Annotated in this window: 47 protein-coding genes, 1 pseudogene and 1 riboswitch (2 of these 49 running past the window's edge); of the genes and pseudogenes, 27 read left to right on the plus strand and 21 right to left on the minus strand. The window is 70.3% G+C overall.

The features are described from left to right. Positions 1-169 carry the 5' end (the start) of an acyl-CoA dehydrogenase family protein gene (locus tag OH768_RS02325; protein ID WP_406449462.1) on the minus strand. Its footprint begins 977 nt before the window's first position, so only the first 169 of its 1,146 coding nucleotides appear in the window; the start codon lies at positions 167-169; its stop codon lies off the left edge, out of view. 180 nt (positions 170-349) lie between these two features. Between OH768_RS02325 and OH768_RS02330 the strand changes: the two genes are divergently transcribed. The 7 genes from OH768_RS02330 (at position 350) to OH768_RS02360 (ending at position 13,919) form a co-directional block, all read left to right on the plus strand. After that, entirely contained in the window at positions 350-799 is a 450-nt protein-coding gene (locus tag OH768_RS02330) for an Lrp/AsnC family transcriptional regulator (protein ID WP_019070147.1), read from the plus strand. 118 nt (positions 800-917) lie between these two features. Next, a complete protein-coding gene (locus OH768_RS02335) occupies positions 918-1,724 on the plus strand; it encodes a class II aldolase/adducin family protein (protein WP_406449465.1) in 807 nt (268 codons plus the stop codon). A 210-nt stretch (positions 1,725-1,934) separates the two neighbouring features. Beyond that, the gene (locus tag OH768_RS02340; RefSeq protein WP_406449467.1) at positions 1,935-9,743 is read left to right on the plus strand and encodes an SDR family NAD(P)-dependent oxidoreductase; all 7,809 of its coding nucleotides are present in this window, start codon (positions 1,935-1,937) and stop codon (positions 9,741-9,743) included. Between the two features lie 253 nt (positions 9,744-9,996). Then, a complete protein-coding gene (locus OH768_RS02345) occupies positions 9,997-10,200 on the plus strand; it encodes a cold-shock protein (RefSeq protein WP_019056860.1) in 204 nt (67 codons plus the stop codon). 177 nt (positions 10,201-10,377) lie between these two features. Next, positions 10,378-11,949, plus strand: a complete 1,572-nt coding sequence (locus OH768_RS02350; protein ID WP_406449469.1) for a DEAD/DEAH box helicase — start codon at positions 10,378-10,380, stop codon at positions 11,947-11,949. A 62-nt stretch (positions 11,950-12,011) separates the two neighbouring features. Further along, on the plus strand, positions 12,012-12,326 hold the full coding sequence (locus OH768_RS02355; protein WP_406449471.1) for an SCO5918 family protein: 315 nt from the start codon (positions 12,012-12,014) through the stop codon (positions 12,324-12,326). Between the two features lie 147 nt (positions 12,327-12,473). After that, positions 12,474-13,919, plus strand: a complete 1,446-nt coding sequence (locus OH768_RS02360) for a glyceraldehyde-3-phosphate dehydrogenase (RefSeq protein WP_406449473.1) — start codon at positions 12,474-12,476, stop codon at positions 13,917-13,919. Positions 13,920-14,000: 81 nt separating this feature from the next. Here OH768_RS02360 and OH768_RS02365 read toward each other — a convergent pair whose 3' ends face one another. Continuing rightward, the gene (locus OH768_RS02365) at positions 14,001-16,052 is read right to left on the minus strand and encodes a DUF1996 domain-containing protein (RefSeq protein WP_406449475.1); all 2,052 of its coding nucleotides are present in this window, start codon (positions 16,050-16,052) and stop codon (positions 14,001-14,003) included. 334 nt (positions 16,053-16,386) lie between these two features. Beyond that, a riboswitch (cyclic di-AMP (ydaO/yuaA leader) is annotated at positions 16,387-16,560 on the plus strand. An 8-nt stretch (positions 16,561-16,568) separates the two neighbouring features. On the opposite strand from OH768_RS02365, the gene OH768_RS02370 reads away from it, so the two are divergent. Both OH768_RS02370 and OH768_RS02375 read left to right on the plus strand, forming a co-directional pair. After that, positions 16,569-18,236, plus strand: a complete 1,668-nt coding sequence (locus OH768_RS02370; protein WP_406449477.1) for an NlpC/P60 family protein — start codon at positions 16,569-16,571, stop codon at positions 18,234-18,236. A 207-nt stretch (positions 18,237-18,443) separates the two neighbouring features. Further along, positions 18,444-18,908 (plus strand): hypothetical protein, encoded by a 465-nt coding sequence (locus tag OH768_RS02375; protein ID WP_406449479.1) that lies wholly within the window; start codon positions 18,444-18,446, stop codon positions 18,906-18,908. Positions 18,909-18,914: 6 nt separating this feature from the next. Here OH768_RS02375 and OH768_RS02380 read toward each other — a convergent pair whose 3' ends face one another. Beyond that, a complete protein-coding gene (locus OH768_RS02380) occupies positions 18,915-19,775 on the minus strand; it encodes an endonuclease/exonuclease/phosphatase family protein (protein WP_406449481.1) in 861 nt (286 codons plus the stop codon). Positions 19,776-19,962: 187 nt separating this feature from the next. On the opposite strand from OH768_RS02380, the gene gndA reads away from it, so the two are divergent. Beyond that, entirely contained in the window at positions 19,963-21,432 is a 1,470-nt protein-coding gene (gene gndA / locus OH768_RS02385; protein WP_406449483.1) for an NADP-dependent phosphogluconate dehydrogenase, read from the plus strand. Positions 21,433-21,487: 55 nt separating this feature from the next. Here gndA and OH768_RS02390 read toward each other — a convergent pair whose 3' ends face one another. Next, positions 21,488-22,486, minus strand: a complete 999-nt coding sequence (locus OH768_RS02390; protein WP_406465116.1) for a LacI family DNA-binding transcriptional regulator — start codon at positions 22,484-22,486, stop codon at positions 21,488-21,490. Between the two features lie 294 nt (positions 22,487-22,780). Between OH768_RS02390 and OH768_RS02395 the strand changes: the two genes are divergently transcribed. From OH768_RS02395 to OH768_RS02410, 4 genes are all read left to right on the plus strand, one after another. Then, entirely contained in the window at positions 22,781-23,707 is a 927-nt protein-coding gene (locus OH768_RS02395; protein WP_406449485.1) for a carbohydrate ABC transporter permease, read from the plus strand. A gap of 2 nt (positions 23,708-23,709) precedes the next feature. Next, positions 23,710-24,660, plus strand: coding sequence for a carbohydrate ABC transporter permease (locus OH768_RS02400; protein ID WP_359604097.1), 951 nt, complete (start codon positions 23,710-23,712; stop codon positions 24,658-24,660). Between the two features lie 46 nt (positions 24,661-24,706). Beyond that, entirely contained in the window at positions 24,707-26,047 is a 1,341-nt protein-coding gene (locus OH768_RS02405) for an ABC transporter substrate-binding protein (protein WP_406449488.1), read from the plus strand. A gap of 135 nt (positions 26,048-26,182) precedes the next feature. Further along, positions 26,183-28,234 carry a beta-galactosidase gene (locus OH768_RS02410; protein ID WP_406449490.1) on the plus strand — a complete coding sequence of 684 codons (2,052 nt, stop codon included), beginning with the start codon at positions 26,183-26,185 and terminating at the stop codon, positions 28,232-28,234. Here OH768_RS02410 and OH768_RS02415 read toward each other — a convergent pair. From OH768_RS02415 to OH768_RS02435, 5 genes are all read right to left on the minus strand, one after another. After that, on the minus strand, positions 28,227-28,874 hold the full coding sequence (locus tag OH768_RS02415; RefSeq protein ID WP_406449492.1) for a response regulator: 648 nt from the start codon (positions 28,872-28,874) through the stop codon (positions 28,227-28,229). The genes OH768_RS02410 and OH768_RS02415 overlap by 8 nt on opposite strands. Further along, on the minus strand, positions 28,871-30,118 hold the full coding sequence (locus OH768_RS02420) for a sensor histidine kinase (RefSeq protein WP_406449494.1): 1,248 nt from the start codon (positions 30,116-30,118) through the stop codon (positions 28,871-28,873). The genes OH768_RS02415 and OH768_RS02420 overlap by 4 nt, the downstream gene beginning before the upstream one ends. 85 nt (positions 30,119-30,203) lie before the next feature. Further along, entirely contained in the window at positions 30,204-31,334 is a 1,131-nt protein-coding gene (locus OH768_RS02425) for an ABC transporter substrate-binding protein (protein ID WP_406449496.1), read from the minus strand. Positions 31,335-31,513: 179 nt separating this feature from the next. After that, complete coding sequence (locus OH768_RS02430; RefSeq protein WP_406449498.1) at positions 31,514-32,260, minus strand: hypothetical protein; 747 nt, start codon at positions 32,258-32,260, stop codon at positions 31,514-31,516. Then, a complete protein-coding gene (locus OH768_RS02435; protein ID WP_406449500.1) occupies positions 32,257-32,838 on the minus strand; it encodes a TetR/AcrR family transcriptional regulator in 582 nt (193 codons plus the stop codon). Before OH768_RS02435 ends, OH768_RS02430 begins: the two co-directional genes overlap by 4 nt. A gap of 118 nt (positions 32,839-32,956) precedes the next feature. On the opposite strand from OH768_RS02435, the gene OH768_RS02440 reads away from it, so the two are divergent. From OH768_RS02440 to OH768_RS02450, 3 genes are all read left to right on the plus strand, one after another. Then, positions 32,957-33,184 (plus strand): DUF2218 domain-containing protein, encoded by a 228-nt coding sequence (locus OH768_RS02440; protein ID WP_406449502.1) that lies wholly within the window; start codon positions 32,957-32,959, stop codon positions 33,182-33,184. Positions 33,185-33,258: 74 nt separating this feature from the next. Continuing rightward, on the plus strand, positions 33,259-34,434 hold the full coding sequence (locus tag OH768_RS02445; RefSeq protein WP_406449504.1) for a permease: 1,176 nt from the start codon (positions 33,259-33,261) through the stop codon (positions 34,432-34,434). A gap of 262 nt (positions 34,435-34,696) precedes the next feature. Further along, a complete protein-coding gene (locus tag OH768_RS02450; protein ID WP_406449506.1) occupies positions 34,697-35,629 on the plus strand; it encodes a chitinase in 933 nt (310 codons plus the stop codon). Here OH768_RS02450 and OH768_RS02455 read toward each other — a convergent pair. The 4 genes from OH768_RS02455 to OH768_RS02470 all read right to left on the minus strand — a co-directional run bounded on the left by OH768_RS02455 (position 35,616) and on the right by OH768_RS02470 (position 39,343). Continuing rightward, on the minus strand, positions 35,616-36,578 hold the full coding sequence (locus OH768_RS02455; RefSeq protein WP_406449508.1) for a GNAT family N-acetyltransferase: 963 nt from the start codon (positions 36,576-36,578) through the stop codon (positions 35,616-35,618). The genes OH768_RS02450 and OH768_RS02455 overlap by 14 nt on opposite strands. 59 nt (positions 36,579-36,637) lie before the next feature. Next, positions 36,638-37,690 carry an LLM class flavin-dependent oxidoreductase gene (locus tag OH768_RS02460; RefSeq protein ID WP_406449510.1) on the minus strand — a complete coding sequence of 351 codons (1,053 nt, stop codon included), beginning with the start codon at positions 37,688-37,690 and terminating at the stop codon, positions 36,638-36,640. A gap of 28 nt (positions 37,691-37,718) precedes the next feature. Then, positions 37,719-38,174, minus strand: coding sequence for a MarR family winged helix-turn-helix transcriptional regulator (locus tag OH768_RS02465; protein ID WP_406449512.1), 456 nt, complete (start codon positions 38,172-38,174; stop codon positions 37,719-37,721). 71 nt (positions 38,175-38,245) lie between these two features. Next, positions 38,246-39,343 (minus strand): PP2C family protein-serine/threonine phosphatase, encoded by a 1,098-nt coding sequence (locus tag OH768_RS02470; RefSeq protein WP_406449514.1) that lies wholly within the window; start codon positions 39,341-39,343, stop codon positions 38,246-38,248. A 301-nt stretch (positions 39,344-39,644) separates the two neighbouring features. Here OH768_RS02470 and OH768_RS02475 point away from each other — a divergent pair, with 301 nt between their 5' ends. From OH768_RS02475 to OH768_RS02495, 5 genes are all read left to right on the plus strand, one after another. After that, positions 39,645-40,064, plus strand: coding sequence for an ATP-binding protein (locus tag OH768_RS02475; RefSeq protein WP_406449516.1), 420 nt, complete (start codon positions 39,645-39,647; stop codon positions 40,062-40,064). Between the two features lie 125 nt (positions 40,065-40,189). Further along, on the plus strand, positions 40,190-42,109 hold the full coding sequence (locus tag OH768_RS02480) for a primary-amine oxidase (protein ID WP_406449518.1): 1,920 nt from the start codon (positions 40,190-40,192) through the stop codon (positions 42,107-42,109). After that, entirely contained in the window at positions 42,102-43,517 is a 1,416-nt protein-coding gene (locus tag OH768_RS02485) for an APC family permease (RefSeq protein ID WP_406449520.1), read from the plus strand. The genes OH768_RS02480 and OH768_RS02485 overlap by 8 nt, the downstream gene beginning before the upstream one ends. Continuing rightward, on the plus strand, positions 43,510-43,959 hold the full coding sequence (locus tag OH768_RS02490) for a hypothetical protein (RefSeq protein ID WP_406449522.1): 450 nt from the start codon (positions 43,510-43,512) through the stop codon (positions 43,957-43,959). The genes OH768_RS02485 and OH768_RS02490 overlap by 8 nt, the downstream gene beginning before the upstream one ends. Before the next feature lie 129 nt (positions 43,960-44,088). Beyond that, positions 44,089-44,679, plus strand: a complete 591-nt coding sequence (locus OH768_RS02495) for a TetR/AcrR family transcriptional regulator (RefSeq protein WP_406449524.1) — start codon at positions 44,089-44,091, stop codon at positions 44,677-44,679. Here the strand turns inward: OH768_RS02495 and OH768_RS02500 are convergent. Then, positions 44,665-44,910, minus strand: a complete 246-nt coding sequence (locus OH768_RS02500; RefSeq protein ID WP_406449526.1) for a non-oxidative hydroxyarylic acid decarboxylases subunit D — start codon at positions 44,908-44,910, stop codon at positions 44,665-44,667. The two genes, OH768_RS02495 and OH768_RS02500, sit on opposite strands and share 15 nt — an antisense overlap. A gap of 34 nt (positions 44,911-44,944) precedes the next feature. Further along, positions 44,945-45,505, minus strand: a pseudogene (locus OH768_RS02505) (phenolic acid decarboxylase); the annotation flags it as partial. A gap of 90 nt (positions 45,506-45,595) precedes the next feature. On the opposite strand from OH768_RS02505, the gene OH768_RS02510 reads away from it, so the two are divergent. Together OH768_RS02510 and OH768_RS02515 are read left to right on the plus strand one after the other, a co-directional pair. Further along, positions 45,596-46,033, plus strand: a complete 438-nt coding sequence (locus tag OH768_RS02510; protein ID WP_406449528.1) for a helix-turn-helix domain-containing protein — start codon at positions 45,596-45,598, stop codon at positions 46,031-46,033. Positions 46,034-46,036: 3 nt separating this feature from the next. After that, positions 46,037-46,696, plus strand: a complete 660-nt coding sequence (locus tag OH768_RS02515) for a DUF402 domain-containing protein (protein WP_406449530.1) — start codon at positions 46,037-46,039, stop codon at positions 46,694-46,696. Here OH768_RS02515 and OH768_RS02520 read toward each other — a convergent pair. Together OH768_RS02520 and OH768_RS02525 are read right to left on the minus strand one after the other, a co-directional pair. Next, on the minus strand, positions 46,693-47,172 hold the full coding sequence (locus OH768_RS02520; protein ID WP_406449532.1) for a hypothetical protein: 480 nt from the start codon (positions 47,170-47,172) through the stop codon (positions 46,693-46,695). The two genes, OH768_RS02515 and OH768_RS02520, sit on opposite strands and share 4 nt — an antisense overlap. Positions 47,173-47,432: 260 nt before the next feature. Next, positions 47,433-48,893, minus strand: coding sequence for an MFS transporter (locus OH768_RS02525; protein ID WP_406449534.1), 1,461 nt, complete (start codon positions 48,891-48,893; stop codon positions 47,433-47,435). Between the two features lie 177 nt (positions 48,894-49,070). On the opposite strand from OH768_RS02525, the gene OH768_RS02530 reads away from it, so the two are divergent. After that, positions 49,071-49,526: a MarR family winged helix-turn-helix transcriptional regulator gene (locus tag OH768_RS02530; protein ID WP_406449536.1), complete on the plus strand. Its 456-nt coding sequence runs from the start codon at positions 49,071-49,073 to the stop codon at positions 49,524-49,526. 72 nt (positions 49,527-49,598) lie between these two features. Here OH768_RS02530 and OH768_RS02535 read toward each other — a convergent pair whose 3' ends face one another. The 4 genes from OH768_RS02535 to OH768_RS02550 all read right to left on the minus strand — a co-directional run bounded on the left by OH768_RS02535 (position 49,599) and on the right by OH768_RS02550 (position 56,217). Then, on the minus strand, positions 49,599-50,528 hold the full coding sequence (locus tag OH768_RS02535; RefSeq protein ID WP_406449538.1) for a hypothetical protein: 930 nt from the start codon (positions 50,526-50,528) through the stop codon (positions 49,599-49,601). Between the two features lie 190 nt (positions 50,529-50,718). After that, a complete protein-coding gene (locus OH768_RS02540) occupies positions 50,719-52,203 on the minus strand; it encodes an alpha-amylase family glycosyl hydrolase (protein ID WP_406449540.1) in 1,485 nt (494 codons plus the stop codon). Continuing rightward, on the minus strand, positions 52,200-54,920 hold the full coding sequence (locus OH768_RS02545) for an MGH1-like glycoside hydrolase domain-containing protein (protein WP_406449542.1): 2,721 nt from the start codon (positions 54,918-54,920) through the stop codon (positions 52,200-52,202). Before OH768_RS02545 ends, OH768_RS02540 begins: the two co-directional genes overlap by 4 nt. Beyond that, complete coding sequence (locus OH768_RS02550; protein ID WP_406449544.1) at positions 54,904-56,217, minus strand: MFS transporter; 1,314 nt, start codon at positions 56,215-56,217, stop codon at positions 54,904-54,906. The genes OH768_RS02545 and OH768_RS02550 overlap by 17 nt, the downstream gene beginning before the upstream one ends. A 225-nt stretch (positions 56,218-56,442) precedes the next feature. Between OH768_RS02550 and OH768_RS02555 the strand changes: the two genes are divergently transcribed. Then, positions 56,443-57,201 carry an SDR family oxidoreductase gene (locus OH768_RS02555; protein ID WP_406449546.1) on the plus strand — a complete coding sequence of 253 codons (759 nt, stop codon included), beginning with the start codon at positions 56,443-56,445 and terminating at the stop codon, positions 57,199-57,201. 147 nt (positions 57,202-57,348) lie between these two features. Further along, a protein-coding gene (locus tag OH768_RS02560; RefSeq protein WP_406449548.1) for an FAD-dependent oxidoreductase crosses the window boundary here: on the plus strand, positions 57,349-57,671 show its 5' portion. The gene runs 1,042 nt beyond the window's last position; only the first 323 of its 1,365 coding nucleotides appear in the window; it begins with the start codon at positions 57,349-57,351; its stop codon lies off the right edge, out of view.

The following is a 57,671-nucleotide window of genomic DNA, read 5'->3' on the forward strand; positions in this document are numbered from 1 at the left end:
GAAGGGTCAGCAGTCCCGTCTCGCCCAGGAGGTGGAACACCTCGCGGGGGAAGCGGCCCTCCTCCTCGAACTCCGCGGCACGCGGGGCGAGTTCCTTGTCCGCGATGTCGACGGTCAGCTCCAGCAGCTCCTGGGCTTCGCTGGAGGGTAGTTCGCGCTCAACTTTCACCGCTGAGTCCCTTTCTCACGCCCTCGAACGGCGGTCGCCGACCGGTTGGCAGGTGTGGACAGTGGAGCGGCGGGACCTAGCGGCAGGCAATTAAGTTGCAGCTATCTTGCACACGATGCAAGAAACTGGACTCGCATCAGGATTTCCCGCAAAGAACAGGCGTCAGCAGGAGGACGGCACATGACCGACACGGGACTCATCGACAGCGTCGACCGCGCGATTCTGGATCTGCTGGTGGAGGACGGCCGCCGGACGATGACGGAGATCGCGGAGCGGGTCAGCCTCTCCCCGTCGGCGGTCAAACGCCGGGTCGACCGGCTGGAGCGGGTCGGTGTCATCGCGGGCTACACGGTCACCCTCGACCACGGAAAGCTCGGCGCCGGCTTCGAGGCCTTCGTCGAGCTGCGGTTCGCCGGCGACGTCAAGGTCGAGGCGATCACGATGGCCGCCACCAGCGTCCCGGAGGCCCAGGAGGTCTTCACCGTCGCCGGCGACCCCGACGCCCTGGTCCGCGTCCGGGTGACCGACGTGCAGCACCTGAGAGATGTCATCGACCGGCTCCGGCGCACGGGTGCGGTGATCGGCACCAAGACGCTCATGGTGCTGGGCGCCTGGCGAAGGGGCGACTGAAAGGGCAGGAATCCTGCCAGTGAGGCAACATTAATTACCTCTGAGGTTGACATCGGGCGGAGGATGGTTGCAGCCTGAAAGAAATTCCTCGTGACCTCGCACCGGAAAGGACGTGCTGATGTCCGTCACCACCGGCAGCAACGACATCGACTTCGACAACACCGAGGAACTCGACATTCCTCGCCTCGCGGAGAGCCGCGACACCATTGAGGCCGAACGTACGCACCGCAAGCGGCAGTTGGCCGCCGCGTTCCGGATCTTCGCCCGCTACGGCTTCGACGAGGGCATCGCCGGACACATCACCGCACGGGACCCCGAGTTCCCCGACCGGTTCTGGGTCAACCCGTACGCGGTGCACTTCTCCAGGATCCGTGTCGGCGACCTGCTGCTCATCGACGACGAAGGCCGGGTGATCGAGGGCGACCGCAGGACCAACAAGGCGGCCTTCTGGATCCATTCCTCCATCCACCACGCCCGCCCGGACGTCGTGGCGGTGGCACACGCCCACACCATCCACGGCAGGGCCTTCGCCTCACTGGACAAGCCGCTGGACCCGATCGTGCAGGAGTCCTGCGCCTTCTACGACGACCATGTCCTGTTCGACGAGTACAAGGGTCTGGTCCTTGAGAGGTCCGAGGGAGAGCGGATCGCCGTCCGGCTCGGCGACCGGAGGGCGGCCATTCTCCGCCACCACGGCCTGCTGACCGTCGGGCGGTCGGTCGAGGAGGCCGCGTGGTGGTTCATCACCATGGAACGAGCCTGCCAGATGCAACTGCTCGCCGACTCCGCCGGAAAGCCCCGGATCATGACCGAGGAGGAAGTGACCCTGGCGCACCGGCAGTTCAGCAACGCCAACATGGCACGGCACAACTTCAATCTCCTGGCCGATCTCGTCGTGGCGGAGGAGCCCGACGTACTGGAGTGATGCGAACCGTCGCGGCACGCGGCCGGCCTCCTCGGATGGTCAAGGGCCGCTCCTGAACGCCGAGTTGAGCCGCGGGGCCCGACGGCGACCTAGTCGCTTGTGGCGGAGCAGTGGTCGCCCCTCGCCACGCCGTGGATCTTGCCCGACGCCGTCCGCGAAGGGCCGCTGTCGTACGGTTGCCACTCGGGGTTGGTGAACACAGGGGTGGAAATGGCCGTTTCCGACGACGAGTTGACGCGCACGCTGCCCGGCATTCTGCGGGAGCACTCGGATCGGATCGGCGACAAGACCGCCTACCTGGACGACCGACGCGCTGTCACCTACCGGGAGTTGGAGCGGCGCACCGCCCGGCTGGCGGGCCATCTGGTACGGCTCGGGGTGGGGCGTGGGGACCGGGTGGCGATCCATCTGGGCAACCGGGTGGAGCTGGTCGAGGCCTGGCTCGGCGTGTTGCGTGCCGGGGCGATCGGTGTGCTCCTCAACTCCGCCGCGTCGGAAGAGGAGTTGGCGTACTTCCTCGACGACAGCGGAGCCGTCGCGATCGTGACGGAGGCGCCGGTGGCCCAACTGGCCGCCGCACGAAGGGTGATCGTCGTCGGACGGGAGGAACCGGCTGACGGAACCCTCGGCTTCGAGGATCTGGCCGGGTCGGATTCGGGTACGGCCGCCCGTGACGACCTCGGGCTCGACGAGCCGGCCTGGATCCACTACACGTCGGGCACCACCGGGCAGAGCAAGGGCGTGGTCTCCACGCAGCGTTCCGCGCTGTGGTCGGTGGCGAAGGCCTACGTACCGGCGTACGGGCTGGAGCAACAGGACCTACTGCTGTGGCCGTTGCCGATGTTCCACGCCCTCGGCCACTCCGTGTGCCTGCTGGGTGTCGTCTCGGTCGGTGCGACGGCGCGTGTCCTCAGACCGGGCGCGAACCTCGCCGAGACGCTGAGCACCGAGCCGTTCACCGTCCTGGGCGGGGTGCCCGCCACCTACCGTCTGCTGCTGGAGTCACTGCGCGAGACGGCGCGTCCGGTGCCCGCGTCGCTGCGGGTGTGTGTCAGTGGAGGGGCGCCCTGTTCCCCCGAGTTGCGGGCCGAGGCCGAACGGATCCTGGACGCTCCCCTGCTCGACGGGTACGGCTCCACGGAGACCTGCGGGAAGATCGCGATCGAGCGGCTGGACAGCCCCCGCGACGACCCCGCGCGCGGTTTCCCGCTGCTGGTGCTGGACGTCCGGATCACCGATCCGTCCACCGGTGCCGAGGCCGGCGACGGGGACGAGGGCGAGATCTGGGTGCGCGGTCCCGGGCTGATGACCGGCTATCACAACCGTCCGGACGCGACCGCGGAGGCGTTCACCGACGGCTGGTACCGCACCGGGGACCTCGGCCGGCGCGACGCGAACGGGCATCTCCATGTCACCGGCAGGGTCAAGGAACTCATCATCCGGGGCGGTGTGAACATCAACCCGTCCGAGGTGGAACGGGTGTTGCTGGCCCGCCCCGACATCGTCGACGCCGCGGTCGTCGGCCGGCGCCACGATGTGCTGGGCGAGGTGCCGGTGGCCTTCGTCGTGCCCGGCCCGGACGGGGTCGACACGGAGCGGGCGCTCGCCGCCTGCCGGGAGCGGCTGTCCGGGTTCAAGGTGCCGGACGAGATCTATCCGACCGCCTCCCTTCCCCGTACCGCGTCCGGGAAGATCGCCCGCGCCGTGCTCGTCCAGGAGTTGCCTCAACGCCTCGCCGCGGAACGTACGGCCGCCTCGGCCGCTCTGCGCGAGCGGCTCGGCGCCGCGTCCGACGCCGTGCTCGGCCTGGTCCTCGACGTGACGGCACGGACCCTCGACGTCCCCGTACCGGAGCTGGACCCCGAAGTACCGTTCAGCGCCCAGGGTTTGACCTCGCTCGGCGCCGTCCTGCTGCGCGACCGGCTGGGCACGGCGACCGGCCTCTCGCTGCCCGTGACGCTGGTCTTCGACCACCCCACGCCCACCGCCGTGGCGGACCTGGTGCGCGCCGCGTTGCACGGCGAGAGCCACCCGGGGCCCGCACGCACCTCCGCGGGCGATCCCCGGACCGACCCCGGCGAGCCCATCGCGGTCGTCGCCATGGCCTGCCGCTATCCGGGCGGGGTGGAATCCCCGGAGGACCTGTGGCGGCTGGTCGCCGACGGCACCGATGCGACCTCCGACTTCCCCGCCGACCGCGGCTGGAACGTGGCCGACCTGTACGACCCGGACCCCGACCGCCTCGGCAGGTCGGTCACCCGACGAGGAGGTTTCCTGCACGACGCGGCCGACTTCGACGCGGCCTTCTTCGCCATGTCACCCCGCGAGGCCCTGGCCACCGACCCCCAGCAACGGCTGCTCCTGGAGACGAGTTGGGAGCTGCTGGAGCGGGCGGGGCTTGACCCGGCCGGTCTGCGCGACAGCGACACCGGCGTCTTCGTGGGCGTCATGCACGCCACCTACGCGAGCCGACTGCACCACGGCGGGCACGAGTTGGAGGCGCATCTCGCCCTCGGCTCGGCCGGCAGCGTGGCCTCCGGCCGTATCGCCTACACGCTGGGGCTGCGCGGCCCCGCCGTGACCGTGGACACCGCGTGCTCGTCGTCACTGGTCGCGATGCATTCGGCGGTACGGTCCCTGCGCGACGGGGAGTGCTCTCTCGCGCTGGCCGGCGGGGTCACGGTCATGTCGTCGCCCGGACCGTTCATCGCGTTCAGCAGACTGCGCGGGCTGGCTCCGGACGGCCGCTGCAAACCCTTCTCGGCGGCGGCCGACGGTACCGCGTGGGGTGAGGGTGTCGGCCTGGTCCTGCTGGAACGACTCTCGGACGCGCGCCGCAACGGCCACCCTGTACTGGCCGTACTGCGCGGCTCGGCCGTCAACTCCGACGGCGCGTCCAACGGTCTCACCGCCCCCAACGGCCCCGCGCAGCAACGGGTGATCCACGCGGCACTGGCCGACGCGGGGCTGTCCCCGGCCGACATCGACACCGTGGAGGCACACGGCACGGGCACCGCGCTCGGCGACCCGATCGAGGCACACGCGCTCCTCGCCACCTACGGCCAGGACCGCCCCGCCCAACGCCCGCTGTGGCTGGGCTCGTTGAAGTCCAACCTCGGACACACCCAGGCGGCGGCCGGTGTCGGCGGTGTCATCAAGACGGTGCTGGCGATGCGCCACGACCGGCTCCCCCGCACCCTGCACGCCGACGAGCCGTCCCCGCACGTGGACTGGTCATCGGGCACGGTAAGACTGCTGACCCAGGACGAGGAGTGGCGGCCCGAGCCCGGACGGCCGAGGCGGGCGGCGGTCTCCGCGTTCGGCATCGGCGGGACCAACGCGCATGTGGTCCTGGAGGAGGCGGAGACAGACGCCGCACCATCCCGGCGCGACACAGCGACACCCCCATTGCTGCTTTCGGCCGCCACCCCGTCCGCCCTCCGAGCACAGGCCGCACGCACCGCGGCCTTCCTCCGCGAGCACCCCGAACTCCCCCTGCTGGACGTGGCGTTCACCCACGCCACCAGCCGTTCCGGCCTCCCACACCGAGCGGCCCTCACCGCCGGCGACCGGTCGACGACCCTGACCGCCCTCGACGCCCTGGCGGAGTCCGCTCCCCCGCACACCGCCGTCTCCGCCGCCCGCCTGGCCCTGCTGTTCACCGGCCAGGGCGCCCAACGCACCGGCATGGGAAGGGAGTTGTACGACACCTTCCCCGTGTTCGCGTCCGTTTTCGACGCCCTGTGCGCACGCTTCGACGCACACCTGGAGTGTCCACTGCGCTCAGTGCTCTGGGACTCGGACAAAGCCGCCCTGCTGGAGCGCACGGACTTCGCCCAGGCCGCCCTGTTCACCTACGAGGTCTCCGTCTTCCGACTGCTCACTTCCTGGGGTGTACGGCCGGACTTCCTGGCCGGACACTCGGTCGGCGAGCTGGCGGCGGCGCACTGCGCGGGCGTGCTGTCCGAGACGGACGCCGTCGAACTGGTCGCGGCCCGTGGGAGGTTGATGCGGAACCTGCCGGAGGGCGGCGCAATGGTGGCGCTCGACGCCACCGAGGCGGAGGTGACGGCCGAGTTGACCGAGGGGGTCGCGATCGCGGCCGTGAACGGCCCACGCGCGGTCGTTGTTTCCGGCACGGAGGAGCCGGTCCTCGCGCTGGCGGAACGCTTCGCCGTACGGGGCCGCCGTACCGTCCGACTACGGGTCAGCCACGCCTTCCACTCCCCACTGATGGAGCCGATGCTCGCCGAATTCGGCCGTACCGCGGCCGAGTTGACATACAGCGCGCCCAAGATCCCGGTGCTCTCGGGCCTGACCGGGCTTCCGGCCACCGGGGAGGAGCTGCGGTCGGCCGCCTACTGGGTGCGGCACGCCCGTGAGGCCGTGCGGTTCGGGGACGCCGTCCACTGGCTGGCGCACCACGGGCGGATGACCGCGTTCGCCGAGCTCGGCCCGGACGCCCACCTCACCACCCAGGCCGCCGGGGCCGGCAAGGATCTCCTCTTCGCCGTGACGGCCCGACGGGACAGCGCCGAGCCGCTGACCATGTTCAACGCGCTCGGCCAACTCCACGTACACGGCGTGCGGTTGGACTGGCATGGGGTCTTTGCGGGCAGTGGCGCCCGCAGGGCCGACGGCATGCCGACCTATCCCTTCCAGCGCCAGCGCTACTGGCTGCCCGACACCGGGAGCGAGGTGTCCGCCGGCTCCGGGCACCCGCTGGTGACGCAGACGATCACCGTGCCGGGTACGGAACGGCTGCTGTGCGGCGGCCGGTTGTCCGGTGCGGCCCAGCCGTGGTTGCGGGACCACGTCGTGGGCGGACACACCCTCGTACCGGGCTCGGCCTTCGCCGACCTCGTGCTGCACGCGGGCGACCTGTGCGGGTTGGCCGTACTGGAGGAACTCGCCCTGCTGAACCCGCTGTTCCTGCCCGACGACGACGAAGAGGGCATCCAGGTCCAGGTGGTGCTGGGTGAGCCGGACGGCTCCGGGCGCCGCGCGGCGGACGTGTACGCGCGGTCCGAGGAGTCCGGGGCGCTCGGCACCTGGACACAGCACGCGACTGGCCGGCTCGGGCCGGCCGTGCCGGGTGTCCTGGACGACGCGACCCCGCTCACCGTGTGGCCGCCGACCGGTGCCACGCGGGTGGACCTGTCCGAGGCCTACGACCGGGTGGCCGCGGCGGGGTTGGCGTACGGTCCGGCGTTTCGGGGAGTGACCGCGCTGTGGCGGCGGGACGAGGAACTGTTCGCCGAGGTAGGCCCGTTGCCCGTCGCGGACGCCCGGCGCCATGTCCTCCACCCGGCTCTGCTGGACGCTGCCCTGCACCCGGGTCTGCTCGCCGAACCGCCCACCGGTCCGGCCCGGCTGCCCTTCGCCTGGCGGGGCCTGACCGTGCACGCCACGGGCGCGACCGCACTGCGCGTCCGGATGACGAGGCCCGGCCCGGACGCGATCACCCTCGATCTCGCGACCCCGACCGGCGCGCCCGTGGCCCGCCTGGAGTCGATGACGACCCGCCCGGCACCGGAGACCGGCCCCGCCCCGGCCACGGAGCTGTACCGGCTGCGTTGGACAAGCGTGCCGACTGCCGGTGAGGTGCCCGCCGTGGCGGTGTCGCAGACGGACGACCTGGGCCTGGCCGCGTTCCTCGCATCCGCTGACGCACCGGAGACGACCGTCGTCTCCTTGACCTCTCCCGACGGCGAGGACCCGGTTACCGAGTCGCACCAACTCACCGTACGAGCAATGCAGTTGCTGCAAACGCACCTCGCCGGTTCCGGACGCCTGGCCGTGGTCACGCGCGGCGCCGCCGAACCGTCGCCCGACCTGGCCGCCGCCACGGTCTGGGGCCTGCTGCGGTCCGCACAGGCCGAGTACCCCGGGCGCCTCACCCTCGTGGACGTGGACGACCACCCCGAGTCGCTACGGCAGCTGCCCGCCGCGCTCGCCACGGGCGAACCCCAAATCGCCGTATGCGACGGCGTGTTGAGGCTGCCCCGGCTGGCAGCCGCGCCCCCTTCCGAGGATGCGGGCTCGCTCGCCGGGGGCACCGTCCTGATCGCCGGCGGCACCGGGTCCCTGGGGGCGATGCTGGCCCGGCACCTGGTCGACCGGCACGGGGTACGGCGGCTCGTCCTCCTCAGTCGGCGCGGTGAACAGACTCCCGGCGCACGGGAGTTGCGTGAGAATCTGCAACAGGCGGGCGCGCAGGTGGATCTGGTGGCCTGCGACATCACCGAGCGGGACCAACTCGCCGCCGTACTCAAGGCGTTCGGGCCCGACCTGACCGCCGTGGTGCACGCGGCCGGGGTGCTGGACGACGGCGTGCTGGCGTCGATGACACCGGAGCGGCTGGCGGCGGTGCTGCGGCCGAAGGTCGACGCTGCCTGGCAGTTGCACGAGTCGACGAAGGACCTGCCGCTGGCCCGGTTCGTACTGTTCTCGTCGGCGGCGGGGCTGCTGGGCAACCCGGGGCAGGCCAATTACGCGGCGGCGAACTCCTTCCTGGACGCGCTCGCGCGCCATCGCTCCGAACTGGGCCTCCCCGCGCTGTCGTTGGTCTGGGGCGCGTGGGCGGACGAGGAGGGCATGGCGGCGCGCAGCGGCCGGGTGCACGGCGGGCCGGTGCGCGCGGTCTCTCCGGAGCAGGCGCTCGCGCTCTTCGACGCCGCGCTGGGCAGCGCCGAACCGGTCCTGGCGCCACTGCCGTTGGACCGTTCACCCAAGACGCTCCCGGCCGGTGCAGCCGTCCCGCCACCGCTGCGCGGGCTGCTGCGCACGGGCCGGCCCTCGGCCGCCGCCGCGGGCACGGGCGGCGTCGGGGTGCAGGACGACAGCGCCGGATCCTGGCGGGACCGACTCGCGGCCCTGACCCCGCCCGAGCGGTTGCCCGCTCTGCGGTCACTCGTCCGCACCGAGGTCGCCGCAGTGCTCGGACACACGGAAGTCGACGCCGTGGACCGGGACTTCGCGGAACTGGGCCTCGACTCCCTGATGCGGGTCATGCTCTGCAACCGGCTGAGCCTGCTGACCGGGACACCGCTGACGGTCACCGTGGCCTACGACTGGCCGGACACCGCGCAGCTCGCCGAGCACCTGTACGGCGAGCTGCGCGGCACACTGCCCGACGGGCCCGCCGCCGCGAGCGTCCCGGCACCGGCGCGGTCCGGTGGGCGCGGGCGCGGAGCCGGGCAGTCGTTGCCGGCCCTGTACCGGCAGGTGTGCGAGACGGGTGACGTCGTATCGGCCATGCACCTGCTGGTGACCGCGTCCATCGGCGCGACCGCCTTCGGGCTTGAGGAGGCCGCCCGGCACGCGCTGCCGCCGCTGCGGCTGGCGGCCGGCACTCGGGGGCCGGCCCTGGTCTGTGTTCCCGGCTTCGCCTCCAACCTGGGTCGCCCCTGGTACGCCGGGCTCGCCGCCTGCTTCGAGGGCGAGCGGGACGTGTTCGAGGTGCGGCACTCCGGGGTCGATCACGGGGACGCGGTGCCACGGGACCTGGAGACGCTGACGGCGTCGCACGCCACGACCGTGCGGCACCAGCTCGGGGATCGCCCCTATGTAGTGGTCGGCCATTCCATGGGCGGTTCGGCCGCCCACGCGCTCACTACGCACCTGGCGGGCCTCGGCGCTCCCCCGGCCGGACTCGTGCTGATCGACTCGTACCACATCACCCCGGACCGGGAGGCCGAGCCGTGGCTGCTGTCCCTGCCCGCCCGGATTCCGCTGGCGGCCGGCGAGAGATTCGACACCCTCGTCGACGATCTGACGCTGCTGTCGCTGGGCGCGTACACGCGGATGTTCCGTGGCTGGCAACCCGAACTCACGCAGGTGCCAAGTCTGTTGATCCGGGCCTCCGCACCACTGGCGGACATGCCGCAGGAGTGGCGGTCGTCCTGGCCCGGCGTGCAGGACACGGCGGACGCCCCCGGCACTCATCTCAGCGTGCTCGAAGAGGACGCGCCGACCACGGCCAAGGCCGTCCGCGACTGGATCGACGGCCTCGCATAGCCCGGCGGGAGATCGAATATCTATGTTCGCGGCATGAGAAACGGAATTCACGGCCGCACACTCACGATCGCGCCGTGCTACTATTGATCTCAGTTGCAGTTGTGGTTGCCAAACCCTTCAGATGCCCGCACCGCCCTCCGAGGCGGTGGAGCATTTTTTTGTGTGTCCGGTCTTTCTTCCGGCGGGGTGATCATCACGGCGACACGGAGCCCGCACAGTGCGGACTCCGCTGACCGCCCCGAAGGAGAACAAAATGGCCAGTGGCACCGTGAAGTGGTTCAACGCGGAAAAGGGTTTCGGCTTCATCGAGCAGGACGGTGGCGGCGCTGACGTCTTCGCCCACTACTCGAACATCGCCGCCCAGGGCTTCCGCGAGCTGCAGGAGGGTCAGAAGGTGACCTTCGACATCGCGCAGGGCCAGAAGGGCCCGACGGCCGAGAACATCGTTCCTGCGTAACATCGACGTTAACTTCGCAGCTGGGGCCCGCACCTTGGGGTGCGGGCCCCAGCTCGCTGCATTTTCCATGCTTCGGCGTTATTCCGCCGAAGCCACCGGCTCGTTCTTGCGATTCTCTGCGCCGTTCATTCACCGCGGGAATTCCTTGATACGTGCCATATCAAGGAAGGTTCCACATTGAACCGCGCACGTACAAATGATCGCTTCGCGCGAAAGCGCAATGGAAATCCGGAATCCGCAAAGAGTGGCGGCTACCGCTCGGCGGCTCCGTCCGGCAATCGTTCCGGTGCTCCGCGCCGCTCCAAGGGCGGCGGCGGCCGACCGGTCGCGCTGCAGGGCGAGTTCGCGCTGCCGAAGACGGTGACCCCCGGCCTGCCCGCCGTGGAGTCGTTCGCCGAACTCGACATGCCCGCCAAGCTGTTGGCCGCGCTCGGCCACGAGGGCGTCACCGTCCCGTTCCCGATCCAGGCGACGACCCTCCCCAACTCCCTTGCCGGGCGCGACGTACTCGGCCGCGGCCGTACCGGCTCCGGCAAGACCCTCGCCTTCGGCCTCGCGATGCTGGCCCGTACTGCGGGCCGCCGGGCCGAGCCGCGTCAGCCGCTCGCGCTCGTCCTCGTCCCGACCCGCGAGCTGGCCCAGCAGGTCACCGACGCGCTCACCCCGTACGCCCGTGCCGTCAGCGTGCGGATGACCACCGTCGTCGGCGGTATGTCGATCGGCCGCCAGGCCGGGGCGCTGCGCGGTGGCGCGGAGGTCGTGGTCGCGACGCCGGGACGGCTCAAGGACCTGATCGACCGCGGCGACTGCCGCCTGGACAGCGTCACCATCACCGTCCTCGACGAGGCCGACCAGATGGCCGACATGGGCTTCATGCCCCAGGTCACCGGCCTGCTCGACCAGGTGCAGACGGGCGGCCAGCGGATGCTGTTCTCGGCCACCCTGGACCGCAACGTGGACCTCCTGGTCCGCCGCTACCTGACCGACCCCGTCGTCCACTCCGTCGACCCCTCCGCGGGCGCGGTCACGACAATGGAGCACCACGTCCTGCACGTCCACGGCACGGACAAGCAGCGGGCGACCACCGAGATCGCGGCGCGCGACGGCCGGCTCATCATGTTCCTGGACACCAAGCACGCGGTGGACAAGCTGGTCAAGCACCTGCTGAACAACGGCGTCCGCGCGGCCGGGCTGCACGGCGGCAAGTCCCAGCCGCAGCGCACCCGCACCCTCGCGCAGTTCAAGGACGGGCATGTGACGGCGCTGGTGGCGACCAACGTCGCGGCGCGCGGCATCCACGTCGACAACCTCGACCTGGTCGTCAACGTCGACCCGCCCACCGACCCCAAGGACTATCTGCACCGCGGCGGCCGTACGGCCCGTGCGGGCGAGTCCGGCAGTGTCGTGACGCTGGTCACCCCCGACCAGCGCCGCGACTTCACCCGCCTGATGACCGCGGCCGGCGTCACCCCCGAGGTCACCTCGGTCCGTTCGGGCGAGGAGGAGCTGACCCGGATCACGGGCGCCCAGGCTCCTTCCGGCGTCCCGGTCGTCATCACCGCCCCGGTCGTGGAGCAGCGCGAGCGCACCCGCCGCAGCCCCTCCTCCTCGTCGTCGCGCGGCCGTCGTGGCCGCCCGGCCGGCGAGGGCCGGACCGGCGGCGGCACGGCTCGCCGCAGCGGCGGCAACGGCGGTGCCGGCGGAAGCGGCAGGGGACAGCGGCGCTCGTCCTTCGGCCCCGCGGCCTAGGGATCAACTCGGCCTCTCCGGGGGCCTGTTCGGACGGCATCTCCTTCTCTCTGTGAGGCAACATGCGTTGTGTCATCGCCCGGTATCCCTTCGATCTCACCAAGCTGGGAGTCCTGGAGACGATGAAGGGCATCAAGCCCGAACTGGTCACGGGTGAGTCCGTGACCATCGGGCGGCGCCGCTACCCCGTCAAGCAGGTGGGGCAGGTCATCACCCGGCAGGACCCGCGCGACTTCAACAGCGGCGAGGTCATCCGGGCCATGACCCGGCTCGGCTTCACCTGCCACGGCCTGCCGGAGGCGGTACCCGTGCACGTCCTCACTCCGCTGGAGAACGCGTCGGCGCTGCTGGGCAGCGTCGCGCCCCAGGACGCGTAGGAACGACACCAGTACAACCGTGAGGGCCCTGCCGACGCGCGTCGGCAGGGCCCTCACGGCGTTCGGCGGCCCAGGAGGGACCCCTCGGAACGAGCAGATGAACAGCGGGTTAGCATATGAGCGCCGCCTAGCTCGAAAGAGAAACCTGTGCCTGTCAACGAGGACTCGTTCACCAACTGGAAGCACCGCGAGGAAATCGCGGAGTCGATGATCCCGGTGATCGGGAAGCTGCACCGCGAGCGGGACGTCACCGTCCTGCTGCACAGCCGCTCCCTGGTCAACAAGTCGGTGGTCAGCATCCTCAAGACCCACCGGTTCGCCCGCCAGATCGACGGCGAGGAACTCTCCGTCACCGAGACCCTGCCGTATCTGCGGGCGCTCACCACGCTCGACCTGGGCCCCTCGCAGATCGACATCGGCATGCTCGCCGCAACCCACCGCACCGACGAACGCGGCCTGACCGCCGAGGAGTTCACCGCCGAGGCCGTCGCCGGTGCCACCGGCGTAAACAAGATCGCGTGCCGCGAGGGCCGCGACGTCGTGCTCTACGGCTTCGGCCGCATCGGCCGCCTGGTCGCCCGCCTGCTCATCGAGAAGGCCGGCTCGGGCAACGGTCTGCGGCTGCGCGCCATCGTCGTACGCCAGGGCGGGGATCAGGACATCGTGAAGCGCGCCTCGCTGCTGCGCCGCGACTCGATCCACGGCCAGTTCCAGGGCACGATCACCGTCGACGAGGCGAGCAACACGATCATCGCCAACGGCAACGAGATCAAGGTGATCTACGCCGGCGGCCCCTCCGAGGTCGACTACACGGCGTACGGCATCAAGGACGCCATCCTCATCGACAACACGGGCAAGTGGCGTGACCGGGAAGGACTTTCGCAGCATCTGCGGCCCGGGATCGACAAGGTCGTACTGACGGCGCCCGGCAAGGGTGACGTCCCCAACATCGTGCACGGCGTCAACCACGACACGATCAAGCCGGACGAGCAGATCCTGTCCTGCGCGTCCTGCACCACCAACGCGATCGTGCCGCCGCTGAAGGCGATGGCCGACGAGTACGGTGTGCTGCGCGGCCATGTGGAGACGGTCCACTCGTTCACCAACGACCAGAACCTGCTGGACAATTACCACAAGGCGGACCGCCGCGGCCGTTCGGCGCCGCTCAACATGGTGATCACCGAGACCGGTGCCGCGTCCGCCGTCGCCAAGGCGCTGCCCGACCTCAAGGCGCCGATCACCGGCAGCTCGATCCGGGTCCCGGTGCCGGACGTCTCGATCGCGATCCTCAGCCTGCGGCTCGGCCGCGAGACCACCCGCGCCGAGGTCCTGGACCACCTCCGCGAGGTCTCGCTGACGTCCCCGCTGAAGCGGCAGATCGACTTCACCACCGCCCCCGACGCGGTGTCGAGCGACTTCATGGGATCCCGCCACGCCTCGATCATCGACGCGGGCGCCACCAAGGTCGACGGCGACAACGCCATCCTCTACCTCTGGTACGACAACGAGTTCGGCTACTCCTGCCAGGTCGTCCGGGTCGTCCAGCACGTCTCCGGGGTCGAGTACCCGACGTACCCGGCACCGGCCGTCTGACCCGGACCCGCCGCACGCCCTGAGGCCCGGCCGCCCAAGTGAGGGCGACCGGGCCTTGGTTGATCACAGCCGTACGGGGTGTCAGCGAGTGCTGCGCTTGCCCCGGTAGAGCACCACGAATCCGGCGACGAGAAGCAGCGCGCCGGCCACGGCGGGCCACAGATTCGCGCCCGTCTCCGCCAGCCCGCCCTGTGCCTGCGGCTGGTTCGGGCCTACGGCGGCGTAGCTCTCCCCACCCGAGGACGAGGCGGGCGGTGTAGCCACCGGGCTGCCCACCTGACCGCCGGCGTTGTCGTCCGAACTCCCCGCCGCGTCCGTCGACTTGGACCCTTCGGTCTTCGTGTCGGCCTTGGGGACCGAGACGGCGGTCGTCAGATCTCCGGGGTCGGTGGTCTGGGTGTCGGTGGGCTCGGGAGCGCTGGTCTCGGTGTCCGGGGCGCTCGTCGCGGGATCGGCGGTGGGCTGGTCGCCGTTGCCGCCGGTCCCTCCGTTGTCGCCATTCCCCGCGTTGCCGCCACTCCCGCCACTCCCGCCGGGCTCGTCGGACGCGGTCGCGGTGGCCGTCGCCGTAGCGGTGTCGGTGGCCGTCGGGGACTCCTGGGGCTCACCGGAACCGCCGCCCGTACCCGAGCCGTTGCCGGAGCCGCCGCCGGAACCCGAACCGCCGCCCGATCCGGGGTCGTTGTCCGTGCCGGCGCCGCACTTCTCGCCGCTGTTGATGCAGGTGACCATGTCGTTCATCAGGCCCTCGTCGAAGACGTTGATGAAGTCGCCGTGGTCGGTGACGGGCTTGTGCTGCTGCTCGGGGAAGGAGTCCACCGCGAACAGCGGGCTCGTCCTGCCGCCGTCCTGGAGGCTCGGCGCGTCGACGGCGTAGACGATCCGCTGCACCAGTTGCGGGATGGCCTTGAAGCCGTCCGGGCAGGCGCCGTCGGCGGCCTCGAAGGCCACATGGGTGCGGTGGTTGGCGCTGTCGATGTTGCGGCCGTCCCAGCAGCTCTGGAACTTGAAGGTGCGCACCACGTCACTGCCGGAAGGGCACAGCGGGTACTTGTCCTTGAGCTGCCGGTCCTCGAACCCGGTGCAGCTCCAGGAGGCGTTGGCGTTGGCGGGGCCGTTGACGAAGGCCTTGGCGTCGCCGGTGATGATGCGCAGGAGGCGCGGCATCGCGACGACCTTGCTCTGCGGGTTGCCCTCGAAGGTCAGGGTGACCTGCTTGGCCGTGACGATCTCACCGGTGTTGCCCTCCGTGCCGCCGCCGGGCTTGTCGGCGTCCCGCTCCTGCTTGCCGTTCTGCAGGCGCAGGACTGGCCAGTAGTAGGTGGACTTGTCGCCCGGGTTCTCGCAGCTCGTGTCGGCGTTCGCGAGGTCCTGGTCGCTGGCGAAGGCGTTGTTGGACTGGTTGCCGATGTAGTCGTGGAAGTGGTGGGCGCCGTTGGTGACGCCGGGGGCGACGATCACGTTGTCGGAGTTGAACAGGCCGTTCTCGTTCACCCCGCAGGCGGTGACGAACGTGCCGCGGGAGGCGCCCGCCTGCTCCTGCCGAGCGTTCACGTTGGGCTGTACGGAGGTGATGTCCGCGTAGTCCGAGGCGACGGGCCCGTTGGTGGACTGCTGCTGGCCCTGCTGCCCCTGGTCTCCGGTGCTGGCACTGGCACTGGCGCTCTGGTCGCCGCCGTTGCCGCCCTGGTCGCCGGTCTCGTTCGTGGGCGCGATCAGGGTGCAGCCGGCGAGGGCGTCGAGTCCCTGGGGGCGGTCCCCGACGCGTGCGATGGCGTCGTCGATCCGTCCGATCGTCGCCGCCCGCTTCTCCTTCAGCGGATTCATGATCGCGTTGTCGGCGAAAGAGGCGTCCTGGCGAATGGACTCCGTCGAGTCCCGGAGTTTCTGGTAGGCCTCGGTTATCTGCTGGTCCAGAAGCGCGAGTTCCTTGTCGACGTCGGTCTTCGCCTCGTCGGGCACCGTCGTCAACTGGGTGCCGATGTCCGGGCAGTCGATCGTCGCGCCTCGCGACGCCGCGTCCGGAGACCCTTGTTGGGCGGAGTCACCGCCCCAACCGCCTTCGGACGCCGACGCGTAGACGTTCGCCGCCACCAGTCCTCCGCCGCCCAGCATCAGGGCGACTGCTGCCATCGTCGCGCGTCGTGCGCCTGTGGGGCGTCTGCGCGTGTTGCGTGCCAAGGAAGTTGCTCCTACACGTATCGGTCGGCCCGGCTCGTCCCGGCATGGAAATCCCCCGACCCAATACGGAGCCCGGTCCCGGTGTGTTCAACCGTCCCAGAAATTCATAGCGACCTCTTATGGATCACCGGCCCCGGCGGGCTCCTGCCCCCTCGACACACCAGGGCGAGGTAAAGGTCACAAATACGTATCGGACATATCGCGCTTCAACCTTCACACGAGGCACACACGTTGGCTAAGTTGACGTTCAGGCCGTACGACCTACTCCGGCGATCGGCGCCGGGCCGCACGGCTTGCGCCGAGTCCGGCGTGTCGCTCGCGGCAGCCGGAGCCGGGGACCCAACCGAACTTGGGGTGAATCGGTCCAACTGCCCTTCAGGGCAAGGACCGTAGGGCAAACCTTCCGTGATCGACGCCCGAACCCGACAGCTAACCCGGTAGGCGCGAAGCGGAAGGAGCAGGTCTGCCATGCCGGCAGAACGACGCACGCGCACCGGAGGCAGTGGCCCCACCGTGGACGACCGACCCAGCCGCGACGAAGTCCAGCGGCGGATCAACTCCCTTTACGACAGGGCCGAGACGGCCACCGGAAACTACAACGCCACACGTGCGATGTCCGGGAAACCGCGCAAGCGTGTCGAGTCCCGCCCCAGCGCGTCACGTCCTTCCGACCCCGCCGTCGAAGCCGTCACCCGGCAACTGTTCGACCGCGCCCGCACCCAACTGGGCCCGACCGTACCGGCGATCCTGCCGCCCGGCAGGACCCCGGCCCGCCCGGCGGAATCCCGCCCCGAGCGGTCCGAACGACGTCCCGAGCCCCAGAGCACCGACCGCGCGCTCGAAGCGCAGCCCGGCCGCGCCGTGGCCGAACTGACCGCGGGGACCACCGCCGCACCGGAGCCCACCGCCCCGCAACTCACGGCCCCCGCACTGGAGTTGACCGCAGCACCCATCGCCGCGCTGCCTCCCGGCGCACAACAGACACCTGTGATGCCGCAGATGTCGCAGACGCAGGTGCCTCAGGCCCAGATGTCGCAGGCGTCGCAGATGTCTCAGATCGCCCAGATCGCACAGATGGCTCAGGCCCAGATGTCGCAGATGCCTCCGGCGACCGTCCTCGACCTGCCGCCGGTACCGCCCGCTTCGGCCGTCGAGGTGCCGCCCGGGAGCGTCATGGCACCACAGCAGTACGCGACCGCCCCGGCACCGGCCTTCGACCCGCTCACCGCGAGCCTGGACCTGCTCCCGGCCATCGGCGCACCGCGCACCGAGACCGCGCCGACGGGCGCCACCTGGCCGCTCCCGGAGACGGCCTGGTCCGCGCCGGAGACCACTTGGTCCACCGGACAGATGCCCATGGTGACCGAGCAACAGACCTGGTCCACCGGACAGATGCCCATGGTGACCGAGCAACAGCCGTGGTCCACCGGCCAGTTCCCCGCAGTGACCGAGCAACAGACCTGGTCGACAGGGCAGATGCCCGCAGTGACCGAGCAACCTGCTTGGTCCACGGGGCAGATGCCTCTGATCCCCCAGGAGCCCCCGGCCCAGCCCGCCTGGCAGCCCGCACCGGAACCGTCCTGGCGCCCGCCGCAGCAGGAGTGGCAGCCGACCGCCCCCGCCCCCGAGGTCTCCTTCGCCGCGGCCCCGTCCGTCGCCCCCGCACTCGCACCCCCCGCCCCTCCGGCCATGGCCCCGGAAGTCACGCTCCCTCCGGCCCCGCCCATGAGCCCGACGCCCGCCAGCGTCACCCCCACCGCACCGGACGCCGGCACCCAGAGCAAGACCGCCACCGCCCTCGCCTTCGCCCGCGCACAGATCGGCAGGCCGTGCCTGTGGGGCGCGGCGGGACCGGACGCGTACGACTGCTCCAGCCTCACCCAGGCCGCCTGGAAGGCGGCGGGCGTCCTGCTCCCGCGCACCGCCCAGGAACAGTCGGGCGCGGGCGCCCTCGTCCCCCTCACGGACATCCGCGCCGGCGACCTGATCTTCTTCTACGACAGCATCGACCACGTCGGTCTCTACACCGGCAACGGCCTGATGATCCACGCGCCGAGCCCCGGCACGCCGATACGCGAGGAGTCGATCTTCTACGCCGGTTCGGCCGCCATCCGGGGCGCCGTACGGCCCGCCTGAGCCGCTCGGGGCCGGGGTTTCCCGGCGCCGGTCGCGTGCACCCCGCTACTCCCGGCGGGCCGCGTCGTTGGTCTGTACGAGTGGTGGAACCCAGGACACGGTCGTAGCGTCGAACGGGAAGACGGACGACGACCGTGTCTCGCCGGGCGGGCCCACCACCGGTGCGGGTGCGGAGCGACGGGTACGAACAGGCGGCCGGGAGCGGACATGTACAAACACACCATGGTCGGACTCGTCACGGTCTGTGCCGCCGCCCTGCTCGCGCCGGCCGTGGACACCTCGTCCGCGGCCCCGGCGACGGTGCGCGCGCAACCGGTCTCCCAGCGGCAGTCCGCGGTCCCCGTGCTGGTCGACTGCCTCTGGCATCCCGAGGTGCGCCCCGCCGACTTCGTGCTCGCCTGCGGTGACGGCAACAGCCGTCTGGCATCGCTGCGTTGGACCAACTGGGACGCCAACTCCGCGACGGCGACGGGCGTCAACTGGGTGAACGACTGCAAACCCTATTGCGCGGCGGGCAAGTTCCACTCGTATCCGGTCGTCGTCCGGCTCGACAACGCGCAGACGTGGAAGCGGCATCCGGGGGTACGGCAGTACGGCCGGATCAGCCTGACCTACACCGACGGAAGGCCGGACAGGTTCGCGCACGTCGTGACCTATCCCCTGTGGAACTGAACCGGGTCACAGCGACAGCTCCACCACCAGCGGCCGGTGGTCCGAGATCGCCGTCCGCGGTGTGTGCGCCGTCCCCACCGCGTCCGCGTCGAGCCCCCTCGCCAGGATGTGGTCGAGCTGGACGCGCGGGCGGTGCGAGGGGTAGGTCGCCCGCCCGGCCGGACCCCGCCAGCTCCGGCGCGCGGTCGCGTTGAGGGCGACCCTGGGCAGCGCGCCGATCAGGTTGAAGTCGCCCAGCAGCAGCTGGGGTTGGGGCAGATCGGCGATCCAGCGGCGGACGGTGTGCAACTGGCGGACGTTCCAGCCCGGTACGAACGAGAGATGGACGGCCACCGCGGTGAACGGGCCGCGCGGTCCTTCCAGTACGGCGGCCAGGGCGGCCCTGGGCTGATCGCGGGCCAGCACCGGAGCGGTCCGCCCGGCCACCTTCAGCGGCACGGCCAGCGGGCCCGGAGGGAGCCGTAGGGCCCGCCACTCGCGGACCGGCAGCCGGGACAGCAACGCGACGCCCTGTGACGGGACTTCGGGCTCCAGTGCCTCGGTTCCGTGGACGCGCGGCGCGGGTTCGGCCGGGTCGTTGACCCACCCCCGGCCCGGCACGAAACGGCTGTGCAGCGCGGTCGCGTAGCGCCAGTCGAGGGCGCCCAGCGCGGCGGCGGCGACCGCCGCCTGGTCGACGCGGCCGGAGCGTTCCTGGAAGCGGTCGACCTCCTGGAGGGCCAGCACATCGACGTCCAGGGACGCGACGGCTTCGGCGAGGGGTGCCGAGGCGTCGTCGGGGCGGGCGGCGGCCGGGTGGCCGTCCGGCCTGATCAGCTGGCCGTGCAGCACGTTGAACGTCGCACACGTCACCCGTATGTCACCCATGGCCGCTCCCTCCCAGGGGAGCGATCTTCGCATCCGGCGCGACACACCGTGCGGCGGTCGGCGGCATCAGCCGGAATCACACGGAATCATGGAGAAGTTCGAGTCAATCCGCGATCACACACGTACCAGCGGTCATGGGCGCCCCGCGCCGACCCGCCACGCCACCGACCCGGAGAACAGGCACCCCATGAACGCATCCGCACCGAACAGCCCAGCCGCCGACGCCACCGCGCAGATCGGCGTCACCGGCCTGGGTGTGATGGGCCGCAATCTGGCCCGCAACTTCGCCCGCAACGGCTACACGGTCGCCGTCCACAACCGGTCGCCGCACCGGACCCACGAGTTGATGAAGGAGTACGGCGACGAGGGTGCCTTCGTCCCGGCCGAGACAGCACAGGAGTTCGTGGCCGCCCTCGAACGCCCCCGCCGCCTGATGATCATGGTGCAGGCCGGTCCGGCCACCGACGCCGTCATCGACGAGTTCGCCGCGCTCATGGAGCCCGGCGACATGATCATCGACGGCGGCAACGCCCACTTCGCCGACACCCGCCGCCGCGAGGCCGCCCTGCGCGAACAGGGCCTCCACTTCGTCGGCGCCGGGGTCTCCGGCGGCGAGGAGGGCGCGCTGAACGGGCCGTCGATCATGCCCGGCGGCTCGGCGGAGTCGTACGCCGTGCTGGGCCCGATGTTCGAGTCCGTCAGCGCGAAGGTCGACGGGGAGCCCTGCTCCACGCACATCGGCACCGACGGCGCCGGGCACTTCGTGAAGATGGTGCACAACGGCATCGAGTACGCCGACATGCAGCTCATCGCCGAGGCCTACGACCTGCTGCGCCAGGTCGGCGGATACAGCCCCGCCGAGATCGCGGACGTCTTCCGCCGCTGGAACGAGGGACGGCTCGGTTCCTATCTGATCGAGATCACCGCCGAGGTCCTCGCCCACACGGACGCGGAGACCGGCGGGGCGTTCGTCGACATCGTCAAGGACGCGGCGGGCCAGAAGGGCACCGGGCGCTGGACCGTGCAGACCGCGCTGGAGCTGGGTTCGCCGGTCACCGCGATCGCCCAGGCCACCTTCGCCCGCGCCTCCTCCAGCCAGGCGGACCTGCGCGCGGCCTACCGCGGACTGCCCGGCGGCACCACTCCCCCGCTCAGCCGCACCGAGGCCGAACGCTTCACCGCCCAGGTGGAACAGGCGTTGTACGCGTCGAAGGTCATCGCCTACGACCAGGGCTGGAAGATGATCCAGGACGCGGCCACCGAGTACGGCTGGTCGATCGACCTCGCCGCGGTCGCCGGGATCTGGCGCGGCGGCTGCATCATCCGCGCCTCCTTCCTCGACCGGATCCGCGCCGCCTACACGGCCGACCCGGGTCTGGTCAGCCTGCTCGGCGAGGAGACCTTCGCGCGGGAGATCGGCGACGCGCAGGTCCCCTGGCGCGAGGTGGTCGCCTCCGCGGCCCGCCGCGGTATCCCCGTCCCGGCGTTCTCCGCCGCGCTGTCGCACTACGACACGCTGCGCGCCGAGCGGCTGCCTGCGGCCCTGCTCCAGGGCCAGCGCGACTTCTTCGGCGCCCACACCTACGGGCGTACCGACCGCTCCGGCACCTTCCACACCCACTGGTCCCGGCCCGGCCGCCCGGAGACGACCGCCTGACCAACTCCCGTACCCGGCCCGCCCGTTGAGGCGGGCCGGAAAGACCATGCGCCCGCTACTCGTCCACGGCGAGGGCGGGCGCCGCCGTACTCGCGCGCACCACGAGCTCGGTCGGCACCAAGGTGGTGCCGTGCTCGTCGCCCCGGTCCCGCATCCGCCGCAGGACACCCTGCACGCACAGCCGGCCGACCTCGGCGAAGTCCTGGTGGACGGTGGTCAGGGGCGGCAGGAAGGAGCCGGCCTCGGGGATGTCGTCGAAGCCGATGACGCTGACGTCCTCGGGGATGCGCCGGCCGCGCTCGTGCAGGGCCCGCAGCAGGCCCAGGGCCATCTGGTCGTTGGCCGCGAACACGGCTGTGCAGTCGGTCTGTTGGGCGAGTTCCAGGCCCACGCGGTAGCCGGACTCCGCGGACCAGTCGCCGCGCACCACGGGGGGCGCCGGGCACCCCGCGTCGGTGAGTTCGGCGCGCCAGGCGTCGGCGCGGCGCTGGGCGGCGAAGGACTCCTCGGGTCCGGCGAGGTGCCAGACGGTGCGATGGCCGAGGTCGAGGAGATGCCGTACGGCCGCGCGCGCCCCGCCGTTCTGGTCGGTGTCGACCACGCTGTAGCGGTCGCCCGCGTCGGAGTCGGCGACGACGACCTGGACGTGGGGCGGCAGCGAGATGGTCGCGGCGTCGAGGAGGTGGACCTCCATGATCGCGATGACGGCGTCGACGGCGAGTTCGCCCAGCCGGGAGAAGGCGCCGCGCACCTCGTCCTGGGTGGGGACGGCGACCGGCAGCAGCGTGACGGCGTAGCCCTCGTGCGCGGCGGAGGTGGCGATCGCCTCCAGGGTGCGCATGTTGCCGGTGGTGGAGAGGTTGAAGGTGATCACGCCGATCGTGCGGAACTCACCCCGCTTGAGCGCGCGAGCGGCGCTGTTGGGCCGGTAGCCCAGTTCCTTCATGGCGGCGAGGACCTGCTGCCGGGTCTCCTCGTTCACGCCCGCGTAACCGTTGGACACCCGGGAGACGGTCTGCGAGGACACGCCGGCCAGGCGTGCGACGTCGGCCATGGACGCGCTCGGGGCGCGCCGCATCACCCGTTTCCCGCCCCGTCTACGGGGCTCCTCGGTGCCGGCCGAGGCACTGTGCGCTGTGTCCACCCGTCTCCTTCCCCTATCGATCCGATTGCCTGGGGCACGTTTCTCCAAACGGCCCTTGACCACCGACATTGGGGCAGTGTAGACATGCCGCCATCAGATGTTTACGTAAACATAACAGGCCGGGACCCTCTCGGACCTGGGTGTTTACGCAACCATCGCGACGGCGTGTGACGCCGGTTCCGAGATGGACGAGCGAGGAACTACATGACGACGCTTCAGCCCCCTGCGGCCGCGAATCGGCCCCCGGTCCGGCCATCGGCCAAACGGGACCGCCGTTCCTGGACAGGGTGGGGTTTCATCGGCCCCTTCGCGGTGGTCTTCGCCTTCGTCTTCCTGGCTCCGATCGTGTACTCGGTCTATCTCAGCCTGTACCGCAACCAGCTCATCGGCGGAAACCACTTCGTCGGCCTGGACAACTACACGCAGGCCCTCCAGGACGACCAGTTCTGGTCCTCTCTGGAGCGGGTCTCGCTGTTCCTGGTGATCCAGGTGCCGATCATGCTCGGCATCGCCCTGTTCGTGGCCCTCGCCCTGGACAGCGGCCGGCTCTTCGGCCGGGACTTCTTCCGCATCACGATCTTCCTGCCGTACGCCGTGCCCGCGGTGGTCGCCACCCTGATGTGGGGCTTCATGTACGGCACCCAGTTCGGTCTGGTGGGCGACATCAACAGCGCCTTCGGCGTCACGCTGCCCGACCCGCTCTCCACACACCTGGTGCTGGCGTCGATCGGCAACATCGTGACCTGGGAGTTCGTCGGCTACAACATGCTGATCTTCTACTCCGCGCTGCGGGTCATCCCGACCTCGCTGTACGAGGCCGCGGAGATCGACGGTGCCGGGCAGTTCCGCGTCATCACCGCCATCAAGCTCCCCGCGATCCGCGGCGCGCTGGTCATCGCGACGATCTTCTCGATCATCGGCAGCTTCCAGCTCTTCAACGAGCCGAGCATCCTGCGACCGCTGGCGCGCAACGCGATCACCACGGACTACACCCCGAACTTCTACACGTACTCGCTGTCCTTCAACGGCCAGCAGCACAACTACTCCGCGGCGGTCGCGATCATCATGGGGCTGATCACCATGGTCATCGCCTATGTCGTGCAGCTTCGCGGCATGCGCAAGGGAGCCTGACCATGAGCACCCCCGTCACCACCGCCTCCGCGTCGGCGCCCGCACCGTCCGGCGGCGGCTCCCGGAGCGCGCCCCGGCTGCGCACCCCCCGCAAGAAGCACACCCCCGGGCGCCCCAGGCGCAGTGTGCTGCTGACCGTGCTCACCGGTCTGATCCTGGTCTACACCGTGGTGCCCCTGATCTGGCTGGTCATCAGCGCCACCAAGACCCAGTCGGGGCTGGCCGACTCGAACGGCCTGTGGTTCGCCCACCGCTTCGCCCTCTGGTCGAACATCCATGACACGTTCACCTACCACGACGGCATCTTCGGCCGGTGGCTGCTGAACACCCTGCTCTACGTCGTGCTCGGCGCCGGCGGCGCCACCTTCCTGGCGATCCTCGGCGGCTACGCGCTGGCGAAGTTCAACTTCCCCGGGAAGCGCGCGATCTTCGCCGTTGTCATCGGCGCCGTCGCCGTCCCCGGCACGGCCCTCGCGGTGCCCACCTTCCTGATGTTCAGCAAGATCGGGCTGACGGACACCCCGTGGGCGGTGATCATCCCCTCGCTGATCTCGCCGTTCGGCCTCTATCTGATGTGGGTCTTCGCCACCGAGGCCATCCCCGTCGAACTCCTCGAAGCCGCCCGCATGGACGGAGCGGGCGAGATCCGCACCTTCTTCCAGGTCTCGCTGCCGCTGCTCGCCCCCGGTGTCGTCACGGTGCTGCTGTTCACCACGGTCGCGACCTGGAACAACTACTTCCTGCCGCTGATCATGCTCAGGGATCCCAACTGGTACCCGCTGACCCTGGGTCTGAGCGCCTGGAGCTCCCAGGCCCAGACGATCGGCGGCGACGTCATCTTCAACCTGGTGATCACCGGTTCGCTGCTCACCATCGTGCCGCTGATCGCCGCGTTCCTGCTGCTGCAGAAGTACTGGCAGTCCGGTCTCGCCGCCGGAAGCGTCAAGGAATAACCCCACCCTCAAGAAGTCCCACCCACGAAGAAGTGGAAGCATCTCCATGCGCAGAACCACCGGCCGCCTGCTGCGCGGCCTCGCCCTCCTCTCCGTCCTCTCCCTGGGGGCGACCGCGTGCGGCAGTTCGGGCGACGACAGCTCCAGCACCAAGGCCGTCTCCGCCTCGGACATCCAGGCGGCCCTGAAGAAGGGCGGCTCGGTCACGGTCTGGGCCTGGGAGCCCACCCTGAAGAAGGTCGCGGCCGACTTCGAGAAGAAGTACCCCAAGGTCAAGGTCAACCTGGTCAGCGACAAGTCCGGTGACAAGTACTACACCGCGCTGTCGAACGCGATCGCGGCCGGGAAGGGCGTCCCGGACGTCTCCCAGGTCGAGTACTTCGCGCTCAGCCAGTACTCCCTGACCAAGGGTCTCAGCGACCTGGCGCCGTACGGCGCCGCCAAGCTGGCGTCCAAGTACACGGCCGGTCCGTGGAACGCGGTGAGTGACGGCTCGAAGGTCTACGGCCTGCCGATGGACTCGGGCCCGATGGCGATGTTCTACAACAAGAAGGTCTTCGACAAGTACAAGATCGCCGTCCCGACCACCTGGGACGAGTACGTCGTCGCGGCCCGCAAGCTGCACAAGGCCGACCCGAAGGCGTACATCGCCAACGACGCCGGTGACGCGGGCTTCACCACCAGCATGCTGTGGCAGGCCGGTTCGCGCCCCTACAAGGTCGACGGCACCAAGGTGACGGTCAACTTCGAGGACGCGGGCGCCAAGAAGTACACGGAGACCTGGCAGAAGCTCCTCGACGAGAAGCTCGTCTCGCCCATCAACGGCTGGACCGACGACTGGTACAAGGGCCTCGGTGACGGCACCATCGCCACCCTGACCACCGGTGCCTGGATGCCCGCCAACTTCGTCAGCGGCGTGGCCGGTGCCTCCGGCGACTGGCGCGCGGCCCCGATGCCGCAGTGGACCGCGGGTGCCAAGGCCAGCGCGGAGAACGGCGGTTCGTCCCTCGCCCTGCCGACGCTGGGCAAGAACAAGGAACTCGCCTACGCGTTCGTCGAGTACGCCAACGCCGGCGCCGGTGTCCAGACCCGTGTCGACCAGGGCGCCTTCCCGGCGACCAAGGCGGAACTCCAGTCCTCCGCGTTCCTGAACAAGGAGTTCCCGTACTTCGGCGGCCAGAAGGCCAACCAGATCTTCGCGCAGTCCGCGTCCGAGGTCGCTTCCGACTGGTCGTACCTGCCCTTCCAGCAGTACGCCAACTCGATCTTCAACGACACCGTCGGCAAGGCCTACATCTCGGGCACCACGCTGGCCCAGGGTCTGAAGAGCTGGCAGGACGCCTCCATCAAGTACGGCAACGAGCAGGGCTTCACGGTCTCGAAGTGACCCGCTCGACGTAGCCGGTTCGACGTAATCGGCATCTCCTCGGGAGCCGCCGCCGAGCAGCACTCGCCCGGCGGCGGCCCGCCCGGATTCCACCCCGCGTCTCGTTCCACCTGTGCAGTCACCGGAAGGACCCCCATGATCTCCACCCTCCTGTCCCAGTTGCGGCACGGGCCGGACGGTGACGCCACGCCCCGTCTCGCCTACGGCGCCGACTACAACCCGGAGCAGTGGCCTCGCGAGGTGTGGGAGGACGACATCCGGCTGATGCGCGAGGCCGGCGTCAACATCGTCTCGGTGGGGATCTTCTCCTGGGCCCGCATCCAACCGGCCCGGGATGACTGGGACTTCGGCTGGCTCGACGAGATCATGGACCTGCTGCACGCGGGCGGCATCGGCGTCGACCTGGCCACCGCCACCGCGTCCCCGCCGCCGTGGCTGAGCACGGAGTACCCGGAGATCCTCCCGGTGACCGCCGCCGGCGAAACCCTGTGGCCTGGCGGCCGTCAGCACTGGCGTCCCACCTCGCCGGTCTTCCGCGAGCACGCGCTGCGCCTGGTACGGAAGTTGGCCGAGCGGTACGCGAACCACCCCGCGCTCGTGGCCTGGCACGTCTCGAACGAGCTGGGCTGCCACAACGTCTACGACTATTCCGACGACGCGGCCCGCGCCTTCCGTGACTGGCTGCGCGCCCGCTATTCAACCGTCGAGAGCCTCAACCAGGCCTGGGGCACGGCGTTCTGGTCGCAGCGGTACAGCGACTGGGAGCAGATACTGCCGCCCCGGCTGGCCGCGTCCTTCCCGAACCCGACCCAGCAGCTCGACTTCAAGCGCTTCTCCTCCGACGCGCTCAAGGACCATCTGCGCGCGGAGCGCGACCTGTTGCGCGAGATCACCCCGGGCGTGCCGGTCACCACCAACTTCATGGTGATGGGCGGCACCAAGGGCATGAACTACGCCGACTGGGCCGCCGAGATCGACTTCGTCTCCAACGACCACTACGTCATGCCGGGTTCGCAGGACCGCGACGAGCTGTCCTTCTCCGCGAACCTCGTCAGCGGCATCTCCTCCGGCAAGCCGTGGTTCCTGATGGAGCACTCCACCAGCGCCGTCAACTGGCAGCCCGTCAACGTGGCCAAGCGCCCCGGCGACCTGGCCCGTGACTCGCTGCTGCACGTCGCGCACGGCGCCGACGCCGTCTGCTACTTCCAGTGGCGCCAGTCGGCGGCCGGCGCCGAGAAGTACCACTCCGCGATGGTGCCGCACGCCGGTGCCGACAGCGAGGTCTTCCGCGCGGTGGCCGAACTCGGCCGCACCCTGCGGACGTTGGCCCCCGTCGCGGGCACGGACCGCGAAACCGCCCGGGTCGGCATCGTCTTCGACTGGGAGTCCTGGTGGGCAAGCGAGCAGGACTCGCACCCCACCGACCGGCTCGACTACCGGCAGGAGGCGCTCGACTGGTACTCCGCCCTCCTCGACCTCGGCGTAAGGGCCGACATCGTCACCGCGCGGACCGCCCTCGACCGCTACGACGTGGTGATCACACCCGTACTGCACATGATCCCGGCGGCCCTGTCCAAGGAACTCACGCGCTACGTCGAGCAGGGCGGCCACCTGATCTCCACGTACTTCTCCGGTGTCGTCGACGAGAACGACCACATCTGGCTCGGCGGCTACCCGGGCGCCCTGCGCGACCTGTTGGGCATCCGCATCGAGGAGTTCGGCCCGCTGCTCGACGGCGACACGGTCGAGCTGGACCTCGGCGGCACCGCCACGGGCTCCCTGTGGACCGACCGGATCACGGTGACCGACCCGGAGGTGGAGGTGCTGGCCCACTACCGCAGCGGCACGTACACCGGCCGCCCCGCCGTCACCCGCCGTACGGTGGGCGGAGGTTCGGCCGCCTACGTCTCCACCCGGCTGGGCCGGGACGGCCTCACCGGCCTCCTCCCCCGGCTGCTCGCACCCGCGGGTGTCGACAGCGAACTTCCGGCAGGGGCAAGGCGAGACGTCGAACTGACCGTGCGCCGCAACACCGACAGCCGCTACCTGTTCCTGGTCAACCGCACCGACAGGACAGTGCCGTTGACCGGCCTGTCCGGGGAGCTCCTGGTCGGCACCGCGGGCGACGACGGCTTCCCCGTGCTCTCCCCCAGGGCTGTCGCCGTAGTACGCCGGCCCGTCAGCTGAGTTCGAGCAGCCCCCGGCGGACGGCCTCCGACACGGCCGCCGCCCTGTTGTCGACCTTGAACTTGCGGTAGATCCGCACGAGATGGGTCTTGATCGTGGCCTCGCTGAGGAACAACGCCTCGGCGATGGCCCGGTTGCTGCGCCCCTCGGCCATCAGCCGGACGACCTCGACCTCGCGTTCGGTCAACTCCCGTGCGGGATCAACCACTTGGCCGACGAGTTCGCCGACGACCTCCGCCGCGAGCCCGACCGAGCCGGCGGCGGCCGTACGAACGGCTTGGAACAGTTCCTCCGGCGGCCCCGCCTTCAGCACATAACCGCGGGCACCCGCCTCCAACGCCCGTACGACATCGGCCCGTCCGGCATAACTGGTCAGCATCACCACCGCCACACTCGACGCCCGCCCGGCTAGCCGACGGACGGCCTCGACGCCGTCGATCCCGCTCCCCGGCCCGGCGAACCGCAGATCCATCAGCGCGACGTCGGGCGTCAACAGGGCTGCCAGGCGTACCGCTTCCTCACCGCTGCCGGCCTCGGCGACCACGTCGAGGTCCGGTTCGCCGTCGAGCAGAGCGCGCAGCCCGGCCCGTACGACGGCGTGATCGTCCGCGATCAGGACGCGGAGCGGTCCGGCGGTCATGAGGCGGTTGCCGCGACGAGAGGCACCAGCGGCTGAATCCGGGACGGGGCGGACACCGTGGCGCGAACCCTGGTCCCCCGGCCCGGCACGCTGCTCACGTCGAGGTCTCCCCCGCACTCACGCAGTCGCGCTCTGGCCGCGGGCAGCCCGAATCCGCGGTCCGCGCGGGCACCGGCCGCGAAGGCCGCGGCGGGGTCGAATCCCCGCCCGTCGTCCGTCACTTCGAGTTCCACCCGGTCCCGGTGCCGCCGGAAGGTGACCACCACACTTCCCGCGTAGGCGTGTTCGCGTACATTCGCCAGGGTGCTCTGTGCGACCCGGAAGAGTGTGGTGGCCACGTGGTCGTCGAGTTCCGGCCGCTGCGCACCCACCGTACGGAACTGGACCTGAGCCCCGGCGCCTTCCGTTCTCGATCGAGCGCACAACAGACGCAGTGCGCCTTCCAGACCCTCCTCGGCGACCGCGGCGGGCGTGAGATCGCGGATGATCCGCCGGGTCTCCGCCAGGTTGGTGCCCAGGCCGTCGGCCACGGCACGGACCCTGGTGCGGGCCTGGTCCGGCCGCTCGTCCCAGTCGCGCTGGGCCGCCTGGAGCAGCATCACGCTGCCGGCGAGTTCCTGGGCCAGCGTGTCGTGCAGATCGCGGGCGATACGGGTCCGCTCCGCCAGCACGCCCGCCTCCCGCTGTTGCTCGGCGAGGGTGTCCCGCGTGTCCCGCAACTCCTCCACGAGCCGCTGGCGGACGGCCGCGTCCCGCTGCTGATTCCGGTAGAGGGCGACGGTCGCCCACACCGCCGCGACGGGAACCAGCGCGACTTCGGGATCGAACCGGCCCGTGGACCGGACGAGCGACCCGACCAGTACGACGGTGATCACGGCCACCGTCACCACGGCGGCACGCCTGCCGAGCACGCGCAGGGCGGCGCAGGCGAGCGGAACGGCGCACCACACGTAGGCGGTTGTCAGCGGTGCCTGGGTGAGGAAGGTCAGGACGGTCCACAGCAGAACCAGTGCGGGGACCCACGCGCGCCGGCCGAGCGACCCGAGCCGGTCCCACCACGTCAGCCCGGCCGCGTACACCAGTGCCAGCGCTCCGCTGACGCTCACGATGTACCAGCACAACGGGACGTCGATCAGGGCGAGCCGGACGAAGCCCGCCCCGACGACGAGGAACAACGCGAAATGGGAGACGTGCTCCAGGGTGTGCCGACTGCCGCGGGCGGTCAGTGGGACGCGAGCGGACACGGCAGATCCCCTTGGGACGAAAGATCCGGACAGGGCTCCCGAGTCTATCGACCACCTGTATGACCGGCGTGAACAGTGGGGTCCGTCACGCCCCCGGGTGGAGCCCCGGCCAGCCCGGCGTGGGATCGCCCTTCACCTCGCCGAAGTAGAGGGCGAAGGTCTGCTTCCAGCGCTCGATCGCCGCACGGTCGGCCATGAAACGGGGGAAGCCGTCGATGTGTGCGTTCGGGTACTCCCAGATCGGCTTCAGTCCCGCAGGGAGCGTGGTGTCGGTCCGTACCGACCAGCCGTTGAAGGACGCGCGCTGCTGAGCGTCGGACAGCTGCCAGCTGAGGTAGAGCTTGGCGGCCGTCGGGTTCCTGGCCTGCTTCAGGATCGCCGCGCGCTGGCCCCAGGCCATGAAGGGGTGGCCTTCGGGGACAACCCATTTCACGGGAGTCGTGGAGACCGGCGTGCCCGCCGTGGCGAGGCCGATCATCTTCTCCCCGCCGAAGACCGCGCCTATCGGGGAGTCGGCGCCGCGGGCGAACCGCACGTCCTGCCCGGCGAGCGCGGCGGCCCACTCCCAGCCGTACTGCTGCACGTACAGCGAGTACAGGTAGAGGACCGCGTCGTCGTCGTGCGGGTACGGCGAGGCGATCTTCCCCTTCCACTTCGGGTCGATCAGTTCGAGCGGGGACTTCGGGGCGTCCGCACCGACCGCGGCGACGTCGTACAGGAAGCTGAAGGCCACCGCGGCGATGGCCACCCAGGCGCCCTGCGGGTCCTTGAAGCCGTCGTGGACCTTCGAGAACCCGGCCGGCTTGTAGGGCAGCAGTCGGCCCTGCTCCTTCCAGCGCGTGAAGTCCTGCAGCGTCTGGAGCTGTACGACGTCGGGTACGAGGGTGTCGGTGGCGAACTGGTTGTCCACGCGTACGTCGTGGTACTTGCTGTAGTCGACGATCAGCGTCAGATCGATGTCGGGGAAACGCTTCCGGAAGGCGGCCTTGGTGGCGTCCTGCTGGGTCGGCGTGTCACCACCGGCGTAGATCACGAGCTTGCCACCGTCCGCGAGCGCGGCCCGGTACAGGTCGTCGAGCGACCTGGTCTCCTCCCGCGAGGACCGGAGGGACGGGGCAGCGGAGGCGGTCGCGCCCGTGGCACCGAGCACGCTCATTCCGAGGGCGGCACCGGCTCCGCCGGCAAGTACACGTCGTCTGCTGAGGAAGCTGGACACGCTGTGGGACCTCTCTGATGGGGGGCTCGAAGCCATGGGCTGCGTGGGCGGGAACCCGGCGCCATGGTCATTCGTGATTCTTCAGCCGCCCAGAGGCCGTTCGCGTCGTCCGTGCGGAGCGAGGAATGTGCGAGAGGTTGAAGTCGCGTTCAACCGATCGGTTGAACGGTCGCCTTCCGTCATGCGTGCGGCTTCGTCCTCGCCACGTCGTCGACTTGTTGTACCTGATCGAGGGTCAGGCGCCGTACGTCCCAGAGCAGTTGGGCCGCGTCGGCCGCCGCGGGAGCGGGGGGCTGGGTGCCGTCGGGCAGGTCGACGCCGGTGAGCACGGACAGGGTGTCGGCGGGTATTCCCAGGACGGTCGCGAAGTCGGCCAGCAGGTCGGGGGTGAGTTCCTTACGGCCGTTGCCCACCGCCCCGTACGTGGACGCGGCCCAGTACCGGCCCGTCAGGCACAGAAAGGTCTGGGCGATCCCGGTCCAGCTCAGGTTGCGACTGCCGGTCATGTGTATGAGCACGCCACCAGGACCGCGTTCGAACCGTTCGTACACCCGCGGTGTCCGAACCGGCTCCGTGCGGTTCTCCTGGGGCAGCGAACGGGCGAGTCGACGCAACCGGCGCCTGTGCTCCGGTGGCAGGCCGACAGCTTCCTTCATGAGGCCCGCGACCAGCCCTGCCGCCCGCGCGTCCAGCGGAGCCAGTTCGTCCGGTACCGGCACGTCCGCGATCACGAACAGGTCGGCGGCGTGCAGCTGCAACACCGGCGCGAGCCTCCGGAGGAACGAAGGGCTCGGCACCGTCCCCTCGAACACGGCGCGGAGTCCGGGTTCCGGGATCGCCGCCGATCTCGACAGGTCGGCGATGTCCAGCTGCCGGTGACTCGCCAACCGCGCCAGCAGCACGTCGAAGCCCGGAAGCCCGGTCATTCTGCGGCCGACGGGCGCAGCCCCGTGAGGGTGACCGAGACGAGTCGTCGTGCCGCCGCTCTGGACGGCAGGACACCCGCCGCGGCGAGGGCGTGGAGGCAGTAGGTCGCCAGCTCGTCCGGGGAGACGTCGTCACGGATGTCACCGGACCGCACGCCCTCCGCCAGGAGTTCGCTCAGGAAGCGGTGGAGGTGCTGCTCGGCGCCGGCGACCTGGTCGCCCCGGTGCAGCAGCGCGCCGAGTTCGGGGCCGTGGCCGTGGCGCCGTTGCTGGATGAGCGCGAAGGCCTCCAGTACAGTTCGCAGCCGCTCGCCCGCGCCGCCGGGGCCGTCCCGGAGTTCGGCGAGTTCGCGCAGCTGCCCGGTGATCTGCTGCTCGTGCCACGCCGTCATGATCGACTCGACGTCCGGGAAGTACTTGTACAGCGTGGCCCGGCCGATCCCGCTCTCCTCGGCGATCTTCGACATCGTCACCGAGCGCAGCCCGCGCTCGGTCACCAGCACCGCCGTGGTCTCCAGCACCGCGTCGCGTACGGCGCGGCGGTGCTCCTCAATGGTCTCGTTCCAGAGCTTCGGCACGGCCTCAGCATACATATCGCCACCGTCGATACAGATTGCATTGACAGCGACACAGTGTATCGATAAATCTGTCGATGAAGCAGGCGCCGAGAAACCGGACGACCGAACCGAGGAACCCATGCACACCGCCGAAGCCCACATAGCCACCGAACGCCCCAGCCGGTATCTCGTGCAACTCTGCGAGCATTTCGACAACACCCTCCGGGCCACCCCCGGCCTGCTGCGCGTGCGCGTCGAGGCCGGGGACCAGGAGAACCTGGGGCGACTTCAGGATCTCGTCACCACCCACATCGGCAGGTTCAGCAGGCGCGACCCGTTGCGGGTCGAGTGGCAGCCGTCGCCATAGCCGCCGCCCTCCGTGCGCCGGATACCCCCTGGGGGTATAGTCCTGCCAGACGCACACCGGAGAGGGGCGGGTTCATGGGAGCGATCGGGCACGCGTTGTCCATTGCCGGTTCGATGACTTGGGAGGTCACCTGGGCGCTGATCCTCGGCTTCACGCTCTCCGCCGTTGTCCAGGCGGTGGTGCGCCGGTCGACGGTCGTACGGCTGCTCGGTGACGACCGGCCGCGCACGCTGGCGCTGTCCGCCGGGTTCGGCGCGGCCTCGTCCTCCTGCTCCTACGCCGCTGTCGCGCTCGCGCGTTCCCTGTTCCGCAGGGGCGCCAACTTCACCGCGGCCATGGCCTTCGAGATCGCCTCCACCAATCTGGTCGTCGAACTCGGTGTGATCCTGGCCCTGTTGATGGGCTGGCAGTTCACCGCGGCCGAGTTCGTCGGCGGACCGATCATGATCGTGGTGCTCGCGGTGCTGTTCCGCCTCTTCCTGCGCGAGCAGCTGCTGCACCGGGCCCAGGAGCAGGCGGAGCGCGGGCTGGCCGGTTCCATGGAGGGGCACGCGGCGATGGACATGTCGATCGGGGGCGAGGGGAGTTTCGTCCGCCGGCTGTTCTCGCGGGACGGGTTCACGTCCGTCGCGCACATCTTCGTGATGGAGTGGGCCGCGATCCTGCGCGACCTGGTGGCCGGCCTGCTGATCGCGGGCGCCATCGCCGCCTGGGTGCCGGACAGCTTCTGGCACACGTTCTTCCTCGCCGATCACCCCCTCGCCGCGAAACTGGTCGGACCGCTCGTCGGCCCGTTGGTGGCCATCGCGACCTTCGTCTGCTCGATCGGCAACGTGCCCCTGGCGGTGGTGCTGTGGAAGGGCGGCATCAGCTTCGGCGGGGTGATCGCCTTCATCTACGCCGACCTGCTGATCCTGCCGATCCTGAACATCTACCGGAAGTACTACGGCGCCCGGATGGCCGGCTTCCTGCTGGTCACGTTCTTCACCGCGATGGCCGTCGCCGGCTATGTCGTGGAGTTCGCCTTCGGCGGTCTCGGCCTGATCCCCGATCAGGCCGACGCGAAGATCCCGGACGACGGGATCACCTGGAACTACACGACGTGGCTGAACATCGCCTTCCTGCTGCTGGCCGCGAGCCTGGTCGTACGGTTCCTGCGCAGCGGCGGACCGGCGATGCTGCGGATGATGGGCGGTTCACCGGATCACGGCGAGGCGGAGCAGGAACACGAGCACCACAACCACCACTAGCCGGAGCGCTGCCTCCCGCCGAAATCCCGCGCCGTACCGGTCAGTTCACTGTAAAGAACCTTGACAGACGATTGGTCTAGTCCAAATATGGTCGCTGTTCGCCCCGGTTCGGGGCGGCTTCTCTCCTTTCAGCATGGGAGCGTCAATGAGACGACCTGGGCCTCTTCGCGTGTCACTGTCCTGCACGGCGGTAACCGCCCTGTCCGCGGGGCTTGTTGCTCTCGGCGGGGGTGACGCGAGCGCCGATCATCGCGCGCAGCCCATGCCGGACCATGTGGCGGCGCCGTACTTCGAGGCGTGGACCGGTGAGAGTCCGGCCGCGCTGGCCGCGGCCTCGGGCAACAAGTACCTCACGATGGCGTTCCTGCAGACCGAGGCGCCCGGTTCGTGCACGGCGTACTGGAACGGCCAGCCCGCCCAGCCGATCGACAGGTCCACCTTCGGCAAGGACATCGCCACCATCCAGGCGCGCGGCGGCAACGTGATCCCGTCCTTCGGCGGCTACAGCGCGGACACCACCAACACCGAACTGGCCGACAGCTGCACCGATGTCGACGCCATCGCCAAGGTCTACGAGAGCCTGGTCACGACCTACGGCGTGAGCCGCATCGACCTCGACATCGAGGCCGACTCCATCAACAACACCGCCGGCATCGACCGCCGCAACAAGGCGATCGCCAAGGTGCAGCGCTGGGCCGACCGCACCGGCCGCAGCGTGGAGTTCTCCTACACGCTGCCGACGACCACCACCGGTCTCGCGCCCAACGGCGTGGCCCTGCTGCAGAACGCCGTCGACAACGGCGCGCGCGTCGACGTCGTCAACATCATGACGTTCGACTACTACGACGGCGCCAGCCACGACATGGCGGAGGACACCAAGACGGCCGCCGCCGGCCTGCACGCCCAACTCGCCGCGCTGCACCCGAAGAAGAACCCGGCGAAGCTGTGGAAGACCATCGGCGTCACCGAGATGCCCGGCATCGACGACTTCGGCCCGGCGGAGACCTTCACCACTCAGAACGCGGTCACGGTGAAGAAGTGGGCCGCGGCCCGGGGCATCAACACCCTCTCCTTCTGGGCGCTCCAGCGCGACAACGGCGGCTGCGTGGGCACCGGCGGCGCCAACAACTGCTCCGGAATCGCCCAGGACACCTGGTACTTCAGCCACACCTTCAAGTCGTTCACGCGCAGGTGACGGGGAGGATCAACTCCCAGGTGTCGACCCCGAAGTCGAGGGTCATGCCGTGCCGTTCGTACAGCGCGAGAGCGTTGCTCGTGTTGTCGGTGTCCACGCCCAGGCCGATGCGGTCGCGGCCCAGCGCCGCGTAGTGGCCGAAGCCGTAGCGCAGGAGGTGGCTGCCCAGGCCCCGGCCGCGGGCCTGGCGCAGGACGGCGAGGTTGCCGATCCAGGCCATGGAGGCGCGGTCGTTGTGGCTGCGCAGCATCGCGACGTCTCCGAGGCCGTCGACGTGGGCGATCCAGATCAGCGACCAGTCGACCCGCTCGGCGTCGATGTCGTCCAGCCACTGCGCGTAGGTGCGGTACTGGAAGTCGAAGTGTTCGGTCATGGCCTCCTGGAGCAGCGCGTGGGCGCGGCGCCGGTCGCCCTCCTCCAGGCAGGGGCGCAGGGTCACGCCGGGCGGGACGGCGGGCAACGGGTCGGCCGACGGCGACAGTTGACGGGCCATCACGTTGTAGCGGCGGACCTGCTGCCAGCCTCGGCCGCGGAGTGCGGGCAGGTCCATGGTGGGGTTCAGGGTGAGGTGCAGATGCACCACGGCGCGGGGTGCTCCGTTGGCGCCGGCGCGTTCCGCGGCCCTTGCCTCCATCAGGTCGAACAGGTGCAGGGCGCCCAGCAGTCGGCCCGGCACGATGTAGTGATCGATGTCGATCCGCTCGCCGCCCGAGTCGTCCCACAGCAAGCCGTACCCGATCAGGCGGGCGCCGTCGAAGAGCAGCCAGGAGTCGTGCTCCAGGTCCACTTCGGGGTGCTTCAAGTCCGTCTGGATCTTGGCGAGTTCGGTGTCCGGGCGGCCGATCTCCAGGACGTCGATCTCGTTGAGCAGCGCGCACACCGCCGACGCGTCGTCCGGGGTCGCCGGACGGACACTCAGGCCGGGCGGCGCGGAGGTGGGGGCGGTCATGGACCCACTGTCGGGCGACGGCCCCCGGCCCGCAACGGAGTTTCCGCGCCCCCGTGCGTTCAGTCCGCCATCAGCTCACGCACCAGGGGCGCCACCTTCGTGCCGTAGAGCTCGATGTTGGTCATGAGGGTGTCGTGGGGCATTCCGGTGATGCCGTACTTCAGGTTGAAGCGGGTCGCGTCGAGGGTCTTCAGGGTCTCGGCGATCTTGCGGGCCACGGTCTCGGGTGATCCGACGTGCAGAGCGCCGCCGGGGCCGACGTCGCGCATGAGGCTCTCGCGGGTCGGGGTGCGGAAGCCGCGTTCCCGCGCCACGCTGCGAATCAGCTCCTGGAACGCCGGCACGAACTCCTCCACCGCCTGTTCGTCGGTGGCGGCGACGTGGCCGGGCGCGTGCACGCCGATGGGCCGCGCGGGGTGGCCGAACTCCGCCAGCGCCCGGCGGTACAGCTGGGAGAACGGGGCGAAGCGGGCTATGTCGCCGCCGATGATCGCCAGCATCAGGGAGAACCCGTACTGGGCGGCGCGGATCACCGACTGGGGGCTGCCGCCGACGCCGATCCAGGTGGGGATCGAGCCGGTCTCGCTGTGCGGGTGGACGGAGATGCCGTCGAGGGCGGCACGCGTGTTGCCGGACCAGGTGACGGGCTTCTCCTTGAGCAGCTCGGCGAAGAGGGCGACCTTCTCCTCGAACAGTTCCTCGTAGTCGTTGAGGTCGTAGCCGAAGAGCGGGAATGACTCGGTGCTCGATCCTCTGCCGAGGATGACTTCGGCGCGGCCGGCGGAGACGGCGTCGAGGGTGGCGTAGCGCTGGTAGACGCGGACGGGGTCGTCGGAGCTGATCACGGTGACAGCCGAGCTGAGGTGGATGTCCGAGGTGCGCGCGGCGATGGCCGCGAGGACGACGTCCGCCGCCGACAGGGGCATCGCCTCGGTGTGGTGCTCGCCGATGCCGAAGTGGTCGACGCCGACCTGGTCGGCGAGGACTCCTTCCTCGACGAGGCGGCGGATGGCCTGACCGTGGGTCAGCGGTTTGCCGTCCGCGCCGTTCGTGACGTCGCCGAACGTGTCGAGACCGAGCGTGACGCCGTCGGTACTGGTCGGGGTGGTCATGTCGTACTCCTTGGGTCTGCTCGGTGGGTCAGTTGGCGATACGGCGCATCACGCCGAGGAGCCGGGTCAGGTCGTCGGCGTCGACGTGGTCGAGGACATGGCGCCGGACGCTGGCGAGGTGGGCGGGCCATGCCTCCTGGAGGCGGGCGAGGCCCTGGTCGGTGAGGACGGCGTTCCAGCCGCGGGCGTCCTCGGCGCAGCGTTCCCTTCCAACCAGGCCGTGTGTCTCCAGGCGGGCGACGATGCGGGTCATACCACTCAGCGAGAGGTTGCAGACGGACGCCAGCTCGCTCATGCGCATCCGGCGGTCCGGGGCCTCCGAGAGGTGCATGAGGGTCGTGTACTCGGACAGCGGCAGGCGCTGCTCGCGCACCATGTCGGCGTCGACCGCGCGGGGCAGCACCAGCATCACCCGCGCGAGTTCGCGCACCAGCGCCTCTTCGTGCGGGCTCATGGGCTGCGGTGGCTGCTCGGGCGTGGTCATGCCACCAGTTTACTTGATTGACGCAGCAAGGAAATTGGGGCGACGGCGAGACCGTCGCAGACCTCCCTTGCTCACCCGAGGGGCGAGGTCTCTTCCGCTGTTTCCGCATGCCCGTGGTAGCGCAGCAGGAGCATCGCGGCGTCGTCGTGGAGCGGGCCGGCCGTATGGCGGACCAGGTCCTCGCGCAGCGAGTCCAGCGCGCTCTGCGCGTCGGGTTCCTTCAGCAGATCCGCCCGCTCGCCGAGCGGATAGAAGGTGCCGTCCTCGTCGCGGGCCTCGGTGACGCCGTCGGTGTACAGGAGCAGCTGCTCGCCGGGCGCGAAGCGTACGGGGAACGGCTTCGGGGGCTCGCTGCCGTGGGCGCCGCCGAGGCCCAGCGGCGGGGCGTAGGCGGGCGGTGCCGGGAAGTCGGCGGTGCCGTTGCGTCGTACGACCATCGGGGGCGGGTGGCCATAGTTGAGGAACAGCACCTCGTGGTCGGTACCGATCTCGGCGAGGACGGCGGTCACGAACTTCTCGTCGGACAGGACGCGGGAGACGCTCCGCTCCAGGCGTTCACCGAGTCCCACCAGGTCGGGTTCGTCGTGCGCGGCCTCGCGGAACGCGCCGAGCACCACGGCGGCCGTCTCGACGGCGGCCAGGCCCTTGCCCTGCACATCGCCGACGATCACGCGGACGCCGTGCGGGGACGCGACCACCTCGTAGAGGTCGCCGCCGATCCGGGCCTCCGCGACGGCCGAGGTGTACGACACCGCCGCCTGGAGCGGGCCCGCGGTCAGCGGCACCGGGCGCAGCAGGACGCGTTGCGCGACCTCCGCGATGGACCGCACGCTGGCCAGCTCGGCTTCCCGGCGTCCGCGCATCACGGCTGCGGCGATGCCCGCGCCGGTCACGCCCACCACCGACACCATCGCCAGAAAGCCTCTGCGTTCCTGGAACAGGCCGTCGTACAGGCCGAGTCCGACACAGAGTGCGAGGGCCGCCGCGCCGAACCACGCGGTGCGGCGCCAGCCGCCGACCAGTCCGGCGAAGGCCGGCCCGAGGGAGGCCAGGGGCAGGAAGCCGAGTCCGGGGCCGGTGACTATGTCCCCGACGGCGACCACCGCCATCACCGCGGCGGGCAGCCAGGTCAGCACCGAGAAACTGCGCTGTGGCTTCGTTGCGGCCATGGTCCACTCCAACGGCGTCCCGGCATCCGGAACCGGCTTCGCCTTCCGCGCAGGGGCCCCTCCCCCACCTTGGACATCGCAAGGCTGCCAGGCAACCCCTCGGAAGTGCCCGGCCCTTTACCCAATTGATTCCGAGAACTGACATTTCCTGATCGGCAACAACCAGGTGGCCCGCGCCGGTTGGCGATCACGAACTCCGGGCAAGTGGAGTGTGAAGGACCCGCCGCGCAAGACATGCAGCGGCCCCGGTGCGGTGACACCGCGGGGATACCGGGTGTCCTAGGAGGGGAAGTGATTCGCCATGCGTGCGCATCGGCGTACCCATAGGCGTTCCGTACGCGTGGAGTACCTGCTGCCTGACGAGGCCGCGGCGGCGGGTCAGGCACGAAGGCTGACATCGGAGTTCCTCACCCGCTCCCGCAGCCGGATGGCACGGGTGGACGAGGAGCAGATCGAGGACGCGACACTCATCGTCTCCGAACTGGTCACCAACGCGACCGAGCACGGACGCGGCGAGTGCCGGCTGCGACTCCAACTGTCCGACGAGCGCGTCACGGTCGAGGTCTACGACGGCAGCCCGACCCCGCCCCGGGTACGGCCGCTGACGGCCGAGGGCGAGAGCGGACGCGGCCTCGCCATGGTCCGCTGCCTGGCCCACCGTCTCGATGTCACCCCGCTCACCGGGGGCGGCAAGCGGGTGCGGGCGATCCTGGCCATCTGACCCGGCTCCCGTCGACTTGACGGCAAGGACTTAACAGCAAGGCAACGCGGGTGTACTGCCGAGCGAAACGTGGCCGCGCGATTTTTTGCTCTACGAATGTAGAGAAAAAATCCCCGGAGGCCCGCATGGCCGCCGCTCCTCAGCTACTGGACCCGCTCACCCCTGAAGAGATCACCGCCGCCCGCGAGTTGCTCGTGGCGGCCGGGCTGGTCACGGAGGCCACCCGCTTCGCCTACCTCGGGCTCCTCGACCCGCCCAAGTCCGCCCCGGCACGGGAGGATCGCCGGCTGCGGGTCCTGCTTCTCGACATCTCCGGCGGCCCCTCCTGCGACGCGACGGTCTCCCTGACCGACTCGCGGATCGTGACGCACCGGCTGATCGACGCCGCGACCGAGGGCCAACTCCCGGTCCTGGACGAGGAGTTCGCGCTCGTCGAGGAGGTCCTCGCCAAGGATGCGCGCTGGCTGGCCGCGCTGGCCGCCCGTGGCCTGGACCTCGACTCGGTGCGCGTCGCTCCGCTGTCGGCGGGCGTGTACGACGCCGAGTACCCGCACGAGCGGGGCCGCCGCATCCTGCGCGGGCTGGCCTTCGTACAGGAACACGCGAAGGACCACGCGTGGGCGCATCCCGTCGACGGACTCGTCGCCCATGTGGACGTCCTGAACCGGACCGTGGACCAGGTCATCGACCTCGGTCCGGTACCGGTGCCCGCGGAGTCGGGCAACTTCGACGACCCTGCCGTCACCGGTCCGCCGCGCACCACCCTGAAGCCCATCGAGATCACCCAGCCGCAAGGTCCCAGCTTCACCCTCGACGGCAACGCGCTGACGTGGGAGAACTGGTCGCTGCGCATCGGCTTCGACGCCCGCGAAGGGCTGATACCCCATCAACTCGCCTTCGCCAGGCGCCCGGTGATCCATCGCGCCTCGATCGCCGAGATGGTCGTGCCGTACGCCGATCCCTCCCCCGTGCGGTCCTGGCAGAACTACTTCGACACCGGCGAGTACCTCATCGGCCGCTACGCCAACGCGCTCCAGCTCGGCTGCGACTGCCTCGGCGACATCACCTACCTCGACGCGGTGATCGCCGACGAGACCGGCACACCGCAGACACTCACCAACGCCGTCTGTCTGCACGAGGAGGACTACGGCATCCTCTGGAAGCACACCGACCTCTGGGCGGGCTCCGTCGAGACCCGGCGCCAACGGCGCATGGTGCTCTCCTTCTTCACCACCGTCGGGAACTACGACTACGGCTTCTACTGGTACCTGTACCTCGACGGCACCATCGAGTTCGAGGCCAAGGCCACCGGCGTCGTCTTCACCTCCGCCCACCCCGGCGGCGACTACCCCTACGCCACCGAACTCGCCCCCGGCCTCGGCGCCCCCTACCACCAGCACCTGTTCAGCGCGCGCCTGGACATGGCGGTGGACGGTCCCGTCAACCGCGTCGAGGAGATCGAGACGGTCCGGGTGCCGATCGGGCCCGACAACCTGCGCGGCAACGCCTTCGCCCTCAAGCGCACCCCGCTGACGCGGGAGAGCGAGGCCCAGCGCATGGCCGACGCGGGCGTGGACCGCGTGTGGCACATCTCCAACCCCGGGTCCCTCAACCGGCTCGGCAGGCCGGTCGCCTACGCCCTGCACCCGGAGGGCAAACCGGCCCTGCTCGCCGATCCGGGGTCCTCCGTCGCGGCCCGCGCCGCCTTCGCCACGAAGCATCTGTGGGTCACCGCCTACGACCCTGCCGAGCGCTACCCGGCGGGCGACTTCGTCAACCAGCATCCCGGCGGAGCGGGACTGCCCGCGTACGCCGCTGCCGACCGGGACCTCGACGGGCAGGACCTCGTCGTCTGGCACACCTTCGGGCTGACCCACGCCCCGCGTCCGGAGGACTGGCCGATCATGCCGGTCGACACCACGGGCTTCACGCTCAAGCCGGTCGGCTTCTTCGACCGCAACCCCGCTCTCGACGTGCCGCCGAGCACCTCCGCCCACTCCGCCTGCGGAACGACAGGAACAGGTACAGGAGGCTGTCATGTCTGAACAGACCATCAGCGGCAGCTCAGTTGACACTCCGTCAAAACTGCGTGGCTCCATCGGAGTCGGCGGGATCGTGTTCATGGTGGTCGCGGCAGCGGCCCCGCTCACGGCCATCGGCGGCGCCCTGCCGGTGATGCTGGCCATCGGCAACGGCCCCGGCGTACCGGCCGCTTACCTCCTGGTCGCCGTCGTCCTGTTGCTGTTCAGCGTCGGGTACGCCGCGATGAGCCGCCATGTCGTCGACACCGGCGCCTTCTACTCGTACGTCACCGCCGGGCTCGGCCGGATCACCGGCACCGGGGCGGCCGGGCTGGCCCTGCTGACGTACAGCACGATCCAGGCCGGGATCTACGGCCTGTCCGGTGTCACCCTTCAGGGGCTGGTCGTGAAGTACGGCGGCCCCGACCTGCCGTGGTGGCTGTGGGCCGGTGTGCTGTGGGGTCTGGTCGCCGTGCTGGGCTTCCGCAACATCGAGGTCGGCACGAAGGTGCTGTCGGTGCTCCTGGTCCTGGAGGTGGGCATCGTCACGGTGATGACGGTGGCGATCCTCGCCCAAGGAGGCGCCCACGGCATCGACTTCGGCTCCTTCACACCGGGTGCCTTCAGCGCGGGGTCGGCAGGCATCGGGGTGATGTTCGCGGTCGCTTCCTTCGTCGGCTTCGAGGCGACCGCGATCTACAGCGAGGAGGCGAGGGATCCCAAGCGCAGTGTGCCCAGGGCGACTTACCTGGCGGTGATCGCCATCGGCGGCTTCTACGCGGTGTCCAGCTGGGCGGTCGTCCTGGCGGTCGGCACGGACGAGGTACAGGGTGCGGCGGCGAAGAACACGAGCGGGCTGGTCTTCGCCGTGGCCGGGCAGTACGTCGGCTCGGCCGCCTCCGACACCATGGAAATCCTGCTGCTCACCAGCCTGTTCGCGGCCCTGCTCGCCTTCCACAACGCGATCTCCCGCTACCTTTTCTCCCTCGGCCGCCAGGGCGACGCCCCCGCGATCCTGGGCCGCAGTCACGCCAAACACGGTTCGCCGCACGCCGGTTCACTGGTGCAGAGTGTCTCGGCCGCCGTGGTCGTGGGGGCCTTCGTCCTCGCCGGATCCGATCCGGTGCTGGAGCTGTTCACGTGGATGAGCGGTCTGGCCACGCTCGGGGTGCTGGTGCTGATGATCCTCGTCGGGGTCGCGATCATCACCTTCTTCGCCCGCACCGGGGCGGACACCCGCCTGTGGCACACCCGGCTCGCGCCGGCGCTCGGCGCCCTGGGGCTGTGCTGGATCACATTCATGGTGCTGGCCAACTTCACCACCCTGATCGGCGGTTCGGCCTCGCTCGCGCGGCTCTTCGAGGGGATCGTCGTGCTGTTCTTCGCGGCCGGGGCGGTCTCGGCCGCCGTCCGGCGCCGCCGCGATGCGTGACGTCCTCCCGGCCGCCGTCGCGCAGACGGGCTCCGGTCTGTGCCTCGCGGGGCATGTGCCGGGGCCCGTAGGACGCTGGGCTCCGCACGCCGTCGTACTCACCGTGACGCTGCTGATGGTGCTGGGGAGCCCAGGGCCGTACCCACTGCTCGTGGGCGCCGGCGTGACGGCGGGCATGTGTCTGTTCACCCGCGGACCGGTCGCCGCCGACCTCGCCGTGATGGCCGTGATCACCGCGGCCACGGCCCGCCTCGCGCAGGGGCAGCACGACCACCACACCGACGGCCACGGGCTGTTCGCGCTGGCGGTGGTGCTGTGGCTGCTGGCCCGGGCGGGGGCCGTGATGCACCGGGCGCTACGTCCCGCTGTGCCGTGCGCCGGCCCTTTCGGCGGGATCGGGGGCGCGATGATGGCCCTCGGCATGGCCGCCATGCTGGGCTGACCGGGTCGGACCGGCGTCCGAGCGGCTGGATTGGGGCCTGTCCGGCGGCTCAGGTCGCAGGAAGGCAACGGTGCCTGATCAGCCCCGCGTCTGCGGCATGATCCTCCGGACAGGCCCTAAGGTCGGGGCATGCCCAAAATCGTCGATCATGACGCGCGGCGCCGCGAGATCATCGAAGCCGTATGGGCCCTGATCGCAAGACGCGGGCTCGACGCCGTCACCATGCGGGACCTCGCCGCCGAGGCCGGATACGCCAACGGTGCGCTGACCGGCTACTTCCGCAACAAGGACGAGATCCTGCTCGCCGCCTTCCAGCACGCCTTCGAGAGCACCAACGTCCGCGCCCGCGAGTCCATCGCCGCCGCGACGGGCCTCGCCGCCCTGCGCCTGCTCTGCCTGGAGATCATGCCGCTCGACGACGTACGCCTCATGGAGGCCCGGGTCGTCATCGCCTTCTGGGACCGTGCCGTCCACGACGACCGCATGGCCGGCGTCCACGAGAATGCCATGGCGGCCTGGCGCGAGCAGATGTGCGGCTACCTGCAACAGGCCCGCCGACAGGGCGACATCGGCACGGAGTCCCCCGACGACGAAGTCGTCGACACTCTCCTCGCGGCCCTCATGGGCTTCCAGATCAACGCTGTCCTGCTGCCCCACGCCACCACGCCCCGGCGTCAAGAGGCGGTTCTCGACGGCCTATTGGGCTCATTGCGACCGTAGGGTCCAGTCGACGAGCAGCGGCGGTACGACGGGCACCTCCGGCGCGGCCTCGATGTCGGCCGGTGTCCTGCGGAACTCGACGGGGTACGCCTCGCGGCGGGTGCGGCGGTCGGGTTCGGTGGTGCGCCACATGTTGAGGCAGCGGACGCACTGGGGTACGTCCCACACGCCGGGGACCGGCGAGGTGGTCACGGTGTCGAGCGTGTCGTGGGCGCAGCGGGGGCAGATCATGGCGGGTGGCTCCTGGCGGTCGTTCGTGGTCGGGTCAGCGGGCGGCGATCAGGGCACGCAGCCGGTCGGCCCACTCGCCGGTCCCGGGGAGGTCCCGTACCGGGGTGTCGAAGTGGCCCCGGTCGTCGGGTGCGACCGGGGTCGTGGCGTCGATGATCATCTTGCTGGTGATTCCTGGGGTGTTGGCGGCCGGTGCCAGTGCCATGACGGAGAGGTTGGGGACGATGACCACGTCGTCCTGGGGGGTGACCTTGGCGGACATCGCCCACATCACCTGGGGCAGGGCGAAGGGGTCGACGTCCTCGTCCACGACGATCACCTGTGTGACGTAGCCGAGGCCGTGCGGTGTGGTCATCGCGCGCATGCCGACCGCCTTGGCGAAGCCGCCGTAGCGCTTCTTCGTCGAGATGATCACCGTGAGGCCGTGGGTGTACATGGCGTTGGCGGCCTGGACCTCGGGGAACTCGGCGCGGAGTTGCTTGAGGAGCGGGACGCAGGTGTTGGGCCCGACGAGGTAGTCGACCTCGGTCCACGGCATGCCGAGGTAGAGGGACTCGAAGACCGGGTCGGCGCGGTGGGAGACGCGGTCGACCCGCCCTTCGACCAGTCACCACTGCTCCCCACGGAACCCCACGCCGGTGCGGTCCGCCTGACATTGCGTCACCTGGCTCACGAACACGCCGACTTGACGTCGCTCCCCCTCGACGCGCATCTCCAGACCCTCCGCATGCTCCTCTCCGTCCTGCTGCTCCCTCTCTCGCATGTCCGCCAGGATCCGGTGTCGTCCGCCCCGGCCGACGACACGTTCCGCCGCTACAGCGCCGCGCTGGAACGCGACTTCCGCACCAGCCACCACGTCTGCGACTACGCCGCCGCCCTCGGCTACAGCCCGCGCACCCTCACCCGCGCGACCCTCGCGGCCACCGGCGCGACCGCCAAGCAGTATCTCGACGCCCGTGACCTCCTGGAGGCCAAACGCCCCCTCGTCCACACCGACGCGACGGCTGCGGACATCTCCCGCGCCATCGGCTTCGCCGAACCCACCGACTTCGCGAAGTTCTTCCGCAAGCGGGACGGCCGTACACCGCTGGAGTTCCGGGCGGTGGCACGCGGGCAGACATGAGTCGTGCAGGGATTCCGGCCGGGCGAGACCGCCGTACGACGTGATGTGTACCGTCAGAAGGTGTGGAGTGCGCACGCGTTGCGGGTCGTCGAGGACACACCGGAGGCGCTCGTCCTCGGCTGCGGGCCGGGCGCGGAGCTGTCGGTCCCGACGACCTGGATCGAGTGGCTGCGCACGGGCGACGAGTCCGCCCGCCTGCGCGCCCTGCCGAACCTGGCCCACGGCAACTGGCAACTCGGCCACTGGACTTGGCGGACCACAGCCCACCTCCAATGGGTGCCTCCCGAGACCTGGTTCAGCGTCAACGCCTTCTACGACGTCACGGGCGACCATCGACTGACGCACTGGTACGTCAACTTCCAGCGCCCGATGCGCCGCACGCCCATCGGCTTCGACACCTTCGATCTCCTGCTGGACCTGGTGGTCGCGCCCGATCTGTCCCGGTGGGAGTGGAAGGACGAGGACGAGTACGCCCAGGGCCGGCGGCTGGGAGTGGTGAGCGAGGCCGATCACCAGTCGGTGGGGGCGGCGCGCGAGGAGGCGTTGGCGCTGATCCGGGCGGGCAGCGGCCCGTTCGCCGCCGAGATGGGCCTTCTGCACTGGCGCCCCGAGCCGCACTGGCCGACTCCCGCGCTGCCCGCCGGAGTCCTGACCGTGAGCTAGGACCTGTCCGGCGGAGCCTGTCGCAGACGCGGGGCGCTCAACCCCCGCACCAGCGTGCTGGTCCGCCGGCGCAGCGTCGTGGGGTCGGTGGGCAGGGGTGCGCCGAGGCAGTGGTGGAGGCCGTGGCCGAAGGCGAGGTGGCCCGGGCTCCCGACGCCGTAGATCGAAACGGTTGAGGTCGGGGAAGTGGAGGGGGTCACGGGAGGCCGCGGCGGGCGTGGCGAGTTCGCGGACCAGGTGTGGAACACCGTACGGTCCCCGACGGGCACCCCGAACAGGTCGCAGATCACCGGGACAGGCAACAGCAAGGCGTATCGGGCCACCAGATCCGCGGTCCCCCGCGTCGGCAGCTCGGCGAGCAGGTCGCCGGCGATCGCCTCGACTGCCGGGCGGAGAGCGGGGATCCGTGCGGGCGTGAAGTGGCCCGCGACCAGCCGTCGTAGCCGCGTGTGGTCCGGTGGGTCGGTCTGGAGCATGTCGCGGCCGAGGGCGTGGCCGCCATCGGCCTGCCAGGTCGAGGAGTGGCGTATGTCGTTGCGCGGGCGCGGATCGGTCGGCGCGGCACGGGCCGCGTCCCGGGTGACGGCCGGCCGGCTTTCGCCGCTGCCCGGGACCAGGACCCTGTGCGCGAAGGGCCGCGTAGACGGGGCAGCCCGCTGCCCGGCGCCGTAAGACCGGTCACCCGGTCTTACGGCGCCGGGCAGTGATTCCCCCGTGCGTTCACCGCGCGCTCAGGTCAGGACTCGACCCCGGCCCCTTCACGCGCCGCGACCGTCTCGGGCTCCTTGTCGTCCTCCGGCGCGGCCTGGCGTACCGCAGGGATCGCCGCCGCGACCAGGGCCGCGAGGAGGGCGACGCCGCCGCCGATGAGGAGGCCGGTGCGGAAGCCGCTCTCGGAGGTGAAGGTGTAGCCGCCGGCCGTGTTGGTCATCTGGGCGAGGACTACGCCGATCACCGCGGCGCCGATCGAGGTGCCGAGGGAGCGCATGAGGGTGTTGAAGCCGTTGGCGGCGGCGGTCTCGGAGAGCGGGACCGAGCTCATGATGAGCGCGGGCATCGCGCCGTAGGCGAGGCCGACGCCGCTGTTGATGACGATGCAGACGAGCATCAGGCCCCAGGCGGAGCTCATCAGGCCCATCGACAGGGCGAAGCCGGCGGTGATGACGAGGACGCCGCTGATGAGGGTGAACTTGGGACCGCGGGCGTTGGTGAGCTTTCCGCCGAGCGGGGACACGATCATCATCATGATGCCGCCGGGTGCCATCCAGAGGCCGGAGGCGAGCATCGACTGGCCCAGGCCGTAGCCGGTGGCCTCGGGGAACTGCAGCAGCTGCGGCACGACCAGCATGCTCGAGTACATGCCGACGCCGACGAAGACCGAGGCGATGTTGGTGATCAGGACCCGGGGGCGGGCCGTGGTGCGCAGGTCGATCAGCGGGTCGCCGGTGCGCAGTTCCCACACGCCCCAGGCCAGGAAGGCCACGAGCGCGACCGCGAACAGGCCCAGCACGGTGGCCGAACCCCAGCCCCAGTCGGCGCCCTTGGAGATGCCGAGCAGCAGGCAGACGAGGCCGACGGCGAGGCCGAGGGCGCCGGGGGCGTCGAAACGCTGGCCCTTGGCCGCGGCCGGTACGTCCGGGATCAGAAACCAGATCAGCGCGGCGACGACCGCGGCGAGGGCGGCCGAACCCCAGAACAGGGCACGCCAGTTGGCGTACTGGGCGATGGCCGCGGCGATCGGCAGGCCGAGGCCGCCGCCGATGCCCATGGAGGCGCTGACGAGTGCGATGGAGGGGCTGAGCCGCTCCTGCGGTACGACGTCCCGCAGCAGGGCGATGCCCAGCGGGACCATGCCCATGCCCATGCCCTGAAGTCCGCGTCCGACGATCATCGGGACGACGGAGGAGGAGAGCGCGCAGACCACCGAGCCCACGATCAGCGGGACGGAGCAGGCGAGCAGCATGCGTCTCTTGCCCAGCAGGTCGCCGAGGCGGCCGACGACCGGCACACAGACCGCGGCCACCAGCAGGGTGGCGGTGATCACCCACGCGGCGTTCGAGGACGAGGTGTGCAGCATCTCCGGGAGGTCGGCGATGAGCGGGGTGACCAGCGTCTGCATGATCGCGGCCGTGGTGCCGGCGAAGGCCAGCGTGGCGATCACGCCGCCTGCGCGGGCTGTGGGCTGGGGGGCGTCCATGACGGGACTCCTCGGCGTATCTGTTCGGTCGGGAAGTGAAGGAATATGCATCGTACACATCGTATGTATCAACCATGTGATGGGGATGATGCATACCGTCGTGCGAGGATGGGTCCGGCCGCCCCGGACCGCAGGAAACGGCGGCGGCACCGGCAGGAAGCAGGAGGCAGCGGACCGATGGACAGGCGTACGCGCGAGATCGAGTACGAGCAGATGCTCCTCAGCCGGCACGGGCTTCTCTCGCACAAGGGCGGGCGTCGCAAGGACGGCGTGCTGGACCGCAGCGCCTACATCCTGCTGAGCCGGATCCGTGTCCAAGGGCCCATGTCCATCGGCGAGTTGAGCGATGCCTTCGGCCTCGACACGTCCACCCTCAACCGGCAGACGGCGGCCGCCATGCGCTCCGGTCTGGTGGAGCGGATCCCCGATCCGCAGGGCGGCATGGCCCGCAAGTTCCGCATCACGGACCTGGGCGCGCGGATGCTCGACGAGGAACGCGAGGGTCTCGTCCAGTCCCTGGACCAGATCATGGACGACTGGTCGGAGGCGGACATCGCCGCCTTCGCGGCCTTTCTACGACGCTTCAACACCGACACCGAGCGGCTCGGCGGGCGTCCCTGGCCGCGACCGTGAGTGAGCCCCGCCCCGTGGCAAGTCACGGGGCGGGGCCTTCGGTTCACACCGGGCGTGCCCGGATCGGTCGGATCAGGAGGAGCGGCGTGCGCGGCTCGCCGCGTAGACCACGCCGCCACCCAGGGCGATCACGAGGGCCGCGCCGCCCGCCAGCAGGCCGACCGGCGCGTTGGAACCGGTCTCCGCCAGCGGCTGCTTGCCACCGTTGGGCGTCGCCTTCGGCGTGGGCGAGGGCGTCGACTTCAGCGGCGGAACGTGCGCGGAGGTGGGAGGCGTCGTCGACGGCTTGGGGCTGGCCGGCGGGGTCGACTCCTCGGCGGGAGGGGTGCTGCCGGCCGGGGTCGACGGCGTCGCGGGCGGGGCCGAGGCCGACTGGGTCGGCGTCGGGGTGGGCGAGTCCGGGGTGCTGGGTGTGCACTCCTTGTCGCCGCCGTTCCAGGCCGCGATGAGGTGGTACGGGGTCATGATGTTGTCGGGCTCGTAGGGGAGCGGGCCGTGGCCCTCACCCGTACCGCCGTCGTAGGTGACGTCGTCGCCGTACAGGTCTATCTGGCCGTAGCAGTCGGGCGACTTGACGTTGAGCTTCTGCCAGGTCTGCCCCGAGCCGTCCGCGCCGGCGACGTCCTTGGCCGTGAGGTAGACCGTGGCCTTGTCGACCATGGTCTGGTGGCCGGAGGTGTACCAGGTGGAACCTTCGGCGGTGTACTCGGCGAGCGAGACGGGGTACTTGCAGCTGTCGCCGACGCTCTGGCCGGGAGCGAGCCGGACCTCGACGGTGCCGGGGACTGCGTCCCACTGGTGGAAGCCGCCCTGCGAGGTCCAGTCGGCGCCGACAACGTTTCCATCGGCGCCGACGATGCGGTACTGCACGGTGGCGGACTGGCACGCGTCGTTCTCGGTGGCGCTCGCCGTGCCGGCCGCGAGCACGGGCGCGGCGGCGGCGGCGATGAACGCGGTGGCCGCCAGGGCGGACAGAGATGGGAGGTGGTGCGAACGTGACAAAGTGAGCCTCGACGATGATAAAAGGTGTGGGAGGTGGCAGAGCGAGCGGCGGGCGCACGAAAGGAAACGATCGAGGGCGTGCGCGACCGGACCGCTCGCAGGTGCTTCGCTCAGGAAAGGCACGGCGAAGTAAGCCGAATTCTTGTCACCTTTCACAACTCCCGTCAATTCTTCACCAGTTGGCCACAGGTCAAGATCCGGGCATCACCGCGAGTAGATGCCGGCGCAGGCCCTCCAACTCGACGTACAGGCCGGTGTCCAGCAGTTCGTCACCGTCCCGGTCATAGGTCAAGTCGGTGAGCAGTTCGGTGAGTTGGTGGGTGCCGCCGCGCAGGTCGGTCCACGGAAGGCGGACCCGGCCCTGGGCAGGCCGGTCGGAGAGGTTGACGACGACGAGATGGCGGCTGGAATCGGTCGTCCAGGACCAGGCGATCAGGTTCTCGTGGGACGGGTTGTCGGGCCAGCCTGTGCAGTCGAGCAGCTGCCACTCCCCTCCCGTGCGCATGCCGGAGGCGCCCACCGCGGCGAGCAACTGGTGGTAGAAGGCCAGGAGTTCCTTGTCGACGGGTTCTTCCGGCCGGCGGGAGAGGAAGACCGGCGGGCGGACCCGGCGCCCCTCGAACTGCCCCTCGTGCCAGAGGGTCGCGCCGGGCAGCGTCGCGACGGTGACCGCCGCCGCCCGTTCCCGCTCGGGCGACAGGGTGGCGGCGGCCCGGGGTTCGTCGTGGTTCTCCAGGAAGCGGACCAGGCCGCGCTGGTAGCCGAGGTCGGCCCGCAGATGGCCGCGCACCGAGCCCGCGCCCTCGTGCAGCAGCCGGTCGTAGAGCCGTTTGTCGTAGCAGTGGTCGAACCCCTGCTGCTGCAGGGCCCATTCGAGGTCCCAGTACGCCTCGGCGACGAAGAGGAGGTCGGGGTGGCGCTCCCGGACCTTCGGGGCGACGTACGGCCAGAAGTCCTCGGCCGGTGCCGTGCCCGCGCGCTCGCCCCAGGTCTTCGCGAAGACGTCGGTCATCAGGAGCATGGCCATGTCGCAGCGCACGCCGTCCGCCTGGTCGCCGATCGAGGTCAGGGTGTCGACGGCCGCCGTGCGCAACTCGTCGCTGAAGGCGTTGAGTTGGACTACGTCGGGCCAGGGCGCGAAGTAGGGGTCACGGCCACGGGCGAACACCTTGCCGCCGGCCTCCAGGAAGGCGCCGGGGTCGCTGGCCAGGTCGTCCGGGGTGCCCTGGACCAGGCAGCCCGGGCGTTCGGTCAGCCAGGGGTGGTCGGGGGCGACGTGGTTGGGGACGTAGTCGAGGATCAACCGGACGCCGCGCGCGGCCAGTTGGGCGCGGGCCTCCGCCAGTCCCTCCGGGCCGCCCAGGGCCGCGTCCACGACGTAGTTCCGGACGCAGTACGGCGATCCGGCCACGTCCTGCGGGCGGAGGTCGGGCAGCGCCGCCCGGAAGGAGGCCTGCAACGACTCGTCGCGCAGGGCGATCTCCAGTCCGGCCGGGCTGCGCTCCCACACGCCCATCAGCCAGACGGCGTCGACACCGGGGAGGGCGACCTCGTCCCAGGCGGGCGCGGGCACCGCGCCGAGGGTGACGGGGTGGCCGTAGCGGGCGCTCAACTCCCCCAGCCAGATGAGGGTGTTGATCTCGTAGATCACCGGGTGGTCGGGCCAGGCGGTCATGACAGCGGCTCCTCTCGGTCGCCGGTCGGGCGCAGGCTCTCGCGGCCCCGGGCCGACCACTCGCCGTCGCCCAGGGTGTGGAAGAGGGTGGCGGTGATGGCCGACAGGCCGGTCCAGCCGGTCTGGTGGGAGGCGCCGAGGCCGGCGCCGTTGTCGCCGTGGAAGTACTCGTAGAAGAGGATCAGGTCCTTCCAGTGCGGGTCCTTGGCGAACTTGGCCTGGGCGCCGTGCACCGGCCGGTGTCCGTCCTCGTCGCTGAGGAAGGTGGCGGTGAGCCGGTCGGCGATCTCGCGGGCGACCTCGTAGAGGGTGAGGTGGCGGCCCGAGCCGGTCGGGCACTCCACGGTGAAGTCGCTGCCGTGGAAGGCATGCAGGTTGAGCAGGGCGCGGATCAGCAGCAGGTTGACCGGGAACCACACGGGGCCGCGCCAGTTGGAGTTGCCGCCGAACATCCCGGAGTCCGACTCGGCCGGCAGATAGCCGACTCCGTACGACTCCCCGTGCACATCGAAGGTGTACGGGTGCTCGGCGTGATACCGGGAGAGGGAGCGGATGCCGTGCGGGCCGAGGAACTCGTCCTCGTCGAGCATCCGGGACAGGACGCGCCGCAGCCTGTTCTCGCCGAACAGGGCGAAGAGATAGCGGCCGTCGGCGTTCGGGCCCATCGCCTCGTGCGAGGAGATGGTGGCCTCGACGGCCGGGTGGCGTTCGATGAACTCCAGTGCTCCGGCGACGAGTTCGGGGAAGCGCTGGTCCGCCCAGCCGCCGACCAGGCTGGTGGCCGCGAGGGGGATCAGGCCGACGAGCGAGCGCACCTTGAGCCGGGTAGCCGTCCCGTCGGGCAGTCGCAGCACGTCGTAGAAGAAGCCGTCCTCCTCGTCCCAGAGGCTCGCGTTGTCGGCGCCGATGCGGTTCATGGCGACGGCGATCCACGCGAAGTGCTCGAAGAGGGACTGGGCCTGCTCTACGTAGACGGGGTTGTCGACGGCCAGCTCTATGGCGATCTCAAGGAGGTTCTGGCAGTACAGCGCCATCCACGCGGTGCCGTCCGCCTGGTCGAGGTGGCCTCCGGTGGGGAGCGGGGCGCTGCGGTCGAAGACGCCGATGTTGTCGAGGCCGAGGAAGCCGCCCTGGAAGACGTTGTTGCCGTCGGTGTCCTTGCGGTTGAGCCACCAGCTGAAGTTCTTCATCAGCTTCTGGAAGGCGTTCTCCAGGAAGGCGCGGTCGCCCTTGCCGGTGCGGTGCTTCTCCAACTCGTAGAGGAACAGGGTGGCCCAGGCGTGGACCGGCGGGTTGACGTCCCCGAAGTTCCATTCGTAGGCCGGGATCTGGCCGTTGGGGTGCAGGTAGAGGCGGCGCAGCAGCAGGTCCAACTGGCCCTTGGCGAAGGTGAGATCGACCATCGACAGGGCGACGGTGTGGAAGGCGAGGTCCCAGGCCGCGAACCACGGGTACTCCCAGGTGTCCGGCATCGACATGATCTCGTCGTTGACCATGTGGTACCAGTTGCTGTTCCGCACCCGGGGGTCGGAGGCGAGCGGGTCGACGCCGTGCTCGGTCAGCCAGCGCTCGACGTCGAGGTAGTAGTACTGCTTGCTCCACAGCATCCCGGCCAACGCCTGCCGCACCAGCCGCCGTTCGTCGGCCCCCGCATCGGGCGGGGTGCAGCCGTCGTAGAACTCGTCGGCCTCCGCACGGCGTTGGGCGATGACGGTGTCGAAGTCGGCGGTCCAGTCGGGGAGTTCGGTGGCGGTGAGGCGCAGACGGACGGTCGCGCTCCGCCCGGCCGGGATGGTGAGCACGTGATGGACGGCGGCCTTGGTGCCGGTCCGGTCGGGGTTGACCGCTCCGGTCTCCCCCTGGACGACGTAGCGGTCGATGCCGTCCTTGACGTACGGGGAGGCGTTCGAACTGCCGAAGATCTTCTCGTTGTTGGTGTCGTTCTCGGTGAACAGGGTCTGCGCCTCCGCGTCGCAGTACAGCCAGCGCGAGCCCAAGTCCTCCTGGTCGGCACGGAGTTGGCCGCCGGCTTCCCGGTGGATGGACGGGACGGCGGTCCCACCCGCCCAGGACCAGGTGTGCCGGAACCACAGGGTCGGGAGCAGGTGCAACGGGGCTTCGTCGGGGCCGCGGTTGTGCGCGGTGATCTCGATCAGCAGGTCCTCGGGGCCCGCCTTGGCGTACTCGACGAACACATCGAAGTAGCGGTCCTCGTCGAAGATGCCGGTGTCGAGGAGTTCGTACTCGAAGTCGCCGCGCCCACGTGCCGAGTTGGTGGCCTTGAGGTCCTCGTAGGGGTACTCCGCCTGCGGGTATTTGTAGAGGTACTTCATGTACGAATGCGTGGGCGTGCTGTCGAGATAGAAGTAGTACTCCTTGACGTCCTCGCCGTGGTTACCCTCGGAGTTGGTGAGGCCGAACATCCGCTCCTTGAGGATCGGGTCGCGGCCGTTCCACAGCGCGAGCGCGAAGCACAGCCGCTGTTTGTCGTCGCTGACGCCCGCGATGCCGTCCTCGCCCCAGCGGTAGGCGCGGGAGCGGGCCTGGTCGTGGGTGAAGTAGGACCAGGCGTCGCCGCTGCGGCTGTAGTCCTCCCGTACGGTCCCCCACTGGCGCTCGCTCAGATAGGGGCCCCAACGGCGCCACGGCACCCCGGAATCGTCGGCCTCGGCCAGCCGTCGCCGTTCGGCATCCGGTGCGTCACCGTTCGTCGCCATCACGTGTCCTCCTCGTGGCCCGGCACATTCCCTCAGAGTCAGGCGTCTTGGACTCGACCGCAACGGCTTGCCCGGATGGCCATCCGGTGGTCGCGTGCCGTTCGATCACCCGGCTCGACCCAAAGGCGCGCCGGAAGTCCACGAGAACCACCGTCACAGCGAGCAGCAGCGCCGCTCCCGCCGCGACCGGCGCCAGCAGGAAGGCTCCGGCGGCGCCGTGACGTTCGGCCAGGCAGCCGGCCAGCGCCTGCCCGGTCGCGGTGCCCAGCGGGCCGCCCGCGCACAGGATCGTCAGGGCGACGGTCGCCCGGTCGGCGGGCGCGAGGCGTTCGGTGAGCGCGTACAGGCTGACCAGGTACGGCGCCACGGTCACACCGGCGAGGGCCATCGCCGCGGGAACGGCGTGCAGTCCGTACCCGGCGACGAGGGTGAGGGTGCCCAGCAGCAAGGCCGCCGCGAAGGTCACGTACCGGCGGAGCAGCGTGAAGCGGGTGGGGAGCCAGGCGCAGGCGGCCCCCGCCAGGGCGCTGCCGATACCGAAGAGGGCGTAGAGAAGTCCCGCGCCGCCGGGGTGTCCGCTGTCGTCGGCATAGGCGGTGACTCCGGTCTGTACGGCGCCGAAGACGGTGCCCATCGCGGCCATGGCGAGGAACATGACCGCAAGTGGCATTCGGGGCAAGGGAGTTCGCGAGGCGGCCGGTGCCGGTCGGTGTGCGACTCCGCCGGGGGCCAGGGAGAGCGCGAACGGCAGGGTGGTCAGGAGGAGCAGGGCGATGGCCGCCACGGTCGGTGCTGTCGGGCCGAGGGAGGTGAGCAGTCCGACGATCGCCGGCCCCGCGACGAAGCTGATCTCGTCGGCGGTCGCCTCGTACGAGAGGGCGGTGGGGACGAGGTCGGGCCGCTCGCGTGCGTGCAGCAGGCGTGACCAGTGGACGCGGACCAGGGAGCCGACGGGCGGCTGGGTGAGCCCGGCCAGGGCAGCGGCGGCGATCATGCCCGGGCGGCCGGTGTGGCTCGCCGCGATCAGCCCGGTCAGGGCACCGGCGTTGGCGAGTGCCGAGACCGCCCCGACGAGACGGTGGCCGTGCCGGTCGGCCAGTGCCCCGGCGAGCGGGGCGCCGAGCGCGTTGGCGAGGCCCTGGGCCGCCGCGGCGAGACCGGCGAAGGCGTAACTGCCGGAGGCGGCCCGGACCAGGATGAGCGTCGCGAGCGACGAGGTCGCGTAGGGAAGGCGGGCGAGGAACCCGAGCGGGAAGAATCCCGCGCCGGGAACGCGGAGAAGGGATCGGTACGCCATCGGCGTCTCCCGTGAGCACGTCGGAGGGACGCGCTACCCAGCCACCGACGCGTTGACGATCCCGCTTCTGCCGCGCAGCCTAGCGAGCCGACCGCCCTGCCACCAGAGTGACTTCGCCGCTCGCGGCCGTCGCACGACTCTCGCGCCTTGAGTGCGGATATGGCGTTCTCAAATCACGAGAGGTAGCCTCTCATTCGATCGTCACGTCTCGCCGGGGAGGCCGTCATGGCAGGCACGATGCAGGGCAAGGTCGCGGTGATCAGCGGCGGTTCGACCGGCGTGGGGAGGGCCGTCGGGGCGCAGCTCGCCGAGAACGGGGCGCAGGTGGTGCTGCTCGCCCGGCGTGCCGACCGGCTGGAGACGGCCGCGCGGGAGATGGCGGGGTCGGTGCTGACGATCCCGACCGATGTCAGCAGCGGCGACAGTGTGCGGGCGGCGTTCGCTCAGGTCGAGGAGCGGTTCGGGCGGGTGGACATCCTGGTGAACAGTGCCGGCGTGGCCCGTATCCGCGCCATCGAGGAGACCGCCGACGAGGACATCCACGCCTGCGTCGGCACCAACCTCCTGGGCCCGATCCACACGATCCGCTCGGCCGTGCCCCTGCTGCGGGCGGCCGGGGGCGGCGACATCCTCAACATCTCCTCCGAGATCACCCTCGACCACATGCCACTGATGGCCATGTACTCGGCGAGCAAGCACGGCCTGAACGGCTTCACCGCCGCGATGCACAAGGAGCTGCGCGGCGACGGCATCCGGGTCGCTCTGGTGGTCCTGGGCTCCATCTCGGACAGCGCCTTCATCGAGAACTTCCCCGGTGAGGACCGGCAGCGCGCCGCGCCGGTGTGGGAGGCTGACGGCTATCTGACCAGGGTGGGCGCCATGAAGCCGCTCCCGTCGGCGACCGTCGCCCGGGTCATGGTCCAGCTGCTCGCCACCCCGCCCGAGGTCGTGCAGGACGTGGTGCACATCCGCCCGGCCGGCTGAGACCCCCGATCCGGACCATGCGGCAGCCTTGGACACCCCATAAGTCGGCCTTATGAGGTCATAGACGGGACCCGCGTACCGGGTTAGGCATGCCTTAGCTTAGGCTTCCCGTCGAGTCGCTTGTCATCGCTCGAAGGGAACCTGATCATGCCGCGCCCCCTGCGGGTAGCCATCGTCGGAGCCGGCCCCGCCGGGATCTACGCCGCCGACGCCCTGCTCAAGTCCGGGGTGGCCGCCGAACCCGGCGTGTCCATCGACCTCTTCGAGCGGATGCCCGCGCCCTTCGGCCTGATCCGGTACGGCGTCGCCCCCGACCACCCGCGCATCAAGGGCATCATCACCGCCCTGCACCAGGTCCTCGACAAGCCGCAGATCCGTCTCTTCGGCAACGTCGACTACCCGACCGACATCAGCCTCGACGACCTGCGCTCCTTCTACGACGCGGTGGTCTTCTCCACCGGCGCCACCGC

This window comes from Streptomyces sp. NBC_01622, assembly GCF_045209635.1.
GTDB lineage: Bacteria > Actinomycetota > Actinomycetes > Streptomycetales > Streptomycetaceae > Streptomyces.

Bases quoted from the DNA above. Each gene is read 5' to 3' on its own strand.
- OH768_RS02330 (WP_019070147.1), top strand. From the start codon at position 350: ATGACCGACACGGGACTCATCGACAGCGTCGACCGCGCGATTCTGGAT.
- OH768_RS02335 (WP_406449465.1), top strand. From the start codon at position 918: ATGTCCGTCACCACCGGCAGCAACGACATCGACTTCGACAACACCGAG.
- OH768_RS02340 (WP_406449467.1), top strand. From the start codon at position 1,935: ATGGCCGTTTCCGACGACGAGTTGACGCGCACGCTGCCCGGCATTCTG.
- OH768_RS02345 (WP_019056860.1), top strand. From the start codon at position 9,997: ATGGCCAGTGGCACCGTGAAGTGGTTCAACGCGGAAAAGGGTTTCGGC.
- OH768_RS02355 (WP_406449471.1), top strand. From the start codon at position 12,012: ATGCGTTGTGTCATCGCCCGGTATCCCTTCGATCTCACCAAGCTGGGA.
- OH768_RS02365 (WP_406449475.1), bottom strand. From the start codon at position 16,052: ATGGCAGCAGTCGCCCTGATGCTGGGCGGCGGAGGACTGGTGGCGGCG.
- OH768_RS02370 (WP_406449477.1), top strand. From the start codon at position 16,569: ATGCCGGCAGAACGACGCACGCGCACCGGAGGCAGTGGCCCCACCGTG.
- OH768_RS02375 (WP_406449479.1), top strand. From the start codon at position 18,444: ATGTACAAACACACCATGGTCGGACTCGTCACGGTCTGTGCCGCCGCC.
- OH768_RS02380 (WP_406449481.1), bottom strand. From the start codon at position 19,775: ATGGGTGACATACGGGTGACGTGTGCGACGTTCAACGTGCTGCACGGC.
- gndA (WP_406449483.1), top strand. From the start codon at position 19,963: ATGAACGCATCCGCACCGAACAGCCCAGCCGCCGACGCCACCGCGCAG.
- OH768_RS02390 (WP_406465116.1), bottom strand. From the start codon at position 22,486: ATGGCCGACGTCGCACGCCTGGCCGGCGTGTCCTCGCAGACCGTCTCC.
- OH768_RS02395 (WP_406449485.1), top strand. From the start codon at position 22,781: ATGACGACGCTTCAGCCCCCTGCGGCCGCGAATCGGCCCCCGGTCCGG.
- OH768_RS02400 (WP_359604097.1), top strand. From the start codon at position 23,710: ATGAGCACCCCCGTCACCACCGCCTCCGCGTCGGCGCCCGCACCGTCC.
- OH768_RS02405 (WP_406449488.1), top strand. From the start codon at position 24,707: ATGCGCAGAACCACCGGCCGCCTGCTGCGCGGCCTCGCCCTCCTCTCC.
- OH768_RS02410 (WP_406449490.1), top strand. From the start codon at position 26,183: ATGATCTCCACCCTCCTGTCCCAGTTGCGGCACGGGCCGGACGGTGAC.
- OH768_RS02415 (WP_406449492.1), bottom strand. From the start codon at position 28,874: ATGACCGCCGGACCGCTCCGCGTCCTGATCGCGGACGATCACGCCGTC.
- OH768_RS02430 (WP_406449498.1), bottom strand. From the start codon at position 32,260: ATGACCGGGCTTCCGGGCTTCGACGTGCTGCTGGCGCGGTTGGCGAGT.
- OH768_RS02440 (WP_406449502.1), top strand. From the start codon at position 32,957: ATGCACACCGCCGAAGCCCACATAGCCACCGAACGCCCCAGCCGGTAT.
- OH768_RS02445 (WP_406449504.1), top strand. From the start codon at position 33,259: ATGGGAGCGATCGGGCACGCGTTGTCCATTGCCGGTTCGATGACTTGG.
- OH768_RS02450 (WP_406449506.1), top strand. From the start codon at position 34,697: ATGCCGGACCATGTGGCGGCGCCGTACTTCGAGGCGTGGACCGGTGAG.
- OH768_RS02455 (WP_406449508.1), bottom strand. From the start codon at position 36,578: ATGACCGCCCCCACCTCCGCGCCGCCCGGCCTGAGTGTCCGTCCGGCG.
- OH768_RS02460 (WP_406449510.1), bottom strand. From the start codon at position 37,690: ATGACCACCCCGACCAGTACCGACGGCGTCACGCTCGGTCTCGACACG.
- OH768_RS02465 (WP_406449512.1), bottom strand. From the start codon at position 38,174: ATGACCACGCCCGAGCAGCCACCGCAGCCCATGAGCCCGCACGAAGAG.
- OH768_RS02470 (WP_406449514.1), bottom strand. From the start codon at position 39,343: ATGGCCGCAACGAAGCCACAGCGCAGTTTCTCGGTGCTGACCTGGCTG.
- OH768_RS02475 (WP_406449516.1), top strand. From the start codon at position 39,645: ATGCGTGCGCATCGGCGTACCCATAGGCGTTCCGTACGCGTGGAGTAC.
- OH768_RS02480 (WP_406449518.1), top strand. From the start codon at position 40,190: ATGGCCGCCGCTCCTCAGCTACTGGACCCGCTCACCCCTGAAGAGATC.
- OH768_RS02485 (WP_406449520.1), top strand. From the start codon at position 42,102: ATGTCTGAACAGACCATCAGCGGCAGCTCAGTTGACACTCCGTCAAAA.
- OH768_RS02490 (WP_406449522.1), top strand. From the start codon at position 43,510: ATGCGTGACGTCCTCCCGGCCGCCGTCGCGCAGACGGGCTCCGGTCTG.
- OH768_RS02495 (WP_406449524.1), top strand. From the start codon at position 44,089: ATGCCCAAAATCGTCGATCATGACGCGCGGCGCCGCGAGATCATCGAA.
- OH768_RS02500 (WP_406449526.1), bottom strand. From the start codon at position 44,910: ATGATCTGCCCCCGCTGCGCCCACGACACGCTCGACACCGTGACCACC.
- OH768_RS02520 (WP_406449532.1), bottom strand. From the start codon at position 47,172: ATGCTCCAGACCGACCCACCGGACCACACGCGGCTACGACGGCTGGTC.
- OH768_RS02525 (WP_406449534.1), bottom strand. From the start codon at position 48,893: ATGGACGCCCCCCAGCCCACAGCCCGCGCAGGCGGCGTGATCGCCACG.
- OH768_RS02530 (WP_406449536.1), top strand. From the start codon at position 49,071: ATGGACAGGCGTACGCGCGAGATCGAGTACGAGCAGATGCTCCTCAGC.
- OH768_RS02540 (WP_406449540.1), bottom strand. From the start codon at position 52,203: ATGACCGCCTGGCCCGACCACCCGGTGATCTACGAGATCAACACCCTC.
- OH768_RS02545 (WP_406449542.1), bottom strand. From the start codon at position 54,920: ATGGCGACGAACGGTGACGCACCGGATGCCGAACGGCGACGGCTGGCC.
- OH768_RS02550 (WP_406449544.1), bottom strand. From the start codon at position 56,217: ATGGCGTACCGATCCCTTCTCCGCGTTCCCGGCGCGGGATTCTTCCCG.
- OH768_RS02555 (WP_406449546.1), top strand. From the start codon at position 56,443: ATGGCAGGCACGATGCAGGGCAAGGTCGCGGTGATCAGCGGCGGTTCG.